Source organism: Microbacterium sp. MPKO10, from assembly GCF_026107415.2.
GTDB lineage: Bacteria > Actinomycetota > Actinomycetes > Actinomycetales > Microbacteriaceae > Paramicrobacterium.
In genome coordinates, this window is sequence record NZ_JAPCHX010000004.1 from 286,423 (window position 1) to 341,337 (window position 54,915).

Annotated in this window: 57 protein-coding genes and 3 tRNA genes (2 of these 60 cut by a window edge); 26 read left to right on the forward strand and 34 right to left on the reverse strand. The window is 64.5% G+C overall.

Annotated elements, in window-relative coordinates:
- Positions 1-150 carry the 5' portion of a MarR family winged helix-turn-helix transcriptional regulator gene (locus tag OK352_RS09495; protein ID WP_265141231.1) on the reverse strand. 318 nt of this gene lie to the left of the window's left edge, so 150 of the gene's 468 nt are visible here — the first part of the coding sequence; its start codon is at positions 148-150; its stop codon lies beyond the left edge, outside the window.
- A 105-nt stretch (positions 151-255) separates the two neighbouring features.
- On the opposite strand from OK352_RS09495, the gene OK352_RS09500 reads away from it, so the two are divergent.
- The gene (locus OK352_RS09500) at positions 256-1,689 is read left to right on the forward strand and encodes an MFS transporter (protein WP_265141232.1); all 1,434 of its coding nucleotides are present in this window, start codon (positions 256-258) and stop codon (positions 1,687-1,689) included.
- A 166-nt stretch (positions 1,690-1,855) separates the two neighbouring features.
- On the opposite strand, the gene OK352_RS09505 is transcribed toward OK352_RS09500, so the two are convergent.
- The 6 genes from OK352_RS09505 to galU form a co-directional block, all read right to left on the reverse strand.
- Positions 1,856-2,251, reverse strand: a complete 396-nt coding sequence (locus tag OK352_RS09505) for a VOC family protein (RefSeq protein ID WP_265141233.1) — start codon at positions 2,249-2,251, stop codon at positions 1,856-1,858.
- A gap of 74 nt (positions 2,252-2,325) precedes the next feature.
- Positions 2,326-2,760: a DUF4260 domain-containing protein gene (locus OK352_RS09510; RefSeq protein WP_265141234.1), complete on the reverse strand. Its 435-nt coding sequence runs from the start codon at positions 2,758-2,760 to the stop codon at positions 2,326-2,328.
- Positions 2,761-3,055: 295 nt separating this feature from the next.
- Positions 3,056-3,128, reverse strand: a tRNA-Ala gene (locus tag OK352_RS09515).
- Between the two features lie 60 nt (positions 3,129-3,188).
- The gene (locus tag OK352_RS09520; RefSeq protein ID WP_265141235.1) at positions 3,189-4,211 is read right to left on the reverse strand and encodes a hypothetical protein; all 1,023 of its coding nucleotides are present in this window, start codon (positions 4,209-4,211) and stop codon (positions 3,189-3,191) included.
- 69 nt (positions 4,212-4,280) lie between these two features.
- Complete coding sequence (locus OK352_RS09525) at positions 4,281-4,943, reverse strand: GNAT family N-acetyltransferase (RefSeq protein ID WP_265141236.1); 663 nt, start codon at positions 4,941-4,943, stop codon at positions 4,281-4,283.
- Between the two features lie 41 nt (positions 4,944-4,984).
- Positions 4,985-5,878: a UTP--glucose-1-phosphate uridylyltransferase GalU gene (gene galU / locus OK352_RS09530; RefSeq protein WP_265141237.1), complete on the reverse strand. Its 894-nt coding sequence runs from the start codon at positions 5,876-5,878 to the stop codon at positions 4,985-4,987.
- 80 nt (positions 5,879-5,958) lie between these two features.
- Between galU and OK352_RS09535 the strand changes: the two genes are divergently transcribed.
- The 3 genes from OK352_RS09535 to mscL are packed head-to-tail and all read left to right on the forward strand — an operon-like array spanning position 5,959 to position 7,223.
- Positions 5,959-6,537 (forward strand): 5-formyltetrahydrofolate cyclo-ligase, encoded by a 579-nt coding sequence (locus tag OK352_RS09535; RefSeq protein WP_265141238.1) that lies wholly within the window; start codon positions 5,959-5,961, stop codon positions 6,535-6,537.
- Positions 6,538-6,552: 15 nt separating this feature from the next.
- Positions 6,553-6,792: an FmdB family zinc ribbon protein gene (locus tag OK352_RS09540; protein WP_265141239.1), complete on the forward strand. Its 240-nt coding sequence runs from the start codon at positions 6,553-6,555 to the stop codon at positions 6,790-6,792.
- 14 nt (positions 6,793-6,806) lie between these two features.
- Positions 6,807-7,223: a large-conductance mechanosensitive channel protein MscL gene (gene mscL / locus OK352_RS09545; protein WP_372338090.1), complete on the forward strand. Its 417-nt coding sequence runs from the start codon at positions 6,807-6,809 to the stop codon at positions 7,221-7,223.
- Between the two features lie 112 nt (positions 7,224-7,335).
- Here mscL and OK352_RS09550 read toward each other — a convergent pair whose 3' ends face one another.
- The gene (locus OK352_RS09550) at positions 7,336-7,542 is read right to left on the reverse strand and encodes a hypothetical protein (protein WP_265141241.1); all 207 of its coding nucleotides are present in this window, start codon (positions 7,540-7,542) and stop codon (positions 7,336-7,338) included.
- A 2-nt stretch (positions 7,543-7,544) separates the two neighbouring features.
- Positions 7,545-11,309 carry an AAA family ATPase gene (locus OK352_RS09555; protein ID WP_372338091.1) on the reverse strand — a complete coding sequence of 1,255 codons (3,765 nt, stop codon included), beginning with the start codon at positions 11,307-11,309 and terminating at the stop codon, positions 7,545-7,547.
- Positions 11,310-11,481: 172 nt separating this feature from the next.
- On the opposite strand from OK352_RS09555, the gene OK352_RS09560 reads away from it, so the two are divergent.
- Positions 11,482-12,471 carry a Gfo/Idh/MocA family protein gene (locus OK352_RS09560; RefSeq protein WP_265141242.1) on the forward strand — a complete coding sequence of 330 codons (990 nt, stop codon included), beginning with the start codon at positions 11,482-11,484 and terminating at the stop codon, positions 12,469-12,471.
- Between the two features lie 6 nt (positions 12,472-12,477).
- Here the strand turns inward: OK352_RS09560 and OK352_RS09565 are convergent, their stop codons facing one another.
- From OK352_RS09565 to OK352_RS09585, 5 genes are all read right to left on the reverse strand, one after another.
- Positions 12,478-13,137: a histidine phosphatase family protein gene (locus OK352_RS09565; RefSeq protein WP_265141243.1), complete on the reverse strand. Its 660-nt coding sequence runs from the start codon at positions 13,135-13,137 to the stop codon at positions 12,478-12,480.
- 83 nt (positions 13,138-13,220) lie between these two features.
- Positions 13,221-13,292 (reverse strand) — tRNA-Arg (locus OK352_RS09570).
- Positions 13,293-13,323: 31 nt separating this feature from the next.
- Positions 13,324-13,827 (reverse strand): HNH endonuclease, encoded by a 504-nt coding sequence (locus OK352_RS09575; RefSeq protein ID WP_265141244.1) that lies wholly within the window; start codon positions 13,825-13,827, stop codon positions 13,324-13,326.
- A gap of 324 nt (positions 13,828-14,151) precedes the next feature.
- Positions 14,152-15,045, reverse strand: a complete 894-nt coding sequence (locus tag OK352_RS09580; RefSeq protein WP_265141245.1) for a C40 family peptidase — start codon at positions 15,043-15,045, stop codon at positions 14,152-14,154.
- A gap of 211 nt (positions 15,046-15,256) precedes the next feature.
- Complete coding sequence (locus OK352_RS09585) at positions 15,257-15,952, reverse strand: iron-dependent transcriptional repressor DtxR (RefSeq protein WP_265141246.1); 696 nt, start codon at positions 15,950-15,952, stop codon at positions 15,257-15,259.
- A 109-nt stretch (positions 15,953-16,061) separates the two neighbouring features.
- Here OK352_RS09585 and serC point away from each other — a divergent pair, with 109 nt between their 5' ends.
- Positions 16,062-17,174 carry a phosphoserine transaminase gene (gene serC, locus OK352_RS09590; RefSeq protein WP_265141247.1) on the forward strand — a complete coding sequence of 371 codons (1,113 nt, stop codon included), beginning with the start codon at positions 16,062-16,064 and terminating at the stop codon, positions 17,172-17,174.
- Positions 17,175-17,427: 253 nt separating this feature from the next.
- On the opposite strand, the gene OK352_RS09595 is transcribed toward serC, so the two are convergent.
- Together OK352_RS09595 and OK352_RS09600 are read right to left on the reverse strand one after the other, a co-directional pair.
- A complete protein-coding gene (locus OK352_RS09595) occupies positions 17,428-18,585 on the reverse strand; it encodes a DUF3027 domain-containing protein (RefSeq protein ID WP_265141248.1) in 1,158 nt (385 codons plus the stop codon).
- Positions 18,578-18,961, reverse strand: coding sequence for a cold-shock protein (locus tag OK352_RS09600; protein WP_265141249.1), 384 nt, complete (start codon positions 18,959-18,961; stop codon positions 18,578-18,580). Before OK352_RS09600 ends, OK352_RS09595 begins: the two co-directional genes overlap by 8 nt.
- Before the next feature lie 135 nt (positions 18,962-19,096).
- Between OK352_RS09600 and OK352_RS09605 the strand changes: the two genes are divergently transcribed.
- Genes OK352_RS09605 through OK352_RS09615 form a run of 3 tightly spaced genes read left to right on the forward strand, consistent with a single transcriptional unit; the run spans position 19,097 to position 22,908 of the window.
- Complete coding sequence (locus OK352_RS09605; protein WP_265141250.1) at positions 19,097-19,366, forward strand: multidrug ABC transporter ATPase; 270 nt, start codon at positions 19,097-19,099, stop codon at positions 19,364-19,366.
- Between the two features lie 13 nt (positions 19,367-19,379).
- On the forward strand, positions 19,380-21,230 hold the full coding sequence (locus tag OK352_RS09610) for a helicase-associated domain-containing protein (RefSeq protein ID WP_265141251.1): 1,851 nt from the start codon (positions 19,380-19,382) through the stop codon (positions 21,228-21,230).
- A gap of 37 nt (positions 21,231-21,267) precedes the next feature.
- Positions 21,268-22,908 (forward strand): DNA repair helicase XPB, encoded by a 1,641-nt coding sequence (locus OK352_RS09615; RefSeq protein WP_265141252.1) that lies wholly within the window; start codon positions 21,268-21,270, stop codon positions 22,906-22,908.
- A gap of 1 nt (position 22,909) precedes the next feature.
- On the opposite strand, the gene OK352_RS09620 is transcribed toward OK352_RS09615, so the two are convergent.
- The gene (locus tag OK352_RS09620; RefSeq protein WP_265141253.1) at positions 22,910-23,653 is read right to left on the reverse strand and encodes a pyrimidine reductase family protein; all 744 of its coding nucleotides are present in this window, start codon (positions 23,651-23,653) and stop codon (positions 22,910-22,912) included.
- Entirely contained in the window at positions 23,646-24,569 is a 924-nt protein-coding gene (gene folP, locus OK352_RS09625; RefSeq protein ID WP_265141254.1) for a dihydropteroate synthase, read from the reverse strand. Before folP ends, OK352_RS09620 begins: the two co-directional genes overlap by 8 nt.
- Positions 24,570-24,668: 99 nt before the next feature.
- Between folP and OK352_RS09630 the strand changes: the two genes are divergently transcribed.
- From OK352_RS09630 to OK352_RS09640, 3 genes are all read left to right on the forward strand, one after another.
- On the forward strand, positions 24,669-25,358 hold the full coding sequence (locus OK352_RS09630; RefSeq protein WP_265141255.1) for a response regulator transcription factor: 690 nt from the start codon (positions 24,669-24,671) through the stop codon (positions 25,356-25,358).
- Positions 25,359-25,367: 9 nt separating this feature from the next.
- Positions 25,368-27,068 carry a sensor histidine kinase gene (locus tag OK352_RS09635; RefSeq protein ID WP_265141257.1) on the forward strand — a complete coding sequence of 567 codons (1,701 nt, stop codon included), beginning with the start codon at positions 25,368-25,370 and terminating at the stop codon, positions 27,066-27,068.
- Between the two features lie 113 nt (positions 27,069-27,181).
- Positions 27,182-27,472 (forward strand): WXG100 family type VII secretion target, encoded by a 291-nt coding sequence (locus OK352_RS09640; protein ID WP_265141259.1) that lies wholly within the window; start codon positions 27,182-27,184, stop codon positions 27,470-27,472.
- 60 nt (positions 27,473-27,532) lie between these two features.
- Here OK352_RS09640 and groL read toward each other — a convergent pair whose 3' ends face one another.
- The 3 genes from groL to OK352_RS09655 form a co-directional block, all read right to left on the reverse strand.
- Positions 27,533-29,155, reverse strand: a complete 1,623-nt coding sequence (groL, locus tag OK352_RS09645; RefSeq protein WP_265141260.1) for a chaperonin GroEL — start codon at positions 29,153-29,155, stop codon at positions 27,533-27,535.
- Between the two features lie 144 nt (positions 29,156-29,299).
- Entirely contained in the window at positions 29,300-29,866 is a 567-nt protein-coding gene (locus tag OK352_RS09650; RefSeq protein WP_265141261.1) for a LytR C-terminal domain-containing protein, read from the reverse strand.
- A gap of 36 nt (positions 29,867-29,902) precedes the next feature.
- Positions 29,903-30,196 carry a DUF3263 domain-containing protein gene (locus OK352_RS09655; RefSeq protein ID WP_265141262.1) on the reverse strand — a complete coding sequence of 98 codons (294 nt, stop codon included), beginning with the start codon at positions 30,194-30,196 and terminating at the stop codon, positions 29,903-29,905.
- A 117-nt stretch (positions 30,197-30,313) separates the two neighbouring features.
- Between OK352_RS09655 and msrB the strand changes: the two genes are divergently transcribed.
- A complete protein-coding gene (gene msrB / locus OK352_RS09660) occupies positions 30,314-30,715 on the forward strand; it encodes a peptide-methionine (R)-S-oxide reductase MsrB (RefSeq protein WP_265141263.1) in 402 nt (133 codons plus the stop codon).
- A 107-nt stretch (positions 30,716-30,822) separates the two neighbouring features.
- Positions 30,823-31,149: a hypothetical protein gene (locus OK352_RS09665; RefSeq protein WP_265141521.1), complete on the forward strand. Its 327-nt coding sequence runs from the start codon at positions 30,823-30,825 to the stop codon at positions 31,147-31,149.
- A 52-nt stretch (positions 31,150-31,201) separates the two neighbouring features.
- Here OK352_RS09665 and OK352_RS09670 read toward each other — a convergent pair.
- Together OK352_RS09670 and OK352_RS09675 are read right to left on the reverse strand one after the other, a co-directional pair.
- Positions 31,202-31,277, reverse strand: a tRNA-Thr gene (locus OK352_RS09670).
- 43 nt (positions 31,278-31,320) lie between these two features.
- Entirely contained in the window at positions 31,321-32,220 is a 900-nt protein-coding gene (locus OK352_RS09675; RefSeq protein WP_265141264.1) for a DsbA family protein, read from the reverse strand.
- Between the two features lie 264 nt (positions 32,221-32,484).
- Between OK352_RS09675 and OK352_RS09680 the strand changes: the two genes are divergently transcribed.
- Positions 32,485-33,588: an ABC transporter ATP-binding protein gene (locus OK352_RS09680; RefSeq protein WP_265141265.1), complete on the forward strand. Its 1,104-nt coding sequence runs from the start codon at positions 32,485-32,487 to the stop codon at positions 33,586-33,588.
- A 61-nt stretch (positions 33,589-33,649) separates the two neighbouring features.
- Complete coding sequence (locus tag OK352_RS09685; RefSeq protein WP_265141266.1) at positions 33,650-34,936, forward strand: DUF4032 domain-containing protein; 1,287 nt, start codon at positions 33,650-33,652, stop codon at positions 34,934-34,936.
- Here the strand turns inward: OK352_RS09685 and rlmB are convergent.
- The 4 genes from rlmB to OK352_RS09705 form a co-directional block, all read right to left on the reverse strand.
- Positions 34,933-35,925: a 23S rRNA (guanosine(2251)-2'-O)-methyltransferase RlmB gene (gene rlmB / locus OK352_RS09690; RefSeq protein WP_265141267.1), complete on the reverse strand. Its 993-nt coding sequence runs from the start codon at positions 35,923-35,925 to the stop codon at positions 34,933-34,935. The two genes, OK352_RS09685 and rlmB, sit on opposite strands and share 4 nt — an antisense overlap.
- Entirely contained in the window at positions 35,918-37,333 is a 1,416-nt protein-coding gene (cysS, locus tag OK352_RS09695; protein ID WP_265141268.1) for a cysteine--tRNA ligase, read from the reverse strand. The genes rlmB and cysS overlap by 8 nt, the downstream gene beginning before the upstream one ends.
- Before the next feature lie 9 nt (positions 37,334-37,342).
- Entirely contained in the window at positions 37,343-38,530 is a 1,188-nt protein-coding gene (gene ispD / locus OK352_RS09700; protein ID WP_265141269.1) for a 2-C-methyl-D-erythritol 4-phosphate cytidylyltransferase, read from the reverse strand.
- 73 nt (positions 38,531-38,603) lie between these two features.
- Positions 38,604-39,086, reverse strand: a complete 483-nt coding sequence (locus tag OK352_RS09705; RefSeq protein ID WP_265141270.1) for a CarD family transcriptional regulator — start codon at positions 39,084-39,086, stop codon at positions 38,604-38,606.
- A 166-nt stretch (positions 39,087-39,252) separates the two neighbouring features.
- Here OK352_RS09705 and OK352_RS09710 point away from each other — a divergent pair, with 166 nt between their 5' ends.
- Positions 39,253-39,753 carry a hypothetical protein gene (locus OK352_RS09710; protein WP_265141271.1) on the forward strand — a complete coding sequence of 167 codons (501 nt, stop codon included), beginning with the start codon at positions 39,253-39,255 and terminating at the stop codon, positions 39,751-39,753.
- 17 nt (positions 39,754-39,770) lie between these two features.
- Here OK352_RS09710 and OK352_RS09715 read toward each other — a convergent pair whose 3' ends face one another.
- A complete protein-coding gene (locus tag OK352_RS09715; RefSeq protein ID WP_265141272.1) occupies positions 39,771-40,454 on the reverse strand; it encodes a response regulator transcription factor in 684 nt (227 codons plus the stop codon).
- A complete protein-coding gene (locus OK352_RS09720) occupies positions 40,451-41,629 on the reverse strand; it encodes a sensor histidine kinase (RefSeq protein WP_265141273.1) in 1,179 nt (392 codons plus the stop codon). The genes OK352_RS09715 and OK352_RS09720 overlap by 4 nt, the downstream gene beginning before the upstream one ends.
- Positions 41,630-41,790: 161 nt before the next feature.
- Between OK352_RS09720 and phoU the strand changes: the two genes are divergently transcribed.
- A complete protein-coding gene (gene phoU / locus OK352_RS09725; RefSeq protein ID WP_265141274.1) occupies positions 41,791-42,459 on the forward strand; it encodes a phosphate signaling complex protein PhoU in 669 nt (222 codons plus the stop codon).
- Positions 42,460-42,527: 68 nt separating this feature from the next.
- Here the strand turns inward: phoU and OK352_RS09730 are convergent, their stop codons facing one another.
- The 4 genes from OK352_RS09730 to OK352_RS09745 all read right to left on the reverse strand — a co-directional run bounded on the left by OK352_RS09730 (position 42,528) and on the right by OK352_RS09745 (position 45,562).
- Entirely contained in the window at positions 42,528-43,277 is a 750-nt protein-coding gene (locus tag OK352_RS09730) for a phosphoglyceromutase (protein ID WP_265141275.1), read from the reverse strand.
- 115 nt (positions 43,278-43,392) lie between these two features.
- Positions 43,393-44,529 (reverse strand): CAF17-like 4Fe-4S cluster assembly/insertion protein YgfZ, encoded by a 1,137-nt coding sequence (locus OK352_RS09735; RefSeq protein WP_265141276.1) that lies wholly within the window; start codon positions 44,527-44,529, stop codon positions 43,393-43,395.
- Between the two features lie 5 nt (positions 44,530-44,534).
- Positions 44,535-45,140, reverse strand: a complete 606-nt coding sequence (locus OK352_RS09740) for a heme-binding beta-barrel domain-containing protein (RefSeq protein WP_265141277.1) — start codon at positions 45,138-45,140, stop codon at positions 44,535-44,537.
- 128 nt (positions 45,141-45,268) lie between these two features.
- Positions 45,269-45,562, reverse strand: coding sequence for a hypothetical protein (locus OK352_RS09745; protein WP_265141278.1), 294 nt, complete (start codon positions 45,560-45,562; stop codon positions 45,269-45,271).
- 72 nt (positions 45,563-45,634) lie between these two features.
- Between OK352_RS09745 and OK352_RS09750 the strand changes: the two genes are divergently transcribed.
- The 8 genes from OK352_RS09750 to pstB all read left to right on the forward strand — a co-directional run bounded on the left by OK352_RS09750 (position 45,635) and on the right by pstB (position 54,438).
- Positions 45,635-46,315, forward strand: a complete 681-nt coding sequence (locus OK352_RS09750; protein WP_265141279.1) for a winged helix-turn-helix transcriptional regulator — start codon at positions 45,635-45,637, stop codon at positions 46,313-46,315.
- A complete protein-coding gene (mshD, locus tag OK352_RS09755) occupies positions 46,299-47,150 on the forward strand; it encodes a mycothiol synthase (RefSeq protein ID WP_265141280.1) in 852 nt (283 codons plus the stop codon). The genes OK352_RS09750 and mshD overlap by 17 nt, the downstream gene beginning before the upstream one ends.
- 51 nt (positions 47,151-47,201) lie before the next feature.
- Positions 47,202-49,376: an RNA degradosome polyphosphate kinase gene (locus tag OK352_RS09760; RefSeq protein WP_265141281.1), complete on the forward strand. Its 2,175-nt coding sequence runs from the start codon at positions 47,202-47,204 to the stop codon at positions 49,374-49,376.
- Complete coding sequence (locus OK352_RS09765) at positions 49,373-50,314, forward strand: NUDIX hydrolase (protein WP_265141282.1); 942 nt, start codon at positions 49,373-49,375, stop codon at positions 50,312-50,314. The genes OK352_RS09760 and OK352_RS09765 overlap by 4 nt, the downstream gene beginning before the upstream one ends.
- 127 nt (positions 50,315-50,441) lie before the next feature.
- The gene (gene pstS / locus OK352_RS09770; RefSeq protein ID WP_265141283.1) at positions 50,442-51,533 is read left to right on the forward strand and encodes a phosphate ABC transporter substrate-binding protein PstS; all 1,092 of its coding nucleotides are present in this window, start codon (positions 50,442-50,444) and stop codon (positions 51,531-51,533) included.
- Positions 51,534-51,620: 87 nt separating this feature from the next.
- Positions 51,621-52,574: a phosphate ABC transporter permease subunit PstC gene (gene pstC / locus OK352_RS09775; RefSeq protein ID WP_265141284.1), complete on the forward strand. Its 954-nt coding sequence runs from the start codon at positions 51,621-51,623 to the stop codon at positions 52,572-52,574.
- Positions 52,574-53,644 (forward strand): phosphate ABC transporter permease PstA, encoded by a 1,071-nt coding sequence (gene pstA / locus OK352_RS09780; RefSeq protein ID WP_265141285.1) that lies wholly within the window; start codon positions 52,574-52,576, stop codon positions 53,642-53,644. Before pstC ends, pstA begins: the two co-directional genes overlap by 1 nt.
- Positions 53,645-53,658: 14 nt before the next feature.
- The gene (gene pstB / locus OK352_RS09785) at positions 53,659-54,438 is read left to right on the forward strand and encodes a phosphate ABC transporter ATP-binding protein PstB (protein ID WP_265141286.1); all 780 of its coding nucleotides are present in this window, start codon (positions 53,659-53,661) and stop codon (positions 54,436-54,438) included.
- A gap of 7 nt (positions 54,439-54,445) precedes the next feature.
- Here the strand turns inward: pstB and OK352_RS09790 are convergent, their stop codons facing one another.
- Positions 54,446-54,915 carry the 3' portion of an anti-sigma factor gene (locus OK352_RS09790; protein WP_265141287.1) on the reverse strand. 127 nt of this gene lie beyond the right edge of the window, so 470 of the gene's 597 nt are visible here — the last part of the coding sequence; the start codon falls outside the window, past its right edge; its stop codon occupies positions 54,446-54,448.

Genomic DNA, 54,915 nt, shown 5'->3' on the forward strand with positions numbered 1-54,915 from the left:
CCGACTGAGCGTCACGAGGATGGTCATGGCCGGTCGCTCGAGCGTTACCCCCGATTGAGCTAAGCCCCATTCATAGAGCTGTGTCTTGCCGAGCAGCGAAGCGAGTCTCTGCAGCAAGGGCAAGACGTCTCGCTCAAACGATCGCGGCATGCGCACCTCTCACATTGCTTATTTACCTAAGTTAGGTATATAGTCTTCCGTGTTCACCAACCCACCATTTCCATCGTACGTCTCCGGAAGGGAGAACCACGCGCCATGACAAGACCTGTCGCGTCATCGCAGACCGGACGGCGCTCCGGACTGCTGGTGACCGTGCTTTCCCTCGCATCTGCCGTCGCTGCCCTGCAGCAAGCGGTTGTGATCCCCATTCTTCCGCGGCTCGTTATTGCATTCGACTCAACGCTGACATCCGTCTCATGGGCTCTGACCGTGAGTCTCCTCGTCGGCGCAATTGCCACCCCCATAGCCGGACGCCTCGGCGACATCGTCGGGCATAAACCCGTTCTCCTCGTTGTCATCGCTCTCTTGACCGCCGGATCCATCGTTGGCGCTCTGTCATCGTCGCTCCCGGTATTCATCGTCGCGAGAGTTCTCCAAGGCTTCGCTGCCGCTGTGATTCCCCTCGCAATTGGTCTTCTCCGAGATCATCTTCCTGCGCACCGCGCGCGCTCGGGAATCGGCATCGTCTCAGCGACACTCGGCGCAGGCAACGGCGTCGGAATGCTGCTTGCCGGCATCATCTCCGCCCTTATTCCCGGGTACGTGCCCTTGTTCTGGATCATCACCGGGCTCTCGGGAGTCGCTCTCGTTCTCAGTCTGGCTTGCATACCGTCGACTCGAGTCAGACGTTCTGGGCGACTCGACATTCCCGGTGCCCTTTTACTTAGCGGGACGCTCGTCACACTGTTGCTCGCCATTAGCCAGGGTCCGGATTGGGGCTGGGGTTCGGCAGCCACACTGAGCATGTTCGTCGCGTCCGCCGTGCTCGGCACCTTCTGGGTCCTGATCGAGCGTCGCGTTACCGATCCGATCGTCGACATATCTATGCTGATCGATCCTCGTACCATCAGTGCGACACTCGCTTCGCTCTTCCTGGGGTTCGGGCTCTTTGGCGCCTTTGTGCTTATTCCTGCCCTCGTGCAGACGCCGGTCAGCGCCGGATATGGGTTCGGCGCGACGGTTCTGGGCGCCGCAATATTCCTGATGCCCACAACGATTCTTATGCTCGCAATCTCCCTCGTGTCGGGCCGACTCACACAACGTTTCTCCGCCTCCGCGGCAGTCGGCATGGGCGGCTTCTTCACGGCCGGCGCCCTCGTCTTCGTCGCTGTGTTCCACGAGAACCCGGCGAGTATCTACGTCGGCACGACCATCCTTGGGATCGGGATTGGCTTGGCCTTTGCCGCTCTTGGCATCATGGCTGTCGAGCATGTGCGACCAGAGCAGACGGCGAGTGCCAGTGGCATCAACAGTCTCGCGAGGCTTGTCGGTGGATCCATTGCGTCTCCGACGATCTCGGCGGTGCTCGTTGCCACGATCCCACCCGGCTCATCAACGCCTACGAGCGATGGCTACGTTGCGGGCTTCCTCATTGCCGCGATCGGGGCCGCGGTCGCAGCAGTGATCGCGACCATTGCGGCACGCTCACGCCACCGAGCTGCACGCCAGCCCGAGAATGCCAATGCGTGAGTCTAAGCCGCGTCAGTCTGAGCCGCTCGGGCGTGAGGAGCCTTCGCTCTCGGGGTGACGCGACCAATGCCGAAGAACGCTCGATAACGCACGCAGCGAGGTCTCTCACCAAAGCACAGCTTCGGAGAAAGACCTCGCTGCAGCTTTCGTGCGGCGAAGCTCGCCGTCAGAGCCCGAGCTCGTCTAGCTGCGGCTGCCCGGTGAGGATGCAGAATTCGTTGCCTTCTCGGTCGGCGAGCACGATCCAGCCGGTTCCGTCGTTGCGGACAAAGTCAGCCAATCGGGTCGCTCCAAGCGAGATGACCCGCTCCACCTCGTCTTCGCGACTGACATCCGTCGGTCGCAGATCGAAGTGCAGCCGGTTTTTCACCGATTTGTCTTCGGGAACCTCGATGAACAGAATCCGGATGCTGCCATCAGGCGAGATGATGAGGCATTCTTCGTGTCCCGGACGATTCGGGTCGTCAGGGTCCTCGCTGTAGCCGAGAACCTCACCCCACCACCGCGACTGTGCGTAGGCATCGTGGGCATCAATTGAGGTGTGCGAGAGTCGAAGTGTCATGTCTCGACACATTGCCACACGTTTCCCACGAAGGCGAGTACCAGCTCACACCCGATGCTGCGTGGGTCTGCTCGTCATTTTCCCGGGTTCTGGCGCTCCGGTTGGCGTCGTTCCCCGGCACTGGCCGCGGAATTTCCTGCCTCTCCGAGATCGGTGTGCCCGAAAGCATCCGGTATCTTCACGCCAAAGCCGAGGGCACGGTCAACGCCCACGTGGAAGGCCCAGGCACAGGCAAGAACTCCCGTGATCGTTGAGACGGCGGGCGCCAACTGCTGCGTCACGAGCGCGGTCGCTGCCAAGACAAGTGCCCACGCGTAGTTGTGAATCAGGTTGTATGTCGTTGCACCTGCGGCAGCCGACCACGCGTATCCGAGCATCGAAAGATCGAAAACGACGAATGCGGCGAGGATGACCCACCACCAGGCCGGGTAGAGAGCGACCACTGCGACGACGGCGAGTAAGGCAATGGCTCCCGCCTCGATCCGATGAACCATGCGGACCTGTTTCATGACGCCTCCACCATTCCCGGCGAAATTGTGTCGCTCTGCCAAGGATGCCCATAGTGAAAGACACGCCTTCTGCCCGAGAGTACGCCTGTGTTCATGACCGAGCCAGCACCACTCTAATGAGGGGCGCGAGGTGCGACGTCAGCAGCGCCGATGCTGACGTCAACTCGGCTACCTCGCTGGAGGGCAAGCACCCAGGCAGGACCCTCCGGAAGTGCCCTGACGCCACACAAGAAACACAATTAAGTGAACGATGTCTCGCGACATATAGGAACTATGTCGCGAGACATCACAATTGTGGACCTAGGGGGATTCGAACCCCCGACCTCTTCATTGCGAACGAAGCGCGCTACCAACTGCGCCATAGGCCCGTAGACGCATACGAGATTATCACGTCACAGGACTCGCCACGGACACGACGCCGTCGAAACCTACCCCGCGGCCATCCGGCGGCGCAGCAGATCGGCTGCTAGGATCTCGCCCTCGTCGACGATCCCCATGGACGCGTACGGGGATGCTTCTGCGGGCTGTTGCACGGCACGCTGCTCGTCTCGTGCCGCACGGCGCTCATCGATCGAGGCCGCCTGCGGCTGGCGCTCGGTGGCCTTCTGCGCCATGGCCTCCGCCATCGCAGCTTCTCGCAAGCGAACTCGGGATGCTTCGGCGGCAATCGTCGCCGCTGCCACCGATCCCTGCGAGAGGTGAAGAGGTTTCGGAAGCGACGTCGGCGTCCACGTCCGTTCGATGATCTCCTGCTCCTCTGTCGACAGGTCGGCATCGAAGATCTCGCGCTCGATCGGTCGCACCATCTGCGGAACGTTAACCGTGCGGGTCACTCGAGAGCCGACGGCGGCCATGCGCGACAGCAGGGCAATCGCCAGTGCCACTCCGCCCGTGGCAAGGGCAGGCAGTAGCCACGCGCCACTCGACAACGCTGCGATTCCCGTACCGACCGCCGTGCCGGCGCTCGCGACAAGAAACAGCGTCGTCGCAAGACGAGAGCGTCGCCGTGAGCGCTTGAAACGCGTCTGGGCGCGAGCGCGCGCTTGCTCGGCCGCGGCGCGTTCCTGAGCTTCAGCGGCCTCGGCTCGGGCACGCGCGGCCGCAGCGCGAGCATCCGCCTTCGCTCTGAGCGCAGCGGCCTGCGACTCGACCCGCGCGGCTTCGATGGCTGCCCGGCTCTCCGCTTTGCGCGCGGCGGCCCGCTCAGCTTCGATGCGCTTGAGGCGCTTCTGCTGCGCGGCGACTTCGCGCGCGGTGGCCTCGAAGCGGACTTCATCAGGCATCTCGGTGGTCTCGGCCAGAATGCGCAGTGTCTGCTGCAGCCGGACCGAGTTGCGCTCAGCTGTCATGTATTCGTGGCGACGCACCCACGTGGGAATCAGGTACACGAGCCAGAGCGCAGCGGCGATCGCGAAGACGATACCTCCGCTGAGAACTCCACCCCCGACCATGCTCCCCAGAGTACGTGGCCGATCCGGCCGAGCCGCGACATTCGCTCGGTGTGTCCCCTGAGTATCAGCTCAGCGCTGGGGATACGTGCGCAACGGCTGAGACGCGGCGCGCCGATCAGCATCCGGAATCACGCACGCATCCGGGGGAACACGGTGCGACACCCATCGGTTGAGAATCGACTCGTTCAGCTCTTCGCGCACAAGAGCGAAGCAGAAGTGATCGGCCCAGTCGCCGTTGATGTGGATGTAACGCCGCCGCAGACCTTCGTAACGAAACCCGAGCTTCTCGACGACGCGCAGGCTCGGCCCGTTCGACGGTCGAATGCAGATCTCCATGCGGTGCAGACCGAGGCGTTCGAAGCAGTAGTCGGTGCTGAGGGCGACCCCGGTCGGGGTCAGGTCGCGCCCGGCGAAACGCTCCGCCACCCAATACCCGAGCGTCGCCGACGACACGGAACCATACGTGATGGCGGAGACGTTGAGCTGCCCCGCGAAGACGCCGTCGTATTCCATGACGAGCGGCAGACCCGTGCCCTGCCGTGATTGCGCCAAGAGCGACCGGATGCTGCCACGCACATCGAAGTTTCCCGCACCGTACGGGTTCGTCGCCTCCCAGGTGCGCAACCAGGTGCGGTTTCCGAGCAACTCACGCTCGAGAACCTTCGAATCACGCACCTTGATCGGCCGCAACGTGATCCGCCCGTGCTCAAGCGTCGGAAGCGGAGCCACCATCGGTCATTCCTCCTGCCGGCACCCAGGCGCCCAGGTGCTCGTCAGTCGATATTGTCCGTGAAGTCCTTGAGCCACGGTTTCAGTGCCGGGCCGAGGTCGTCGCGGTCCATCGCGAGCTGAACGATGGCTTTGATGTAGTCGAGCCGGTCGCCGGTGTCGTAGCGGCGCCCGCGGAAGATCACCCCGTAGACTCCCCCGGCGACGTCATCATCGGCGGCCATCTCCTGCAACGCATCGGTGAGCTGGATCTCTCCACCCTTGCCCGGCTCGGTGTGCTCGAGAATGTCGAACACCTCAGGCTTCAGCACGTATCGACCGATGATCGCGAGATTCGACGGGGCGTCCTCAGTCGCGGGCTTCTCGACAAGACCGGTGACCTTGACGACATCCTCAGAGTCGGTTGCCTCCACCTCGGCAGCACCGTAGAGGTGGATCTGGTCGGGCTCGACCTCCATCAGCGCAATGATCGTGGCGTCACGCTTCTCCTGTTCCGCGATCATCGTGCTCAGCAGCGGGTCGCGCGCATCGATGAGGTCATCACCGAGCAGCACAGCGAACGGTTCATTGTTCACGTGCGCCCGGGCACGCGCCACAGCATGGCCCAGGCCCTTCGGGTCACCCTGCCGCAGGTAATAGATATCCGCGAGCTCCTGCGACTTGACGACACGCTCAAGCTTCTGCGTGTCCCCCTTCTTCTGCAGGTTCAGCTCCAACTCGGTGACCCGGTCGAAGTGATTGCTGATCGCATTCTTGTTGCGGCCGATGATCATCAGCACATCCGTGAGGTCAGCACTGACCGACTCTTCGACGACGTACTGGATCGCCGGCTTGTCAACGACCGGGAGCATCTCTTTCGGAAGAGCCTTCGTCGCCGGCAGAAAACGGGTGCCCAAACCGGCGGCAGGAATCACGGCTTTACGAACTCTGGCTGTCATACCCATAGCGTAACCGTCCGCGCCCCTCCGGTGGACTCCATGACGCCTTCGACACGCGAGGCGACACCTAGAATGGGGCCATGCCACGCACCTCTGACGCCGAGAAGCGGGCGCTGCGTGCCGAACTCCGCGAACGCCGACGGAACCTCACGCCGACGGAGCAGGACAAGGCCGGTGCCGGTATTCTGCAGAATCTGCAGTCGCTCGTGACCGCTCTGGGAGCCCGCTCAGTGTCGTGCTATCTGTCGACAGCGACGGAGCCCAACACCCGCCCGTTCATCGACTGGGCGCTGGGCGCCAGCATCCGCGTTCTCTTTCCCATCAGCCGGGAAGATGGTCTTCTCGATTGGACAGCCGGCGAGCAGGACATCGAGAAGGCCGGGCTCTGGGGTATACCCGAAGCCGTGGGCGACCTGCTCGGACCGAGCGCGATCAACGACGTCGACCTGATGATCGTGCCCGCGTGCGCTGTCGACGTACAGGGAACCCGGCTAGGATGGGGCCGCGGCTATTTCGACAAGACCCTGGGTTCCCTGGAGAATCGTCCCCCTGTGTACGCAGTGGTCTTCGACAACGAGGTACTGCCTAAGGTACCGAAGGAAGCTCACGATCAACCCGTCAACGGTGTCGTGACTCCGGGCCGCATCCTGGATTTCTGATTCGACTGAAAGACCATGCCCACGTATTCCTATCGTTGCACCGCGTGCGACAACGCTTTCGATATTCACCAGCAGTTCTCTGACGCCTCGCTGACGGAATGCCCGTCGTGCGGTGGTGCCCTGCGCAAGGTCTTCGGTAACCTCGGCGTCACGTTCAACGGCACGGGTTTTTATCGAAATGACTCCCGAGCGGCGTCCAAACCGGTATCGTCTTCCTCAGCATCGGATTCCGGGGGAAGCTCCTCCGGCTCATAGCGAGGGGGAAAACCGTGCTCAAGGGGTTCAAAGAATTCATCATGCGCGGCAATGTCATGGACCTTGCCGTCGCGGTCGTTGTCGGCGCTGCGTTCACAGCCGTCGTCACGGCGCTCGTCGACAATCTGATCAATCCGCTCGTCGGATTGCTGTTCAACGCCGAGAGCCTGAACGAGGCACTGGTCGTCACCCTCGCCGGTGCTCAGTTCAAGTTCGGCGCCGTCATCGCTGCGGTCATCAGCTTCCTGATCGTCGCGGCCGTCGTGTACTTCGTCTTCGTGCTGCCGGTCAACACCATGCGCGACCGGGCAGAGGCGCGGCGCAATGCCGGCGTCGTCGACGAGGATGCTCCCGTCACCGAGCTCGATCTTCTCACGGAGATTCGCGACCTTCTGAAAGACACAGACAAAGAGTCGGGCAAGCACGTCTGACGCTACCCACGGATGCCGCGGTCTCTCACAGAGAGCCGCGGCATCCGTCGTTTAAGCGCATGGACGTGGAGGAACGCTCGGCCGCTCGGTGCTTGGTCGACGTCTGCGTACGCTATCCCCAGTGCGGCGGTTTGTCAGCTCGGAGCCGACGGTCGTTGCCTGCAGGGTCGTCGCCCCAGGCCTCATCCGTCTCGCTCTCGGGCCGTGCACGACCGCTCTCCGGCTCCGGATCCGTTCCCGGAACCGCCGGCAGCGTCGCACGCCGACCGCCGCGAGAACGCACGATACGGCGCGGCGCCGGCTCAGGTCGTTCTGCCATGCTCACTGATCGAGAGTCGGCTGCGGAGCTGTGTCGAGGAGTGCCGCTGCACGGTCGCTCGCCGGCTCGGCTCGCTCTGTCTCGGGAGCGCCGACGATGGACATCACCGTGCTCGCGACGGCGACTGGATCGCTGAAGAGATCGAAACCGTGAACACGCAGGTAGTGCCATCCGAGCCGGCGCAGCACCTCGGGACGCAGTCGCAGCGACTCACGCAACGACTCGGCAGCCACCTCGACGTCTGATTCGACGACGATGGCGCGGTCGCGATAGCTGGCCACAAGAGCCAGCTTTCCGCGATACCCGATCTCCACGGACAGCCCGTTGCGATACAGCCGCTCGGCGAGGTCGAGCATCATCGGTTCGGCACCATCGATGACGGGCGGGCGGGGCGACCAGCGCGGCGGTTCGCGCAGAAGCTGCGCGAGCGCGGCGATGCCGTGCTGCATGCGCTCCGGGTCGATATCTTCGGGGCGAATGCACGTCACGATCACCATGGAGCGTCGTGCGCGTGTCATCCCGACGGCAAGTAAACGGTCTCCCCCTGGTTCACCGAGCGTGCCAAAGGTCGAGAGGACGCGTCCGTGCGGGGTGACACCATAGCCGAGCGAGAAGATCACACGGTCACGGCTCTCGGCCACAGACTGCTCGAGGGTGAGCACCGTGAACGGCTCGGACCTCTCGCGCAGAATGAAGTCGGCCAGGTCGGATCGCCGGGCGAACGCGGCGAGCACGGACTGCTGAACACGCGTCGCGTGACGCTGGCTCGCCGTGATCACCATGAGAGACTCACGCGGCCGGTTCGTGGCGTGCTCAAGCACGAGATTCACCACGCGGACAACTTCTGGATCGACCGACTCGACGGTTCCCGTGTCGGGGTCCGGCATTCCGTGGCCGTTCGACACGTAATCGAGAGTCAGGCTGCCGTGCCCGAGGAACGAACCGGCCCACGGCAGTGAATCGATCTCACCGCCGTAGAAGCGCTGGTTCACGAGCTCGGCCAGGTCCTCCCCGCCAGCACGGTAACTGCGCGTGAGCGTCAGCCCGGGCAGCAGATCGGAGAGTCGGGCCAGAGCAGAGTCGGCGTGACGGGTTTCGACGTCTTCGGCGAGAGCGGCGTCGGATGCCGAATCCGATACCGCCGTGTGGAAGGGAGTCGGGCTTTGCGTCACAGTGTCGCCGAAGGCCACAACCTGCTTCGCCCGCCTGATCGCGCCCACGTTCTCGGCAATCGTTGACGCGCCCGCATCCACGAGGAAGACGGCGTCAAAGCGGATGCTGTCGGGAATCTGCGGCACCTCGTAGGGCGAGGTGAGCCAGACGGGCGACAGCGCACGCGAGAGATGCGGAGCCACGCTCTCGAGCTCACGCGGGGTCACACGCGGCACCGTCTTCAGCAGTGATCGCAAGTCGCGTGCTTCCTCCGGCCAGTCGACGAGTCCGATCCGCCAGGTCTCCGCGAGCATGGCGGCGAGCAGCGGACCTGACGCCGAGGCGTGTGCTTCGTCGACAAGTCGGAAGTCGGATTCGAGCCGGTCGATGACCTTGGTATTGGCTCCCAGCAGCGACTTGTCGTTCGCGAGCGAGTATTCAAGAGCGGACTGCCACCACGCGAGCTCCAGCTCGTCGGCAACGCGGTCGGCGGGAACGTGCCGGTTCGACAGGTCGGTGAGCAGCGGGGTGAGTCCGAGTTCGCGCAGCTCTGTGATCAGCGTGGTGCGCTCCTGCAGGTTCTCCATCACTGTCGACTCAGCAGCCAAACCGGACATGACCCGCACAAGGGAACGGATCGGCAGAGCAGAGAGGCTGTTGTCGTGGTCCGTGCGCCCCAGCGGAGCATCGAGCTCGGCCAGGTCGGCGACGACCTTCTGGTGAGCTACGTGAACGTCGGCGATTCCCAACGGCACCTCGGGCGCGATGCCGGAGTCGACGTAGCGCTGCAGGAGAATCCGTTGCTGTTGGATGCGGCGCAGCGACGCGTTCATGTCGGCGATGTGCACGCCGGGGCGCACATACTCACGTGCCAGCTTGCGCAGACGACGGCGGTTTCCGCTCGACATGCTTCCGGATTCGCGGCGGCCGCCCGTCGCGGCGATCAGCTCGGAGAGCGACCTGTCGAAGACGGCGGGGACGAACTTATCGAGAGTCTCGCGGATGTCGAGCATGAGGCGCAGGTAGACGCCGAGCTCGTCGATGCTCTCGAACGGGCGCATCCGCGTCTGACCCACCAGCTCGTATGCGCGTTCGAGGAGTCGCGGCAGATCCGTGTGGTTGATGCGCTTGGCGAGTTCGTGCGCCTTTTTGGCTTCGGGCGTTGTCGAAAAGTTTGCACCGTACCAGGGCGAATCATCGGGACCGTATTGGAACTCACCGAGGGAGGCGGCCTGCGCGAGCGACTCGGCGACGGCGGTGCGGTCGGTCGATAGTTTCGCGAGAGATTCGTAGCTGAGGCGCGCCGTTGTCGATGGCGGCGTTGGCCGGTTTGACAGCGCCGTCAGGGCGCTCAGCATGTCAGAGACGGTGACACCGAGCGCCGGGTCCCGCTTGGCGAGCCCGGACCGATAGTCGAGAAGCACCTTCCGCAACCGCACGAGAGCGTCGTCGATCTCGGTGACCTTTGGGTTCTCTGCTTTCTCATTGCGCGAGATCGCCTGAATGAGATCGCGCCTGAGTGTTCGCGGGTGCGCGGCGACTCCGTGCAGCCCGACTCCGCCGAGTCGATGCCGGATGCCGTCAAGCGTCGACGTGCGCGGGCCGACGACGAGCACGCGTTTGTGATTCGAGACGAGCGCACCGATCGCGTTGACGATCGTCTGCGTGCCTCCGGTACCAGGGAGCGTGGAGACGACGACCGACTGTCCCTCCGTGATCTGTGCGATCACGTTCTCCTGCTCGGAATCCGAGTCGAGCAGCAGGGTGTCCGTGGACGGGCTGCGCTCGTCAGATCCAATCGCGTCGACGAACGCTGTTCCCGACTCGAGAAGTCGGCGGGCGCTGGCGTTGCCGGCGAGAGCGTCGAGAACCGGGTGGTCGAGCTCTGCGGCATCCCGCTCCATGGCGGCGCCGACGGCGCAGAACGATGACACGACGAGGCGCGGCTGAACGTTGAACCAGTCGAGGTGGCCGGTGAGGTTGCGCAGGCTGTCGATGACCGGCTGCGGCTTGAAGACGCCTTCAGACATGGCCAGCGCTTCAAAGGCACGGGCATCCAGGTGAATGTCGAACTGGTCCTCGAGTGCGCGCGCCAACTCAGGATTGAGCTCGATCGATCCGGTGAGCTTGAGTTCGTAGTCGTTGCCATAGCGACGAATCGCGAGTGGGCGCAGCAGAACAGGTGCGCAGAAGTTCTCGCCGCCGTGGCGCCAGTGGGCCAGTCCGACCGCGAGATGCACAGCCTCGAGGCCGCGAACCGTGCGCAGCTCGATGCCCTTCGTGGTGATGAGGTCGGCGGCGGCGCGAGCCGATCGCAGAGCGACATCGTCACGGATCAGGTTGGACAACAACGTGGAGTTACCTGTGATGAACTGCGGAAGGCTGCCGGGGTGCGCGGCGCTCAGTTCAATGCGGTATTCGCGCTCGTCGTCGAAGTGCAGAAGCGGCGAAGTTCCGCCCGTCTCAGCGAGATCCTCACGCCAACGCTGCCACTCGTCGTCTGCCACGTTTCCCATTTCGACTGAGGGATCTCCCATGGAAATCTGCTGCGGCTGCGTCACGTTCGGAGCGAGCTCAAGCGACGGGTTGTCGCCCGACACTGCTCTCTCAGTCATCTTGTCACGCCTCCACACACCGCCACACTATGCGTAAGAACCGTGAAATTCCGGTAATGTCGGCGAGTTTCGCGCAGTTTTGTGCCTGATCGCAGGTTGCCGCAGCGAATTCTGCCCTCGCGCCCTGGTTGAGCATCTCCGGAACCTGACCCATTCTGCCAGACTGAGACGCATGGCTTCTCTTCGCATTGGCGTGCTCGGCGCCGCCGATATCGCTCCTCGCGCGCTCATCGCTCCCGCTCGGGACAACCCCGACACGGTCGTGGCGGCCGTCGCGGCGCGTGACCTGAGCCGCGCGCGATCCTATGCACACGAGCACGGAATCCCAACAGCCTTCGGCTCGTACGACGATCTGCTCGCATCAGACGATGTTGACGCCATCTACGTCCCGACACCGAACGGGCTTCATGGGCGGTGGACTCGGGCGGCCATCGCCGCGGGCAAGCACGTCCTGTGCGAGAAGCCATTCGCCGCCAATGCCGACGAGGCGCGCGAAGTCGCCGCTGTCGCTGCCGGTTCCGGTCTCGTGGTCATGGAGGCGTTCCACAATCTCTACCACCCGGTCACGCGCTTCATGCAGGACGTCATCTCCAGCGGAGAGCTCGGCAGCATCCGGTCTGTCGAATCGGACTTCGCGTTCTCGATCCCGGATCAGCCAGACAATGTGCGCTGGAGTCTTGCGCTTGCCGGCGGCGCGCTCATGGACGTCGGGTGCTATCCACTGCGTCTCATGCGCGCGCTGGGGCTGGGCGAGCCCCGCGTCCTGTCGGCAAGCGCTACGGAGTTCGCTCCCGGCGTCGACGGGTCGATGGTGGTCTCGGTTCAGTTCCCGGGCGGGGCGACCGGCACAGCATCCAGCTCGATGATGCGTGAGGCACATATGTCAGCGACGATCACTGGCGAGCGCGGCACTCTCGTGTCAACGCATCCGTTCCTCCCGCACGAGGGAAACGAGTTCACCGTGACGACGACGGAGGGCGCTCGCGTCGAGAAGGTCACGAACGAGACGACGTATGCGTACCAGCTGCGGGCATTTGTTGCCGCCATTCGTGACGGCTCCCCCGTCGTCTCCGATGCCCAGGATGCTGTCGCGACGATGAGCCTCATCGACGATGCGTATCGGACTGCAGGGATGCCGTTGCGGCAGCCCCGCCTCGATTGACGCTCGTCAGCGCACGCCTGCGGTGGTCCCGCCCGGGCCGCCGCTGATGCCGACGTCGAGGTTCTCGCCGCCGAGCGGTTCGCTGCGCCAGTCGACGAGCGACCATTGACCGGCGGTGCCGTTGAGCACGATCATGCCGGTATTGTGCAGCGGGTTCTCTGAGGCAAATCGCTGTGTCGCCTGCGCCTGGGCGGCTGCCCATACGCGCAGCACCTGTCCGTGAGCGATGATCGCAACGGTCTCATCCCCTGTGGCCGATGCTTCATCGACGACGGCGTCGAAACGCCCGAAGACATCGTGCCCGCTTTCGCCGCCGGGAACCCGCTCGTTCAGGTCGCCATCGATCCAGGAAAACGAGGCGCTGTGGTATTCGGCCACAGCATCCTGGTCATTGCGCATCTCGAGGTCGCCCGCGTAGATCTCGCGGATGCCGTCGCGCACCGTGAGCCGTCGGTCGAGGGTCTCGGCCAGAGGCGTGGCGGTCAGCTGTGCCCGCACCTGCGTCGAGGCGAAGATCGTGCCGATTCGCTCCCCCTCGAGAGCGCGCGGGATCGCCGCCGCCTGCGCGAGGCCCAGCTCCGTCAGTCCGGGCCCGGGAACCGCCGTGTCGAGACGTCCGGCGACATTCGACGGGGTCTGTCCGTGACGGATCAACAGCAGTCTCATGCGGGGCTCCTTGCAGGCTCTCAGTCTCTCTCGATCCTATGACGGACCGCCTGAAGAACCTGTGGGCGCCGACGGCGCAACGGTGCCCCTGGAGGGACTCGAACCCCCAACCGTTTGCTTAGGACGCAACTGCTCTTCCATTGAGCTACAGAGGCAAACGACAGACAGTCTACCGTCTCGAGCACCTCACGCGGCGACGGCAGGAGCGAGATACTGCTCCCACTGCGGCGCAGCCCCTTCGGCACCGCGCACAGCCCAACCCGGGCCGTAGGGCATCCGCGGCGTGACGCGCAACTGCCAGCCCATCTCTGCCGGTGTGCGGTTGCCCTTCGTGCTGTTGCAGCGCAGGCAGCAGGCGACGAGGTTCTGCCAGCTGTCCTCTCCCCCGCGCGACCGTGGCACGACGTGGTCGATGGTCGTGGCGTTGGTGCCGCAATAGGCGCAGCGATGCAGATCTCGTTTCAGCACGCCACGGCGCGTGACGGGAATCCGGCGGCCGTAGGGAACCTTGACGTATCGCGTGAGCACGATGACGCTGGGTCTGTCGTAGCGCACGGACACTCCCCACACCGGATTGTCCTCGACGATCTCGACGACAGCTGCCTTCCCGCAGAGCACGAGCGCGAGGGCTCGGCGGAATGACACCACTGCGAGTGGCTCGAAACCAGCGTTCAGTACCAACGTGCGCATTGCGCTTCCTCTCGAATGGCCGTGACGGCTTCCCGGTAATTCGACACATCAGCGACGCGCGGCAGGGGAGGGACGGAAACACAAAAGGCACTGCCCGCTGGGCAGTGCCTTCCTCGAGCCGCAGTGCGGCCTATCTCTCCGACAGGGCGGTGAGCAGAGAAGTCTCGTATGTCCATGGGATGGACACCGGGTATTCCGCTCATCGCTTCACTCACCTCCAGCGAGTCGTCTGAGCCTTAGATTAACCCACGAACGACACGCCCGAGTAATCGGGCGCGCCGTTCGTCAGGTCACCGCCGAGATTTCGCTCGGCGTTTACCGTCCTCAGATGCGGACGATGTAGTAGTTGCTGGTCCAGATCGGGCGGATGCTGACATGCCCGCCCGGCTTCGGGGCATCCAGGATCATCCCGTTGCCGGCGTAGAAGCCGTCGTGCCCGTTCATGATGACAAGGTCACCAGGCTGAGCCTGCGATGTCGGGATGCGCGTGCCCGCCGCAGCCTGGCCGGAGACTCCATGCGGAAGCGAGATGCCGTACTGGCCGAAGACGTACATGACGAAGCCGGAGCAGTCGAATCCGGCCGGGGTGGCGCCGCCGTACACGTACGGCGTTCCGATGTACTGCTTCGCTGTGTTGAATACGGCTGAGAGGCTGTACGAGGTCGAGGGCGGGGCGACAGGACCGGGAGCGCTGGTTCCGCCCGAGTCCTGCGATGACGAATTCTTCGCCGCCTCTTCGGCGCGCTTGGCCCGCTCAGCTGCGGCTTTCGCCTCAGCCGCGGCATCGAGCTCGTCTTGGGTCGTCGCCGAGTACGTGTCGCGCGCGATCGAGGTGATGCTTGCTGCCGTACTCACGTTCAGCTCTTGTGCTCCGACCGTGCGGTCGCTCTCTGTGGTCAGCGGTGCGGCCTGGCTGGCGGGCGCGAACGTTCCGGGGAGCGCGAATGCGGCGCACAGTCCGGGCACAACGATCATCATGACGAGTGTCGAGCGCCAGCGCTGCCAGGCTGTCGGGCGAGTGCTCGGTGCCGCTGAGGCGGGGGCTGTTCTCGCCGCGGGACGGTCGAGGGGCGTTCGTGCGGAACTGGAACCCGTGCGCGGGGCGCTCACCGGGGTGCGGACGATGGCCGACTTCGCCTCGGCGGCGCGGCGTTCACGGCGGGTGAGGGGTCGAGTGTTCGAGGGGGCTGCGAGATCAGAGTCGGTGGATAGGGCCACGGGTTCCTCCGGCGCCCTTTCAGCTTTCACTGACTCGTCCACGCATTGTTATCGCGGGTTTCGGCACCGGGGACGAGTTTCAGCAGGGCGCCCGGTGACGTTCCTCAGGACGTACGCCTCAGGACCTACCCGAGATTACGGCATCCGCCGCGAATTGTCACGTTTGTGCAACGTTTTCCCGAATTTTCCCGCCTTCAGTCGGCGAGCGTCGTTACGGAGCCGTCACGTAGATGTGCGTCGCCACCTCGGGCGGAAGCTCAATGCCCTCATCGACTCCGTCGATGGTGACGACGATATACGAGCCGTTCTTCGAGAATTCCCCGGCGTTTCCCGGGACGACACCCGCGTGCTTCAGCTGAGCGAGCAGCTCGGGTTCCAGCTGAGCCGGCTCTGCGAGGCGGCGGATGCTGGCACGGCGCGGTTCATCGGCATCGCGCACAAGGGTGACGAGGTTCACCACGCCCTGAGAAAACGCGATTCCAGGGCTCTCTCCGAATTCGTCGAGTCCAGGGATGGGCGTTCCATAGGGAGACTCCGTGGGGTGGTTCAGCATGTCGAGCAGTTTGCGCTCGACCTGCTCGCTCATCACGTGCTCCCAGCGGCATGCTTCTTCGTGTACGTACTCCCATTCGAGTCCGATCACATCGTTGAGAAGACGTTCGGCGAGACGGTGCTTGCGCATCACGTGGACGGCCTTTCGCCGACCGTCATCGGTCAGCTCAAGGTGACGATCGTCGGAGACGACGATGAGTCCATCGCGCTCCATGCGCCCGACAGTCTGGGACACCGTCGGCCCAGAATGTCCGAGGCGCTCGGAGATGCGCGCACGCAGCGGGACGATACCTTCTTCCTCCAGTTCGAGGACAGTACGCAGGTACATCTCGGTCGTGTCAATAAGGTCGGTCATCAATGCCTCCCCCGGCAATGCTCTTGTATTCGTCAAGCCTACCGGGAAACACAGTGAGTCTTGAATCCGTCAAATAAACTCCGCGAGCTCGCGTGCGTAGAATCGATCTATGCCTGAGATCGTGATTCCCGCTGACATGCTGCCCGCTGACGGACGATTCGGCTGCGGCCCGGCGAAGATCCGAGCCGAACAAGTCGACGCACTCTCAGATGCGGCAACCGGACTTCTGGGGACGTCACACCGTAAGTCACCGGTCAAGAACCTCGTCGGCAGCGTGCGCGAGCAGATCGCCCAGCTTTTCTCGATCCCGGACGGTTACGAGGTCGTTCTCGGCAACGGCGGATCGACAGCGTTCTGGGATGCCGCGGCATTCGGGCTCATCGAGAAGCAGTCGCAGAACATGACGTTTGGTGAGTTCGGCGGCAAGTTCGCCAAGGCGGCCGCTGCTCCCTGGCTGACGGCTCCCGATGTGCGCAGCGCTGAGCCAGGATCGCTGGCCGTGCCATCACCCGTCGAGGGTGTGGACGTGTATGCGTGGCCGCACAACGAGACGTCCACGGGCGTCATGGCTCCGGTCACCCGTGTCCGTGGCGATGATGGTGCTCTCACGGTGATTGACGCAACGAGCGGAGCGGGCGGTCTTGCCGTCGACGCTGCCGACACAGACGTGTATTACTTCGCGCCGCAGAAGAACCTCGGTTCGGACGGCGGATTGTGGCTCGCCCTCTTCTCACCTGCGGCTCTCGAACGCGTCGAGCGGATTGCAGCATCCGACCGGTACATCCCGGAGTTTCTGAGCCTGAAGAACGCCGTCGACAATTCACGGCTCAATCAGACTCTCAACACCCCCGCTGTCGCAACGCTCCACCTCTTGGACAGCCAGTTGCGCTGGATCAACGGCAATGGTGGCCTCGACTGGGCGGCCGAACGCACGGCGGAGTCTTCGTCAGTGCTCTACACCTGGGCGGAATCCGTCTCGTATGCTCGCCCCTTCGTCTCTGACCCGGATCATCGTTCGGCCGTCGTCGTGACGATCGACTTTGATGACTCGGTCGATGCGGCCGCCGTCGCTGCTGCGCTGCGCGCCAACGGGATCGTCGACACCGAGCCTTATCGCAAGCTCGGTCGTAATCAGTTGCGCATCGCGACGTTCGTCTCGATCGATCCCGACGACGTTCGCAAACTTATTCAGTCCATCGAGTTCGTCGTCGACGCTCTCTGACTGCCGGGGCCAAGCGCCCGGGCAGTGAGTGGCCACCTCAGCAGCTCGAAACCGAGGACAACCGTGCGCACCGGGGGCCACCGAGCACGAGGTGACGCCTTGAGGCCCTGAGGCGACGCTCTCACCTGCTAGCGCTACGTCGTCAGGGTCGTCCAGCTTGCGCTGCGTCGTGCGTCGTCAGGGTCGTCGGGCGCGATGCGGCTCGACCGCATCATCGCGAATGCCGCGGTGTTGCGTGTGCTCTCGGTAGCCCTCAGGAGCGGCGTCGGCCACGTGACCGTCGCCGACCACGACCACCGCCGCCACGACGTGAGCCTCGTCGTCCGCCACGGCTCGATCCGCTGTCGCTGTCAGAGCTGTCGCTGTCAGAGTTGTCGTTGTCAGAACCGTCACCGTTGTCTGAACCATCGTCGTCCGGCCCGTCGTCATCTGAGCTGTCGCCCGAGTCGTCGCCGTGGGAGTCGCTGTCCTCGGCGTCATCATCCGTGTCGCTCTGGTCATGGTCGGAGTCTCGGGCGGGCTCGTCGAACTCGTCAACGTCCACGCCGTCGAGGTCTCCCGCGTGGAGACGTGAGCGGTGTTCGGCCACGTCGTCATCATCGTCGTCATCGTCGTCGTCGGAATCCTGGTCGTCAGCCTCCGCCTCTGCTGCCTCACGCGCGGCTTCTTCCTGCTGCGCTCGATACTCGGCGAGCCGCTCAGACCAGGGCACCCAATCGGGTGCGAGCAGTGACGAGTCGCCCGGCATCAATTCAGACTCGACAACAGTCGGCTCACCGTCGTCGACGCGTGTCAGCGTCACGGTCCAGAACCATCCCGGGTAACCGTCAAGGCGATTCTCGAAGAGCAGCGAGAGCGTGTGCTCGTCTTCCACGGTGTGTCCGGCAAAATCACCGACATCCTCGGCGTCGACGACATCGAGGAGCGCACGGCGCGCCGTGTCCACCGCGTCAAGCAACACGGGATCTGGCTCGATCACGGCAGACTCAGCAGCATCCGCGTTCTCGCCCTGTTCAGCGCTGTCACCCGACTCGATGCCGTCTGCCGGTGCAACCCTCTTAGTCCCGTCCGCGCTCTCGAGTGGCGTGGCATCGTCGTCCGCCGACGCGGCGCTTACCGTCGGCTCGGCCGCCTGTGCAGATGTGACATCCGCTGCCCCTGCAGTGCTGCCTTCCAGCCCTGCACTGTCTGACGGTTCCGCGGTCGCAACCGAGTCCGTGGTCTCACCCGCACCCGTGCGTTCACCCGGTTCCGTGGTCTCCGCCGGCCCCGTGCCCTCTGAGGACTCCGAGTGCGCTGGTGGCTGGGCGCTGGCCGACGGATTCGTTGCCTCCGCAGCCTGGAGATTCTCCGTCCCCTGCGCGCTCGAGCGCTGCTCGTCGTTCGTCGTCTCGTCGTTCGTGTCAGGCATCAAGTTCGTCCGCTACGCGGCGCAGTACGGCCGCGACCTTTCGTGAGTGTGCGTTGTCAGGGTAGTGCCCCTTGCGAAGTGTTCCGCTGACTCCATCGAGAATCTTCATGAGGTCCTCGACGATCACCACCATGTCATCGGCGGGTTTGCGGTTCATGCGAACCACGCTGTGCGGCTGGTCGAGAAGGCGCACCGAGAGCGCCTGTGCGCCGCGCTTGCCTTGCGCGACACCGAACTCGAGACGGGTTCCGGCCCGCAGACTCGTGACGCCCTCGGGAAGCGCGGAGGCATGGAGGAAGACCTGTTCACCGTCTTCACTCGTGATGAAGCCGAAGCCCTTGTCTTCGTCGTAGAACTTGACCTTGCCGGTGGGCATGGAGAACCTCACTGTGGAAAAGAGGCGCTGAGTGCGCCTGGTGTGCGCCGGCGGAGTGTCACCGTCGGCGAGCAGGGGCACCCTGCTCTTCTCCATCGTATTCGCTACGGGCGCGTGGGGCCTATCCTGGAGAGCGTGGCTTCCTCTGATTCTGAACCGTCGACCGGCACAGCACAGCGCGTTCTCGCGTACGTCCTCGTGAGTGTCGTGATTCTCTCGGTTGCCAGCTTCTTCGCAATCATGATCGGAACGTGGAGCGGCATGGCGCAATCCGACTTCGGAACGGGGTTCTGGCCCGTCGTCGCGATGACGCCGTACATTGGCCTGCCGCTGGCAATGCTCGTGTTGATTGCGTTGTTGATCTCCGGCGCCGTCAGCCGCAGTCGGCAGGCGCGCCGCCGATGACGGGAGTCCAGGCATGACAGACGCTCTGACCGTCGCCACGCACCTGCGGGCGGCGAGCGATGACGATCTTATTCGTCTCTGCCTGGCTCGCGGCATCACCGATGGAACACGAATCAACGACTTTTTCGACCTCGCGGAACGCCTGCTCGAGCGTCAGCGAGTGGAGCGCACGATGCGCACATGCGACAGGCGGATGCTGCTGGCGCTTTCAGCTGCCGCCGAGATCGGTGCCCCACACTCCGTGAGCGAGCTGACCACCCGCATAGAATCGCTGGGCGAGGGCACCGATGCCGCGGCCGAGGCTGCGGACGGTCTCGCCCGTGCGGCGCTGCTGTGTCTCGTTGTGATCGATGACCGAGTGCACCCACTCGATATCGTCGGCACCGTCCTCGGTGATCTGCGGGGGCGCGGGCTCCCGGCGACGCATGACCTCGCCGATCACCCGCCGACCGTGCTGAATCCTGTCGGAGAGTCCGATCGCGTCGATGCTCTTGCAGGCGAGCGTGCGTTCACGACGACGACAGCTGCGGGAGAGATCATCGCCGAGGTGCGTCGAGCACCGGCGAAGGAACTCGGCCGCGGCGGTCTCGCCCTTCCAGACACACGACGGCTCGCGTCAGCGACGGGCATCGACTTCGACGACGTCGGCCCTGTGCTGGCCATTGCGGAAGCGGCGGGTCTCGTCGCCCTGGAGGACAGGTATTGGGCGCCCACACCCGCGGGCATCGACTGGCTTGAGCTCACGACAACGGAACGCTGGGTGCGCCTCGCCGACGCTTGGCGCGACGGCATTCCCGACGATGCGAAGCCACTCCTGACGACGCGCCACGACACCCGATGGGCTAGCACGGCTCGTGCGCAGGCGCTGTGGCTCTATCCCATTGGCGGAGACGTGGTCAGGGCCCGCGTGGAACGCCTCATCGCCCACGCCGAAGCGCTCGGCATCATTGCTGATGACACGCTGTCGCGTGCCGGACGGGAACTTTTGGCGGGCCACTCCGGTGACGCCGTTGAATACGTGCGCGCGGTGCTGCCGCACGAGGTCAGCCAGGTTTACATTCAAGACGATCTGAGCGTCATCTCCCCCGGCCCGCTCCTGCCGTCACGCGACACGCGACTCCGTGCCATGGCCGACATCGAATCCCGTTCCCAAGCCACGACGTACCGGTTCAGTCGCGCGAGCATCGATCGCGCACTCGGAATGGGCGAAGACGAGGCGAGCATTTTCGCATTCCTCACCGAGCTGTCACTCACGGGCATCCCTCAGCCTCTGCACTACCTCGTCACCGATGTCTCCGCGCGCCACGGGCTCTTGCGGGTTCGTGAGAATCCGCACGGCAGTCCGGCGCGCAGCAGCATCCGGTCCACAGACGACGATCTGCTCGAGACCCTCACGGTCGATCAAAACCTCGCGCCGCTGGGTTTGCGCCGTGCGGCACCGGGCACACTGGAGAGCCGGTTTTCGCGCGACGTCGTCTTCTGGGCACTGCAGGATGCCCGCTACGCAGTGTCGGCCGAAGACACCGCCGGTCGACTGGTGCGCGTCACCCGGCACCATATCGCCGCTGCCCCCGTCGACGACGAACCCGACCTCACCGAGCTGGTGGAGCGTCTGCGTGCCTCGGTCAAAGGCACGAGCGCCCATCCAGACGATGCGTGGATCGTCCGGCAGCTCGAACTGGCCGTGCGCAGCCGCACGACTGTCGTCGTGTCAGTCGCAATGCCGGACGGATCGACTGTTGATCTGCCCCTGGAGCCGACCGGGATCGGCGGCGGACGGCTGCGCGGCCGGGACAACGCGGCGGATGTCGAGCGGACACTTCCGCTCTCCAGCATCCGCTCGGTGTCGCGAGCCGACGGCTGAATGCTCTTCTCAGCGTGCGGCGCTAAGCTAGAACGCTATGTCTGACGGCCCCCTTATCGTTCAAAGCGACCGCACGGTGCTCCTCGAAGTCGCGCATCCCGACGCAGAGGACGCGCGGCACGCTCTCGCCGTTTTTGCCGAGCTCGAGCGCGCCCCTGAGCATGTGCACACCTACCGCATCACACGGCTCGGTCTGTGGAACGCACGAGCTGCGGGCCACCGGGCACACGAGATGCTCGCCACGCTGAACGAATACTCGAAGTTTCCGGTGCCCCAGACGGTGTCGACAGACATCGAAGACACCGTGTCGCGGTACGGCCGCCTTGTGATCGAACGCGACGGCGACGGTGAGCTCGTGCTCTCGAGTCAGGATGCCGCCGTGCTCACCGAGGTGTCACGGTCGAAGCGCATCAGCCCGCTGCTCATCGGGCAGCCGACCGAGACAAGCTATCTCATCGAACCATGGGCGCGCGGCCAGGTGAAGCAGGAGCTCGTGAAGCTCGGCTGGCCCGCTGAGGATCTCGCCGGCTATACCCCGGGAACGCCCTTTGAGATCGACCTGCACGAGGACGGCTGGGCGCTTCGCGACTATCAGCACAAGGCGATCGACAACTTCTTCGACGGTGGCTCCGGCGTCGTGGTGCTGCCGTGCGGCGCGGGGAAGACGCTTGTGGGCGCCGGCGCAATGGCAACGGCAGGCACGACCACATTGATTCTCGTGACGAATACGGTGGCCGCACGGCAATGGCGAGACGAGCTGCTGCGCCGCACGAGCCTCACCGAAGACGACATCGGCGAGTACTCGGGCGATGTCAAAGAGGTCAAGCCCGTCACGATCGCGACGTATCAGATCCTCACCTCGCGGCGGAAGGGCCAGTACACTCACCTCTCGCTGCTCGATGCCCTCGACTGGGGGCTCGTCGTCTACGACGAGGTGCATCTGCTCCCTGCCCCTGTCTTCAAGCTCACTGCCGATCTGCAGGCCCGGCGGCGCCTCGGTCTCACGGCGACGCTGGTCCGCGAAGACGGCCGAGCAGGCGACGTCTTCAGCCTGATCGGCCCCAAACGGTTCGACGCGCCATGGAAAGAAATCGAGTCGCAGGGCTACATCTCGCCCGCCGAATGCTTCGAGGTGCGCGTCGATATGCCGAAGGCCGATCGTCTCGAATACGCGGCCTCCGCCGACAACGAGCGGTATCGTCTCGCCGCGACGACCCCGGCGAAGATCAGTATTGTGAAGCGACTGATCGACAAGCATCCGGATGAGCGCATCCTCGTGATCGGCCAGTATCTCGACCAGCTTGAGGAGCTCTCGGATGTTCTGGGCGCGCCGAAGCTCACCGGCGAGACGCCGAACGATGAACGCGAACGCCTCTATCAGCAGTTCCGCGACGGTATCGAACCGGTGCTCGTGGTCTCGAAGGTGGCAAACTTCTCGATCGACCTGCCCGAGGCGACTGTCGCTATCCAGGTCTCCGGTTCGTACGGGTCACGGCAAGAGGAAGCACAGCGCCTTGGCCGTCTGCTGCGCCCCAAGACGTCAGGTCTCACCGCGAACTTCTACACGCTCGTCTCGCGTGACACGCTTGACCAGGACTTCGCGCAGAACCGTCAGCGTTTCCTCTCGGAACAGGGCTACAGCTACTCGATTCTCGACGCCAGCAGCATCGCCGCGTAGCTTACGCCCGCACGTAGCGCAGCAGCAGCGTGCCGTCGCCGGCAGCGACGACATGGGCAAGCGACAGCGAGCGCAGCGTCTGGTCGTCGCCCGCGAGAATCCGGGTCGCTGCTCCCCCGACGAGTGTGGGGCTCACGGTGAGACACAGTTCGTCGACCGCGTCATCGCGCACGAGGTCGCCAAAGAGATGCGGCCCTCCTTCGCTGTGCATCTGCGGCAGGCCTCTGGCCGCGAGCGCCGCTCGCATCGCTGCCCCTTCCACGCGCTCGGCGCCGCACTCCAGCACATCAGCGACGTCTGAGAGTCGGGCACGACGCCCCGCATCAGCCGCGTCGCACGTCAACACGATTGGGCGTACCGGGGCCTCCGTAAAGATCGCGCTCTCCGGGTCCAGATCGAGACGGTGCGAGACAATGGCGAACACCGGCTGCTCGGGCAGCCCGCGCGCGATCCTCTCCTCGACAGCATCCACCCGCATGGGGCCATACCCTTCCGCGCGAATCGTTCCCGCGCCCACGATGATCACGTCGGCGAGAGTCCGGAGTGCGTCGAACACTGTGTGGTCGGCGTCCGTGCCGAGCCCTCCCGAGAGCCCATCGACGGTCACCCCACCGTCGGCGCTCGTGACGAAGTTCATGCGCAGCCACGGCTGGGATCGATCCTCGACCGCATACCAGTCGGCAATCGCCATCGAGTCGGAAGACGATTCTCCGGGCATCGGCCAGACACGCGTCAGTTCACTCATTGCGCTCCCCCATGTTGTGCCGCAGGTACGCGGGTTCGCGCATCCCGAGGATCGCCTCGGCCATGCGCACGGCGGCGACGGATTCCCGCACATTGTGCATCCGAACGATCCGCGCGCCCTGCGCGATGCAGAGGGCGGCAGCCACCAGCGATCCCTCCACCCGGTTGTCCCGCTCCGCGTCGAGACTCTCGCCGATGAAGTCCTTGTTCGACACGGCGACGAGCGTCGGATACCCGAGATCGACGATCGGGCCGAGCCGTCGCGTGATCTCTAAGCTGTGCAGCGTGTTCTTGTTGAGGTCGTGCCCCGGATCGACGATGATTCGCTCGGGCGGAATTCCCGCGTCGAGCGCGCGCTGAACGCGGCTCTCCAGGGCGTGGGCGACCTCGGCCGAGACGTCTGCGTACTGAGGCGTCGCGTACGGAGTGCGCGGTGCGGCGCGACTGTGCGTGATCACGATGCTCGCGGCACTGTCCGCGACGACGTGTGCCAGCTCGGGATCCGACAGCCCGGTCGTGTCGTTGATGACGTCGGCACCGGCCCGGATGCTGCGGCGTGCCACCTCCGCGCGAAATGTGTCGACGGAGATCACGATGCCGGATGCTGCGCGCACAGCCTCCACGACCGGCACCACACGTTCTGCCTCCTCTACCGCCGGAATCTCCGGACCCGGCGCGAACGGTGCACCGCCGATATCGACCCAGTCGGCGCCGGCGCGCTCCGCGTCACGGCAGGCGGCCACGGCGCTGTCGAGCTCGAACGTGCGCCCTTGGTCATAGAACGAATCGGGTGTTCGGTTCACGACGGCCATGACGGCGACCTCGCGCGAGAAATCAAAGAGGCGCCCTCCGATCTGCCGCCGGGCATTCATGATCGCGGGAAGTGCGGGCAGATCATGCGGGGAAGGCTCGGTCATGCTTCCATCGTGCCGCATCCAGGGATTCCCGGGGACATCGTCGTCAACGAATGGAAAACTACCCAGCCCGCTCACAGAAACCTTGCAGATACTGGGGACATGACAGGACCACGCATCCTCATCGTCGATGACGAGCCCAACATCCGCGACCTCCTGACGACCAGCCTGCGCTTTGCCGGGTTCGCCGTCAGAGCCGTCGGCAACGGCGCGCAGGCCATCTCAGCCGTCCTTGAAGAAGAACCGGACCTGATTATTCTCGACGTCATGCTTCCGGACATGAACGGCTTCGGCGTCACTAAGCGTCTCCGTGCTTCCGGCTACACGGCACCGATTCTCTTCCTGACGGCGAAGGACGACACCGAAGACAAGATCACCGGTCTCACCGTGGGCGGCGACGACTACGTCACCAAGCCGTTCAGCCTCGATGAGATCGTCGCGCGCATCAAGGCAATTCTGCGCCGCACCATGCAGGCGGACGAAGACGCCATCATCCGCGCCGGCGAGCTCACCATGGATCAGGACACCCACGAGGTCTTCGTCGGCGACACCGCCGTCGAACTCAGCCCCACCGAGTTCAAGCTGCTGCGCTACCTGATGCTGAACCCCAACCGCGTTCTCAGCAAGGCGCAGATCCTCGACCACGTGTGGGAATACGACTTCAACGGCGACGCTGGCATTGTCGAGAGCTACATCTCGTATCTGCGCCGCAAGCTTGACCAGTACTCATCCGAGCCTCTGATCCACACGAAGCGCGGATTCGGGTACATGCTGAAGACGAGCAAGCAATAGCCTCAGGGTATGAAGGCATTAGCCGACTGGTGGAACTCGATAACACTGCGCAGCAAGATCACCGGTGTCACGGTGATCGTGCTCACATTCGGGTTGCTTGTCACCGGCGCCGGCACGGTCATCATCCTGAAGCAGGCGCTCATCGAGCAGGCCAAGGCTGAACTCGTCGCGTTCGCCGCAGGCGACATCTCGCGCTACATCGATGTCGACGATGAAGGCGAACGGCACGTCAGAGAGACGAACGAGTACTACATCGCGCTCTACGACCCAGACGGCAACCTCATCGACCACAACTGGGATGACCGAGAGTCACGCCTGCTCCCCCGGCCCACGACGGGGATGATCAACATCGCCGACGCTATCTCGACGCATCCCCGTGTCGTGACAAGCAGCATTGGCTCCGATTACCAGGCCGTCACCGTCGTCACCGACTCCATCGACGATCGCGGCACAAACGGTGTCGTCTTCATCGCGCGCTCGATGCGCGGGCCGGACAGCGTCGTCGCCACCTACCTGACGATCTACTTCGGTCTCGGCCTCGGCGTCATCGTGCTCGGCGCTCTCATCACACGCGTCCTCGTCACGAACACGCTCCACCCGCTGCGCGAGGCCGAGACGACGGCCGCGCACATCGCTGGCGGCGACTTCAGCCAGCGCCTCACCCATATGACCCCGAACACCGAGGTGGGCCGGCTGAATCGCTCACTCAACACGATGCTCAACCGCATCGACGGTGCGTTCAAGGATCGTGCGCAGACAATCGAGCAGATGCGCCGCTTCGTCGGCGATGCGAGCCACGAGCTGCGTACGCCTCTCGTGACGGTGCGCGGCTATGCCGAGCTGTATCGCATGGGAGCCCTCGAGAAGCCCGAGGACGTCGCTCAGGCGATGGAGCGCATCGAGAAAGAGGCCGTCCGCATGAGCGGCATGGTGCAGGACCTCCTGGATCTCGCTCGCCTTGACGAAGCCCGCCCACGGGAGCTCTCGCGCATCGATCTCACGCCACTGGCAAAGGATGCTGTCATGGACGCACGGGCGTCCTACCCTGGGCGCCCCGTCTCGTTCGTCATCGACACCCCACCGGATGCCGCGAAGCCTCCCGAGCCCGTTCCCGCCCCTGAATCACCCGAGCCTGCCACCCGCACCGTGACGAAGCCCACGGGATCAAGCGGCAACACAGGCCCGATCGCCCTCGCCGGTGCCACATTCGCCCGCTTGAGGGGCCGCCGCCCGCGCAAGGGGCAGACCGAGGAATCGCCGGCTCCGCTCACCGTGGACCCCGTCACGCACATGACGGCATCCATCCCGACGGTTCCGGCTGTCGTGATGGGCGAAGAGAACAAGATCCGCCAGGTCATCGCGAACCTCATGGGCAATGCGATGCGCTTCACCCCCGAGGGAAGTCCGATCGAAGTGGGTGTGTCGGCAAACCCGCTCACGGGCATGGCGACCGTGGCCGTGATCGATCACGGCGAGGGTGTCCCCGAGCCGATCCGTGAGAAGATCTTCCAGCGCTTCTGGCGCGCTGACTCCTCGCGAACGCGCGAGACGGGGGGAAGCGGGCTCGGCCTCGCGATCGTCTCGTCGATTGTGGCCGCGCATGACGGCACCGTTGACGTCGACGAGACCCCAGGCGGGGGCGCAACCTTCCGCATCCGCCTCCCTCTTGCCTCGACGCCCCCCGAATCCTCTCCGACTCCCAGCGACTGAATCTCGTCCACAGGGACGCTGTCAGTCGCGGTCATCCACAGATCAGCAGATCTGCGGCCTTGTGCTGCCGCCCGCTGGATACCGTCGAAGCAGCCCAAACGAGAGGAGTGACGATGAGCAAATACGCGGTCGACAGTGAGGCCGTCCAGGCGGCAAGCGCCAGCATCCGAGGAGTCACAGAGCAGCTTCGTGCCGATGTGAACACCCTGATGGGACAGATCCAGAACCTGCAGTCCCAGTGGACAGGCCAGGCGGCAAGCGCCTTCACGGCAGCCGCTCACGACTGGCGTACGACGCAGGCGCGTGTCGAGGAGTCCATCAATGAACTGAACATGGCACTTGCTCAGGCCGGCTCGCAATACGCCGACGTCGAGCTGCAGAACACCGGCATGTTCGGTCGGTGAGACACATAACAATGGGCGCCTCCCGAAGGAGGCGCCCATTGCTGTGGTGTGAATCAGACTCTAGAAGTCCATGCCACCGGTCGGATCAGCCGGAGCCTGCTGTCCCGCCTTCTCAGGCTTGTCGGCGACAACAGCCTCGGTGGTGAGGAACAGGCCAGCGATCGAGCCGGCGTTCAGCAGAGCCGAACGCGTGACCTTCACCGGGTCAGCAATGCCCGAAAGCAGCATGTCCTCGTACTCGCCCGTTGCGGCGTTGAGGCCGAAGCCGACCTCAAGACCGCGAACCTTCTCGGCGACAACGCCCGGCTCGAGACCAGCGTTCATGGCGATCTGCTTCAGCGGAGCATCCACGGCGACCTTGACGATGTTCGCACCGGTCACCTCGTCGCCCTCAAGCGACAGCTTGCCGAATGCCGTCTTTCCGGCCTGGATGAGCGCAACGCCACCACCGGCGACGATGCCCTCTTCGACAGCTGCCTTCGCGTTGCGGACAGCGTCCTCGATACGATGCTTGCGCTCCTTGAGCTCAACCTCCGTCGCGGCACCTGCCTTGATCACGGCTACACCACCCGCGAGCTTCGCGAGACGCTCCTGGAGCTTCTCACGGTCGTAGTCGCTGTCGGTGTTCTCGATCTCCTTGCGGATCTGCGAAACGCGTCCGGCGATGGCCTCGGCCTCGCCGCCGCCCTCGACGATCGTGGTCTCGTCCTTTGTGACGACGACCTTGCGAGCACGGCCGAGCAGGTCGAGCGTGACGTTCTCGAGCTTGAGGCCGACCTCTTCGGAAACGACCTGACCGCCTGTGAGGATGGCGATGTCCTGAAGCTGTGCCTTGCGACGGTCGCCGAAGCCTGGAGCCTTGACGGCAACGGACTTGAAGATTCCGCGAATCTTGTTGAGCACGAGCGTGGCAAGAGCCTCACCCTCGACGTCTTCCGCGATGATGAGCAGCTGCTTGCCAGCCTGGATCACCTGGTCGACGACGGGGAGCAGGTCCTTGATGTTCGAGATCTTCGAGTTGACGATGAGGACGTACGGGTCCTCGAAGACTGCCTCCTGGCGGTCCTGGTCAGTCACGAAGTAACCGGAGAGGTAGCCCTTGTCAAAGCGCATACCCTCGGTCAGCTCAAGCTCGGTGCCGAAGGTGTTCGACTCCTCAACGGTGACGACACCTTCCTTGCCGACCTTGTCGATTGCCTCGGCGATGATCTCGCCGATCTGCGGGTCAGCGGCCGAAATCGATGCCGTGGCGGCGATCTCGTCCTTGGTCTCGATTTCCTTGGCCGCGTTGAGCAGCTCGTCCGAGACGGCACCAACGGCCTTCTCGATGCCGCGCTTCAGAGCGATCGGGTCGGCTCCAGCTGCGACGTTGCGCAGTCCTTCGCGCACGAGAGCCTGAGCGAGAACGACCGAAGTGGTGGTTCCGTCGCCAGCGACGTCGTCAGTCTTCTTGGCGACCTCCTTGACCAGCTCTGCGCCGATCTTTTCGTACGGCTCGTCGAGCTCGATCTCCTTGGCGATCGACACACCATCGTTCGTAATGGTGGGGGCGCCCCACTTCTTCTCGAGGACGACGTTGCGACCGCGCGGCCCAAGGGTCACCTTGACTGCGTCGGCGAGCGTGTTCAAGCCACGCTCGAGGCCGCGGCGGGCCTCTTCGTCAAAAGCAATGATCTTTGCCATCGTGAGTTTCGTCCCTCCCGGACGTGAATGAACGTTCTTAGCACTCCACGACTGGGAGTGCTAATGGCAATTCTGGCACTCTGCACCGTCGAGTGCAAGCTACGACGCTGCTGCGCGTTTCGCCCTGGGCATAACCCGATGAGATCATCCGTCTGCAGAGTAGTCCGCGCCAAGCACGACGACGATCTGCGAGACATCACCAACGCTGAATTCGGATGAGTACGTCACCGTCTCGATGCCGAGCGTCTCAGCGACCCCGCGCGCTGCACCCTCGAGCTCCTCATCGTCGTAGTAAACGACGGACTTCTCAAGGCTGTCGTCACTCGCATTGCTTGCCGTGACATTCGACGGCGTCCATCCTCCCTCACCAAGCAGTTCCTTGACGTCGCTCGCCAATCCCGCGGTCGTCGTACCATTGAGCACCTGGACGAGCGACTCGGGATCAATCGTCGGCTCAGCGGTCGGCTCCGGTGTCGTCTTCTCCGGTGTCGGCGTCTGGGATGGCTCGCTTGCTCCGGGAATCACCTGGTCGAGATTGAGTCTGTCCGTTGCGAGGCTGAGACCGAAGATTCCGAGGGCGATCAAGATCACCGTGGCCAGTGCAGCCCACAGAAAGCCCACAAAGCGGCGTCCGCCTGGCGCTCGATGCGCACCGACGCGCGGCGAACGCGGAACATCATCGAAGCGGTCTCTGGGGTGGGAGCTGCCCATGCGGTGGAGTCTTCCTTCGTTCGGAGTCGGCCGTGGCTAGTGGTCCGAGGACGTTCGCCTGCGCCGCGCCTGCACGCGCTGGTCGCGCAGTCGCAGCAAACGCTTCACAAGCATCGGATCGTACACGAGTGCTTCGGGGCGTCGGATCAGAGCCGCCAAAAGTTGATAGTAGCGGGCCGACGACACATCGAAGCGTTCCCGGATCGCTTGTTCCTTCGTCCCGGCATGCTTCCACCACTGTCGTTCAAAGTCGAGGATGGCCCTGTCGCGCGCACTCAACCCGGCATCGGCCTGCTCTCCGGCCTGGGTATTGCGCTCGTTCGACACCATCTCTGCCCTTCCGCCGCCATCCTAGTTGGGGCGCCCTGAGTGAAACACAGGAACATTCCGGACTCGCCGCGGCTTAACGTGTTAACAGCACACAGTGATCGATGTTCAGGAGCGTCCATGAGCGAGAAGCAGATGAAGACCGAAGACCAGTGGCGCGACGAGCTCACGCCAGAGCAGTACGCGGTGCTGCGCGAGGCAGCGACCGAACGCCCGTGGACGGGCGAACTTCTTGACGAGTCCCGTTCCGGCGTCTACAACTGCGCCGGGTGTGGTGCCGAATTATTCAAGAGCGGCACGAAGTTCGACTCCGCCTGCGGATGGCCGAGCTTCTACGAATCTGTGCGCCCCGAAGCAGTGACACTGATCGAGGATCGCAGTCTGGGAATGGTGCGCACCGAGGTACGTTGCGCCACATGCGACTCACACCTGGGCCACGTCTTCGACGATGGTTTCGGAACACCGACCGGTGACAGATACTGCATGAATTCCCTGTCGCTGTCGTTCACACCGGAGTCGTGACGCCACAGACCGTTCACTGTTCCCCAGATCATCCAAGAGGGAAGGCGATAACAGTTTCAGCAGAGTGGATCGAGCATCGCAGGCCCGACGGGGAACGTGTGGGGTGGATGCTGCAGCAGGGCGACGACTTCGTCGCCGTCGACCTGCTGGGGCGACACGTCACTGGTCCCGTGGACTGGCTGACGGCCGAAGAGAGCCTTGACGAACTCGGCATCGGCTACCTTGCCGACCCGTATCGACTGACGCTGGAGAATGGTGACAGCATCCGGGTCCGGCTCGCCGAGGTCAGCCCTACGCGCATCACGGCGAAGCTCGACGACTTTGGCGCTGTCGGCGCCCCGCAGTTGTACTACGAGCTGGAGTTTCCCGCGCCCGACACGCTGCGCCCGTGGGGCTCAGAGCCCCTGATCTGGCCGTCTGGCACCACAGAATAAGAAGCTGATGCAGCGCGGGCCCGGTCCTCCTCGTGGAGGCCGGGCCCGTTTTTGGAGCCGCCTGCGAGAATCGAACTCGCGACCACATGATTACAAGTCAAGTGCTCTACCAACTGAGCTAAGGCGGCGGGACTTATCCATCATAGGGGTAGTTGGGCATCGACGTGAACGTCAGCCTTCGTCTGTTTCCGTCGACGTGGGCGTCGGAGTCGGAGTCGCCGTCTCTCTGGTCTCACTGTTCGTCGCGACGACGAATGCCTGGAACTCCTCTTCGTCGGTCAGAGACCCCGTGTAGTGCTTGCCGTTCACGAGAATGGTCGGTGTCGCCTCGACCCGGTCGACGTCGGTTCCCGGCAGCGGGCCATTGACGGCACGATCGGTAGCTGCCTTGACCCAGGTAGAGAAGTCCCGATCCTCGACACAGTCAGCGATCGATGAACTGCCGGCCTTCTGAGCGAGCGAGACCAGCTGGTCGTCTGTCAGGCCCGGCGTCCCTTCCTCTGGCTGCTCTTCGAACAACGCCCGGTTGAACGCGAAGTAGGCGTCCGGAGAGGCATCGGCGACGCATGCTGCCGCATTGGCCGCTCGCAGCGAGTATTCAGTGCCCTGCGACTTGCTGGTGAGAACGGCGATGGGGTGGATCTCGAGCACGGCCGCACCGGAGTCCAACCATTTCTCAATCTGATCGATATTCGATGTCTCGAATGCCTCGCACAGCGGGCACAGGTAATCCACGTAGATCCGGATGTGTGCAACCTCGGGGTCCACCGTCGTCGCAATCGGCGACTCATCTGCCTCGAGGGCCGATGTGGTCACGGCTTCCTGGTTCGCTCCGATCACGATTCCATCGCTCGCCATGTTCTTCGGCCCGCCGACATCCGGTTTGATCGATGACACGACGATGACAACGACAGCGACGATGGCGGCGATGACGAGGATGCCGATCCCGCCCTGGAGCAGCAGCCGGTTGCGCAGATCGCGCTTACGCTGCTTCTCGCGGAGCTGACGCGCCTTCTCACGCACGTGCGTGCGCTTGCTCGCCGTCTCGCCCATCTCACCGTCGCCGGCCATAGATCCTCGCTGCTTGTCTCGGGTTGCGCTCGCGGCGGTCGTGACCGTCGGGAACCGCGCGCGCAAATACCTTCCGATGGTAGTGCGACCCGCTGGGAAAACCCCAAACCGCTCGACCGGTCGTCATCGATTCAGACACTGGCCCGGTTCGTGCAATACTGATGTGTTAACGCGGTGAGGATGCCGCGTTGCGGGGCAGCAATGGCCCGCTCCGTCACTCGGATCGTCCGGCACGTACCTGCCGGTGAAGGAGAAGCAACTCATATGTCGTCGGTAACTTTCGACAAAGCCACCCGTGTCTACCCCGGTGGTACCCGCCCCGCAGTCGACCAGCTCGACCTTGACATCGCCGACGGCGAGTTCCTCGTGCTCGTCGGTCCCTCCGGTTGCGGTAAGTCCACATCGCTCCGCATGCTCGCTGGCCTCGAAGAGGTCAACGATGGCCGCATCATGATCGGTGACCGCGACGTCACCGACATTCCCCCGAAAGACCGCGACATTGCGATGGTCTTCCAGAACTATGCGCTCTACCCGCACATGACGGTCGCCGAGAACATGGGGTTCGCCCTGAAGATCGCCGGCGTCAACAAGGCAGAGCGCGCGGAGCGCGTTCAGGAGGCCGCGAAGCTTCTCGACCTTGAGGACTACCTCAGCCGCAAGCCGAAGGCCCTCTCCGGTGGTCAGCGTCAGCGCGTCGCCATGGGCCGCGCCATCGTCCGCCAGCCTCAGGTGTTCCTCATGGACGAGCCGCTGTCGAACCTCGACGCGAAGCTCCGCGTGCAGACGCGTACGCAGATCGCATCGCTGCAGCGTCGTCTCGGCGTCACCACGGTGTACGTCACGCACGACCAGACAGAAGCCCTCACCATGGGCGACCGCATCGCGGTGCTCAAGGATGGCCTCCTGCAGCAGGTCGGCACGCCGCGTGATCTATACGAGAAGCCCTCGAACGTCTTCGTTGCCGGCTTCATCGGTTCGCCCGCAATGAACCTGCTCACCTCCAGCGTGCGCGACGGCGGCGTGCAGTTCGGCGCGACAGTCGTTCCCGTCGAGCGCGAGGTGCTCAACGAGGCGACGAGCAAGGACGTCACGATCGGCGTTCGCCCCGAGGACATCGTCGTGTCGAACAACCCGGGTGACGGGCTCGAAATCGACGTCGACCTCGTCGAGGAGCTCGGCGCTGACGGATACCTCTACGGCCACGCAGAGATTGACGGCTCACGCCACGACATCGTCGCTCGTGTCGATGGCCGTATCCACCCGAACGCGGGCGACAAGGTCTACATCGCCCCGACGGCACACCACGTGCACGTCTTCAACATCGAGTCGGGCGAACGTCTCGGCAACAAAGCAGTCATCAGCGACTGACGACCTTGTGCGCCGGTCGGCGGGTGCTTTCGCACCCGCCGACCGGCGCACACATTAACGCATGAGTGCATCTCTGAACATCACGTCGGCTACCGTCGACCCCGCCCTTCTCGACCTGCCCTGGGCACTTCCTCTCGAAGACTGGCCGTCCGAGAACATCGCGTCCCTCCCCAAAGGGATCTCGCGCCATCTCGTGCGCTTCGCCAACCTCTCCGGCTACGTGATCGCCGTCAAAGAGACGACGGCCGACATGGCCACGGGCGAGTACGAGATGCTGCGCACCCTGCAGAAACTCGACATCCCCTGCGTCGACCCGGTTGCCGTGATCACGGGACGGCGCACAGCCGAAGGCGACGAGCTTCGCCCGGTTCTCGTCACGCGCCACCTCAAATTCTCTCTGCCGTATCGCGCGCTGTTCAGTCAGCAGCTGCGCCCCGACACGGCGACGCGCCTCGTCGATGCCCTCGCAGTGCTTCTCGTGCGCCTGCACATCGCCGGATTCTTCTGGGGCGACGTCTCTTTGTCGAACACGCTCTTCCGCCGCGACGCTGGCGCTTTCGCCGCCTACCTCGTCGATGCCGAGACCGGCAAACTGTACGAGGGCGGACTGTCCAACGGTCAGCGCGAGAATGACCTCGAGATCGCCCGTGTGAACATCGCCGGTGAGCTTATGGATCTCTCGGCCGGCGGCCGCACTGATGAAGAACTCGACCCGGTGGCCGTCTCAAACGGGATCGTCGACGCGTATCGCTCGCTCTGGCGGGAACTCACCGGAACCGAGCAGTTCTCGTCGAACGAACGGTACCGCATCAACGAGCGTGTGCAGCGCCTCAACGCACTCGGTTTCGATATCGAAGAACTCGCCATCAGGACCGATGAGAGCGGCAGCCAGGTGCGGATCCAGCCGAAGGTCGTCGACGCGGGGCATCACCAGCGTCGCCTCATCCGCCTGACGGGCCTGGACACCGGTGAGAACCAGGCCAGACGCCTGCTCAACGACCTCGACTCCTACCGGGCGACGACGGGCAAACAGGACGACGACGAAGAGGCTGTCGCTCACGAGTGGCTTATCCGCGTCTTCGAGCCGGTCGTGCGCTCGATTCCCCGCGAGTTGCGCGGCAAGCTCGAACCGGCGGAGGTCTTCCACCATCTGCTCGAGCACCGATGGATGCTGTCGCAGACAGAGCAGCGCGATGTTCCCCTGGCCGAGGCCCTCACGTCGTACATCAACACGGTCCTGCGGCATCGTCGCGATGAGGCGACGATGATCAATCCGCCGACGGGCGCGCTCACGGCGGCCATCGACATTCCGGATGACGACGACGGGGACTGGCGCGAGAAGGTTTAGGCGCCCGCCTCGGCGCGCAGCTTCGCCACCTCGTAGAGAGTGACGGATGCTGCAATGCCGGCGTTGAGCGACTCGGTCGCCGCCGAGATGGGAATCGACACGATCGCATCGCAAGTCTCCGAGACGAGCCGGGACAGCCCCTTGCCTTCGCTGCCGACGACGACCACGAGCGGCCGGTCGGCGAGCGAGAATGCGTGCAGGTTCATGTCTCCCCCGCCGTCGAGGCCGACGACGAAGGCTCCCTGCTTCTTCATGTCTTTGAGGGCCTGCGTGAGGTTCGCAGCGCGGGCGACGGGGAGTCGTGCTGCTGCCCCGGCCGAGGTCTTCCATGCCGCTGCCGTCACACCGGCAGAGCGTCGCTGCGGAACGATCACGCCGTGTCCGCCGAACGCGGCGGTTGACCGGATGATGGCACCGAGATTGCGTGGATCCGTGATTCCGTCAAGCGCCACGAGAAGCGGCTGCGTCGTTGATGAGACGGCGCGCTCGAACAGTTCTGCGGGGTGCGCGTACTCGTACGCGGGGACGGTGATGGCGACGCCCTGGTGCACGGAGTCGAACCCGCCCATCCGATCCAACTCGGGCCTCGTGACCTCAAGGATGGGGATGCCCTTCCCCGTCGCGAGCGACAGGATCTCCTTCACCCGGTCGTCCATCTCAATGCGCGAGGCAAGATACAGCGTCGTCGCGGGTATGCGTGTGCGGAGCGCCTCGAGGACCGAGTTGCGCCCGGTGACCGTCTCAACCTCATCAGAACCGGACTTCTTAGTCTGCGCACGCTGCGGCCGCGCGGCGGGCTTGCTGCGCCCCCCGCGCGAAGAGTCCAGGCGCTCACGCGCCGCCTTGCGCTTGCCCGCAGGGTGATACGTGCGGTCCTCCGCTTTGGGCGTCGGGCCGCGCCCTTCGAGCGCCTTGCGGCCGAGACCGCCCGTGCCCTTCGACGGCCCCTTCTTGCCTTTGCCCCCGCCGGGGCGTCCCTTGCTAGCCATCTGTGCTCCAATGCGCACCCGAAGGTGTGTCTTCGATCGTGATTCCGCTGCCCGCGAGAAGGTCTCTGATGCGGTCAGCCGTGGCGAAGTCGCGCTCGGTTCGCGCGGTCTGCCGTTGGTCGATGAGTGCCTCGACGAGACGCGTCAATGTCGTCTCGTGCGCGGCGTCGCTCGTGCGCGTCCACGGCTCGGCGTTCGGGTTGATGCCGAGGACGTCCGTCATTGCCGTGACCGCCCCAAGGGCGGAGGCAGCAGCCGAGAGCTCGTCAGCGTCGATCGCCGCGTTCCCGGCCGTGACGGTCTCGTGCAGCACAGCGAGTGCCTGGGGAACGCCGATGTCGTCGTCCATGGCCTCGGCGAAGTCGTCGGGGATCGCGGGCTCGCCCGTCGCCCAGAAGCGGGTTCCCGTCAGTCGGCGTGTGGCGCGCTCGATGAAGCCCGTGATGCGGTCGAGAGCGGCACCTGCCTCAGCGAGCGAGCCGCTGGTGTAATCGATCGTCGACCGGTAGTGCGCCTGCCCGAGGTAGTACCGCACGACGATTGGCGAGGCGCTGGCGAGAAGCTCAGAGGCGTACACAGAGTTGCCGAGCGATTTCGACATCTTCTGCCCGTCGATCGACACAAGCCCGTTGTGCACCCAGTACCGCGCGAAGCCGTCCCCGGCAGCCGTCGACTGAGCGAGTTCGTTCTCATGGTGGGGAAAGCGCAGGTCGAGACCGCCGCCGTGAATGTCGAACGAGTCGCCGAGGTAACGGCGAGCCATAGCGGAGCACTCGATGTGCCAGCCGGGGCGCCCGGCTCCCCACGGGCTCGACCACATCGCTGATTCTGGCTCTTCCGGTTTGTGGCCCTTCCAGAGCGCGAAGTCGCGCGGATCGCGCTTGCCCCGAGGATCCGCGTCGCCCGCATCCTCCATCATGTCGACATCCTGGCGCGTCAGCGCACCGTAGTTCGTCCACGACCGCACGTCGAAATACACGTCGCCCGAACCGTCCTCGGAGACGTAGGCGTGGCCCGCGTCGATCAGGCGCGCGATGAGCTCGTGCATCTGCTGGATGTTCGCTGTCGCCCGCGGCTCGTAGGTGGGGGGAAGGATCCCGAGCGCCCGGTATCCGGCGGTGAATTCGAGCTCCATCCGGTAGGCCAGCGCCCACCAGTGCTCGTCCTCCGTGGCGTTGACGAGCACCTTGTCGTCGATGTCTGTGACATTGCGCACCATGGTCACGCGCAGCCCCCGGTAGGTGAGCCACCGGCGCAGAATGTCGTAGACGAGCGCCGACCTCAAGTGGCCGATGTGCGGCGACGACTGCACCGTTGGCCCACAGACGTACATGCCCGTCTCCCCCGGGGTCAACGGCGTGAAGTCACGCAGGGTCTGCGTCTTGGTGTCGTACAGTCTCAATGCCACGCATCAAGCCTACTGGTGCGAACCTGTGTTGTGCGCCGTCAGAAGCGCCGTGGCGACCACGCTGATGCCCTCTCCTCGTCCGACGAATCCAAGCCCGTCCGTCGTTGTCGCTGCGAGGCTCACGGGGGCACCGATGAGCCGGGTCAGTTCTGCCTCGGCCTCGGCGCGGCGCGCGGCAAAGCGCGGGCGACGGCCCATGATCTGAGCCGTGACGTTGACGACACGGCATCCGGATGCTGTGATGCGCCGCATCGCCTCGGTGACGAACACGCTGCCGTGGGCGTTCTCGTATTTCGGGTCGTCGGTGCCTGCCATCCCGCCGATGTCCCCGAGTCCCGCGGCAGACAGCAGCGCGTCGGTGATCGCGTGGCAGACCGCGTCGCCATCGCTGTGCCCGGCGAGACCCGGTTCGTCCGGCCAGTGCAGGCCGGCCAGCCAGAGCGTCCGGTCATCGTCGAAGGCATGCACGTCGATGCCGAGCCCGGTGCGGAACGTTGGTGTCTCCTCGGCGAGGAGCTCGGCACGGCGCAGGTCCCAGGGCGTCGTGATCTTGAATGCGCTCTCGTGGCCGGGGATGATCATAATGGTGCCGCCCACAGCGCTGACCAGGCCTGCGTCGTCGGTCAGAGGTTCATCCGCCGCAGCATAAGCACGTTCGAGGAGCGCCCGGGGAAACCCCTGAGGCGTCTGGACGGCACGCAGGGGTTCACGATCGACCGTGTCTCGCACAGACTCCGTCGTGTCGACGCGCTTGATGGTGTCTGCGACCGGCAGCCCGGGCACAATGCCGATCCCCAGCTCGGAAACTGCGCCCTCGACGGCCGCGAACTGGCTCTCCGGTGTCAGCGCGCGTGCCGCATCGTGAACCAGGACGATCTCGACGCTGTCATGAACGGCCGCGAGGCCGGCCGCGACGGATGCCTGCCGCGTTTCTCCGCCATCAACGACGGTGACGTACTCGTCCGCGACGCCGGCCGCCGCACGGCTGATGCGTGCGGCATCCTCGAGCCGTCCCGGGGGTGCGACGACGATGACGTGTACCGGTTCGCGCAGACGGAACACGGGGTCGAGCGCCCGGGCGAGAATCGGTCGTCCGGCCAGCTCGACAAAAGCCTTCGGCTCACCCGCGGCCAGCCTGGTGCCCGAGCCTGCCGCGACGACGATGACGGCGGTGCGCGGTGAAACTGTCATAGGCATGAGCGTACTGCCTGTGTTAACGACCAAGCGGCCCGGAGTGATCCGGGCCGCTTTGTCGTGTCTTTCCGACGGGTTAGGAGGCGAGGACCTCGTCGAGCATCCCCTCAGCCTTCACCTCGTCTGTCTTCTCGGCGAGCGCAAGCTCTGAAACCAGAATCTGACGTGCCTTCGCAAGCATCCGCTTCTCTCCGGCGGAGAGTCCGCGGTCTTGGTCACGGCGCCACAGGTCACGTACGACCTCACTGACCTTGATGACATCGCCGGACGCGAGCTTCTCAAGGTTCGCCTTGTAACGGCGCGACCAGTTGGTCGGCTCCTCGGTGAACGGCGCCCGGAGCACCTCGAACACCTTGTCGAGCCCCTCTTGTCCGATGACGTCACGAACGCCGACGAGGTCGACATTCTCTGCCGGCACCTCGATTGTCAGGTCCCCCTGTGTCACGTGCAGCTTCAGGTAGAGTTTTTCTTCGCCCTTGATCACCCGAGTCTTCACTTCCGCGATTGTCGCGGCTCCATGGTGCGGGTATACGACGGTTTCGCCAACCTCAAAAAGCATCGATAAGCATCCCTTCAGCACTTTCTAGGATACCACAGGGGGCATACTGTAAGGTTCGCCTTACCCTGTGCGGGGCCGGTGACAAGCTAGGCTAAAATTGACGAAAGACCGCGCAGTGCACGGAACGCGTGCCAGACGAACCTGCGCCCACACCAGGAGGATTTCTGTGAGATCGCGTTTCGCCGCAATCATCGTTCTTGCCGCAGCCGTCGCGCTCGGCACGAGTGGGTGCGGGCTCCTCGCCCCGCAGGCAACGACGATTCACTACGACCCGAGCGACGGCGTCGGCGGAACTGTCGGTGATGTCCACGTTCGCAACGCCCTGATCATCGCCAACGAGGACGGCTCGGTCGGCAACCTCGTGGTGACGTTGATCAACAACGGCGACAACGCCCACAGCGTTGAGATCGAATTCGACGGCGGAACCACGACCGAGGTCATGATCGACGCCGATGACACATTCACGTTCAGCGCCCCGACGTCCGGAGACACTGAACAGCAGAACATCACTATCGATCCGCTGAAGGCGAAGATCGGGTCAACGACGACGGTGTTCTTCCAGTACGGCACCGAGACGGGCGTCAGCCTCGATGTCCCCGTCTACAACGGCGACCTGGCCGAGTACAGCACGCTCATGCCGACGCCGGATGCTGCTGACGCGGAGTAACGCGCCGGGCGTACGCGTCAGTCCTCGAACCGGTAGCCAAGACCGCGCACGGTGACGACCATCAGGGGCGCTGACGGATCTTTCTCGATCCGGGAGCGGATGCGCTTGATGTGCACATCAAGCGTCTTGGTGTCACCGAAGTAGTCACTGCCCCATACGCGGTCGATCAGCTGGCCGCGGGTGAGCACGCGTCCGGCGTTGCGCATCAAAAATTCCAGCACATCGAACTCGCGCAGCGGCATGGACACCTCTTCTCCGCGCACGGTGACCGTGTGGCGGTCGAGGTCCATGCGCACGTCACCCGCATCGAGCACGGACTCGTCTGCCGTTGCGGCATCGGAGTCGCGCCGGCGCAGCGCCGCCTTGACGCGTGCAAGCAGCTCACGTGTCTTGTAGGGCTTCGTGACGTAATCGTCAGCGCCCAGCTCCAGCCCGACGACGATGTCGACCTCGGCGTCCTTTGCGGTGAGCATGATGATCGGCACCGTCGACGTCGCGCGAATGCGTCGGCAGACGTCGGTGCCGGGAAGCTTCGGAAGCATGAGGTCAAGAAGCACCAGATCGGCACCCTCCCGTTCCCACGTCTCAACGGCGGCCTGCCCGTCTTCGGCGATCGCCACCTCGTATCCCTCGCGCTCGAGCAGATACGCGAGCGGGTCGCTCAGGGCGGCCTCGTCTTCGACGAGAAGGATGCGAGTCATATCTGTGTCCTCTCAGGCCCTGCGGCCGGCGTGGGTGCGGAGACAGCCTCGTCGCCCGTGGCGACGGGGAGTCGGAGTGTGAACGTCGAGCCTTGTCCCGGCTGCGACCAGACAGAGACGTCTCCGCCATGGTTCTGAGCCGTGTGCTTGACAATGGCGAGACCGAGCCCGGTTCCCCCGGTGTTACGGGAACGCGCTCCGTCCAGCCGGTAGAACCGTTCGAAGACGCGAACGTGGTCTTCTTTGGGAATGCCCACGCCCTGATCGGTGACGCTGATCTCCACGTTTTCACCGACCAGGCGACTTCCCACGCCGACGCGAGAGCCGTCGGGCGAATACTGAACGGCGTTCGCAACGAGGTTCTGCAGCGCCATCACCAGCAGCGGCTCCTCCCCATAAACGGCGAGGTGAGTCGGCTCGCCCGTTGCGATCGTGACGCGACGGGACTCGGCGACGATCGTGTTGCTCTGGACGGCGCTCTCAATGATCGCGTCGATGCTCACTCGCTCGGGCATATGCAGCGCCTGCTCCGCCTGCAGTTTTGACAGGTTGATGATGTCCGCCGTCAGTGCGGCGAGCCGGTCTGCTTCCGTCGTCATCTTCTCGGCGAAGCGACGCACCTGAGCCGGATCGTCGACCGAGCTCGAGATCGCCTCGGTGAGCACGCTGATGGCTCCGATGGGTGTTTTGAGTTCGTGGCTGATGTTGGCGATGAAGTCGCGGCGCACGTCGTCGAGCCTGATGGACTCGGTGAGATCGTTCGCGAGAACGACCACGTAGCGTGTGCCCAGAGGTGCCGAGCGCACCGAGAGGATTCGCGTGGCCTCGCCCGAACGCGCGCGTTCCAGCGTGATGCGGCGCGTCTGCGGCTCACCGCTGCGTCTGACCTCGTCGGCGATCTCCTGAACCTCACGCACGGCGATACGATCCGACCGCACGATGCCGAGTGCCAGTGCCCCCTGCGATGCCTTCAGCACGTTATCTGACGCGTCGAGCACGATGCCGATGCTCTCGAGTGCCCCCAGGATCTGATCCACCCCGTCGGGCACGCTCGGTGTGATCACCTGGTGGGCGCGTTCCCCTCGGCTGACGGCAGCAAAGACGAAGACGGCGAACCCGGCGCCCATCGAAATGCCGAGCACCAGTGCCAGCAGCACAACCCAGGTCGCGTCCATATGACTAGGTTAGAGGGAAGGAACGATCGGTTCCCGATCGGCAACCGCCACGACCAGGTGTTTTGGCACACTGTTCAGCAGAACGGCACCAATCGTTAACCTTGGCACGGCACTGTGAGTGTCGATCCCCGTGATGTCAGACCGAAAGGACCGCTGCGACCATGCGCGATGTTTTTCAACAGGAGCTCCGCGAGCTTCAAGAGCGCCTCGTCGCGATTGCCGAGCTCGTCGAGGTATCCATCACGAATGCGGCGACCGCGTTCGCTCAGACCGATGTGGCCGTCGCCGAAGACGTCATCGAAAATGACAACCGCATCGACGAGAGCGCGCTCGAACTCGACGAACTCGCCATCAACATACTGGCGTTGCAGCAGCCCGTTGCCCGCGACCTGCGCATCGTCGTGAGCGCTCTGCGGATCAGCTCGTCACTCGAGCGCATGGGCGACATGGCCGAACACATCGCGCAGCTGGCGCGGTATCGGTTCCCCGAGCGTGCCATTCCCAAGGGTCTCAAGTCGACGTTCATCGAGATGGGCCGACTCGACGTCGAGATCGCCGGCAAGCTCGTCACACTGCTGAAGACGCAGGATCCACTGATCGCCAACGAGATTCGCGATGAGGACGACCGCGTCGATGAGCTGCATGCGAGTGTTTTCGACAAGCTTCTGAGCGAGCGGTGGACGGGTGAGACCGGAGCGACGGTCGACGCCACCCTCGCGTCGCGCTATCACGAGCGGTTCGCCGACCACGCCGTCTCAATCGCGAAGAAGGTTCAGTACCTCGCTACCGGTGACTGGAGCGGCGCAGAAGACACCGAGACCAGCGACTGACGCGCATCTCCGCATGCGTGAGGGCGGTGCCTCCAGGCACCGCCCTCACGCATTCCGTCGCGTTGTTCCTACTTCTTACCTTGCGACGCGACAGCGGCAGCTCCGGCTGCGGCGGCCTCAGGGTCGAGGTAGTACGCCGGCTCGACCGGTGAGAAGCTCTCGTCGAGACGGTACACGAGCGGGATGCCCGTCGGGATATTGAGACCGGCAATTTCGTCGTCGCTGATACCGTCGAGATGCTTCACGAGGGCACGAAGTGAATTGCCGTGCGCCGTCACGAGCACCGTCTTAGCCGCCGCGAGGTCGACGGTGATGTCAGATTCCCAGTACGGCAGGAAGCGCTCGATGACGTCTTTCAGGCATTCGGTCGCGGGGATGTCGCCGTCAATTCCGACGTAGCGCTCATCGTTCGCCTGCGAATAGTCGTCGTCTGCGGCGATCGGGGGCGGCGGAACGTCGAACGAGCGCCGCCAGGTCATGAACTGCTCTTCGCCGAATTCCTCGAGCGTCTGCGCCTTGTCCTTGCCCTGCAGCGCGCCATAATGACGTTCGTTGAGGCGCCATGAGCGCTTCACCGGCAGCCAGGCGCGGTCGGCGGTGTCCAGGGCGATGTTGGCGGTCTGGATGGCGCGCGTGAGGACCGAGGTGTACAGAACGTCGGGCGCGAGGCCGGATTCAGCGATCAGCTCTCCAGCGCGCGTCGCCTCGGCGACGCCCTGTTCACTGAGTCGAACATCGACCCAGCCTGTGAAGAGGTTCTTCTGGTTCCAGTCGCTGTTTCCGTGTCGAAGAAGGATGAGGGTGTAGGGATCAGACATGCTTCCAGCATAGAGGCACCGGATGCTGCGTGCGCAGTCGCGCGTCGGCGCAGACATCTGTCAGCGAATGCTCAAGTCCGCTCACGCTCGTGTCAGCACAGGCACGCGTCAGCCGTCAGCGCCCTGGGCGCGTCCTGGCCCCCAGCCGTGGCAGCCGCGGCACATCGGCCGTCGCCCCGGCACCGGGTGGAACGATGATCTCCTGTGCCGCGGCGATGCGCGTCTCGTCGTCAAGGACGATGAGCTCGAGATCTTCGGGAACCGCGCGTTTGATGACGGCGAGGGCCACGGGTCCGAGCTCGTGGTGCATGACAGCCGTCGTGATCTGCCCCACCTCACGCTCATCATCGCCCTTCGGCGCGAGAACGGCCGCGCCGTGCGCGGGAAGAACCGATTCACTGCCGTCGAGGTGCAGCATCACGAGGCGCCGCGGCGGACGCCCGAGGTTGTGGACCTTGGCGACGGTCTCCTGCCCGCGGTAACAGCCCTTGTGCAGGTGTACGGCGGTGCGCAGCCAGTCGAGCTCGTGCGGAATGGTCTTCTCGTCGGCGTCCATCGCCTGACGGGGCCGCCACGCGGCCACACGCAGCGCCTCGGCTGCGAGCGATCCGGCGGCACGCAGCTCACCCGAGCGCACCCGTGCGGCCAGCGCGGGGAGCGCTGAGCGCTCCACGAGCACCTCGCTCCACCGCCAGTCGGCACTCGGATGCTCCTCGTCGCTTGCGTACTGCCAGCCGCCGGGGAGGACGCTCCCCCACGGGTCGTCCCATCGCAGCGGAACGTCCGCCGGCGCCGCGGCGGGAAGCTCGGTGGTGTCTCCCACCACTCCGATACGCGCAAAGTCGGCCGTGCGATCCGTCACTTCGACGCGCAGCGTGAACACCATGCGCGAGAGCCAGTCGATGAGCGCTGAGGCGGACGTCGGCTCGGCCAGCAGCCACAGCGTCTCACCGTCGTCGATCACACCCACCGCGTGCTCGAGCCGCCCTTGCGGCCCGAGGAACAGTGCCTCGGTGCTGACCCCCGGGGCAAGGTCGGCGACGGCCTGGCTCGCGAGGGAGTTCACCCAGCTGCGTCGGTCTGGCCCCGTGATGGCGACCACGGCGCGACTCGACAGGTCCACGATCGCATCGCCGCGCTCGAGGGCGCGCTGCTCGATGTTCGGGGATCCGTAGTGCGACGGAACGCCGTGATCGGCAGCATCCGGTAGCTCGATGGCGCCAGGAAGATTCAGGAACGGTGATGTGCTCATCAGGATCAGTCCACTTTCGCGAGGCGCGCCGAAGCGTGCGAACGCAGTTCTTGTCCGAGCGCGGCGATGTCCCAGGCCCACAGGAGGTGCCCGTCGACGAGCCCGTACATGCGGGTTGCGGCGCTATAGCTCTTGGCTCCTGCGCTGCGCATGACAGCATCCGTACCGATGTCGATGCGGGGGCCGTTCACCTCACCGAGATACAGCTCCGAGACGCCGTCGGGATGCACGAGAGAGACCTCGATCGGAAAGCCACCCGAGGGACGGCGCAGTTTCTCGACGGCCTCCACGTCCGTAGCGGGCACTGGTCCGCGCCCCGGCAGCATCCCCGGGCCGACATCCCCGTCTTCACGCGGACGTTCCAGGCGCCAATAGCCGGTCTCGGCCGTCAGCGGTTCGTCTGCGTGATCGTCATCGCCGACGAGCCACGAGAACGCCGAGTAGCTGAGATAATTCAGCCCGTCATGGCTGAACGACACTCGCTGCCCAAATTCACGTGAGACCTTTTCGTCGCCGATCGGGTAGTCGATGACCCCGGTGCCTTCCCAGACACCGATCAACCACGACAGCGGAACGATCTCAGACGGGAGATCGACCGGAATCTCACGCATCGGCACTACCGCTGGCCGCGAAAGAGATTCCAGCACACGACGCCGGCCGTCCACACGATGGCGAGGCTCGCCAATCCGAGCAGACCGACGAAGAACAGTTCAAGAGCTACGAGGTCCATGACTCAAGTCTAGTAGGTCAGCAGCTCGCTGAGGCCTGCGACGCCCGCGACGACCGACACGATGATGGCGTTTCCCGCACAGAGAATGGCGACGCGGACAATGAATCCGTCTTTTTCATGAACAGACAGCTCACGGACGAAGGCAGCAAGCACGCCGATCGCGCACGCAAGGGAGATCCAGGCGAAGCGCAAACCCTCGGGCGCCAGGAGCGCAGCGAGCACAGAGAGCACGAGCGTGAGCGACCACACGGCGACCTGGCCGACGAGTGCCGGGCTGCGCGCGAAAGCTGTCTGTTCGGTCACGTGTCCATTGTGCCGTACGTCACTGAGCGTGAGGCCCTCTACACTGGAAACACACACGGGAGGGTTTCCCTTTTGGCACACGTGATCGTTCTCACGCCCGACACCACGGGCGCTCTGCCCGCGCTCGATCTTCTCGCGCACTCGATCCGCCGCATCCCGGCGTCGCCTGCCGAGCTGGTGAACGCGCCTCCCGCCGACATCGTGATCGTGGACGGCCAGCACGATCTTGCGCAGGCGAAAGCCCTCTGTGCGATCCTGCGCAGCACAGGGCAGCCCTCCCCCGTTTTCGTGGCGCTGACCGAGGGAGGGCTCGCCGCGGTGTCGCATGAGTGGGGCATCTCCGATGTCGTGCTCACGACGGCAGGCCCCGCCGAGCTCGACGCGCGCATCCGCCTGGCCCTCGGCCGAACCGCGCCAGAGGAACAGACGACGATCATCTCGACGTCGGGACTGGTGATCGACGAGGCGAACTATTCGGCGCGCGTTCAGGGTCGCCCCCTCGACCTGACGTTCAAAGAGTTTGAGCTGCTGCGCTTCCTCGCGGCGAACCCGACGCGCGTCTTCACACGCGAACAGCTGCTCAGCGAGGTGTGGGGCTACGACTACTACGGGGGAAGCCGCACCGTCGACGTGCACGTGCGTCGGCTTCGTGCGAAGCTCGGCGACATGGAACAGCTCATCGGGACCGTGCGCAACGTCGGCTATCGATTCGCTGCGGCCGAGAAGGAGGAATCGGATGCTGCGGGAGACTGACCTCACGGAACACGACGAGCGGCTCGGTGACATCATCGCCGCGGCGCGGGAGACTGATGGACAGCCCCCGTTCAGCGACCAGTCGATCGTCGAAGCCAGGGCAGGAGGCCGTCACGTCTTCGACGTCGTCGCTGCCGATGGCGCGGTGACGGGGGCCGCGATCGCACGCGATGCCGACCCTGCCGAGTTCGAGCTCGTCATCGCGCCGCAGCATCGCGGCCGCGGTCACGGCCGTGTCGCTCTCTCCGAGCTGCTGTCACGCTACGACGGCGAGGTGCTGACGTGGGCGCACGGCGATCATCCGGCGGCGGCGCGGCTTGCAGCATCCGCTCGCCTGTCGCGCATTCGCACGCTGTACCAGCTGCGGATGCCGCTCGACGGAGTCTCTCGCGACGTCGCAACGTTCGACAGATTCGACGCCGACCGCGATGCCGACGGCTGGGTGGCGCTGAATGCGCGCGTATTCGCTGATCATCCCGAACAGGGTCGGATCAGCCGCGCCGACTTGGATGCGCGCATGTCCGAACCGTGGTTCCGGGCTGAGGACATGCTCGTCGCGCGGTCGGATGCGGGAGAGCTCATCGGGTACAACTGGCTGAAGGTCACCGGCGACATCGGCGAGATCTACGTGCTCGGCGTCGACGGCTCAGCCGCGGGGCGCGGGCTTGGTCGTGCGCTGACGGAGGCGGGGCTGGCGCATCTGGCCGAGCGCGGATGCCGTCAGGCGGCGCTCTACGTCGACGACGACAACCCGCGCGCCGTGCACCTCTACCGTTCACTCGGGTTCGCCGATCACACCGTCGACGTGCAGTATCGCCGGGACGCGTCAGTGTAAATTCATCGCGGGTTCCTCGCACCAGCGCGACGACAATGCCAAGATAAGACAATGGCACCGATGGATTTCGTCAATGACGCAGCGCTCGATCGGGACGACGACGATTTCGATCCGATGGTGGGCGATCAGGACGCCGGGCTGCCCGACGACCGGTATCTTGACCGGGAGATCAGTTGGCTCGCGTTCAATCAGCGTGTGCTCGAGCTCGCCGAGGACGAGACTCTGCCGCCGCTGGAGCGCGTCAACTTCCTCGCGATCTTTGCCAGCAACCTCGATGAGTTCTTCATGGTGCGCGTCGCCGGGCTCAGGCGGCGCATCGTCACGGGCCTTGCCGTGCCGACGAACGTGGGCAGATCGCCCAAGGACGTCCTCGATGAGATCTCGGTGCGCGCTCACGAGCTGCAGAAGCGGCACGCCGCCGTGTGGCACGACACGATCGAGCCCGCGCTCGAGTCGGCGGGAATCAGCATCGTCGACTGGGAGAGCCTCGATGACAGCGACCATGAGTACCTGAGCGACTACTTCGCCGGGCAGATCTTTCCCGTGCTCATGCCGCTCGCGGTCGACCCGGCGCATCCGTTCCCGTATATCTCCGGACTCTCGTTGAATCTTTCTGTGCGCGTACGCAACACCCGCACCGGGCGTCAGGAGTTCGCGCGCATCAAGGTGCCGCAGATGCTGCCGCGCTTCGTCCGCGTCGACCACCGCGAATCGGCGGAGCACATTCGCTACGTCGCCCTCGAAGACCTCATCTCGCAGCATCTCGACACCCTGTTCTCTGGCATGGAAGTCATCGACCATCACGTCTTCCGCGTGACGCGCAATGAAGATATCGAGATCGAGGAGGATGAGTCTGAGAACCTCATCCAGGCGTTGGAACGCGAACTGCTGCGCCGCCGCTTCGGACCGCCCATCCGGCTAGAGGTCACGGATGACATGGACGATCAGACACTCGAGCTGCTCGTGCGCGAACTCGACATCACCGAGCAGGAGGTGTACCGGCTCCCCGGTCCGCTCGACCTCGGCGGACTCTTCGAGGTCGCGAAGATCGACAGACCCGACCTCAAGTACTCCCCGCGCGTGCCCAACACGGCTGCAGACTTCAGACCGCCGGAGCCAAACGGCAAGGCCGACCTGTTCTCGGCGATCTCACGCCGCGATGTTCTGGTACATCACCCGTACGAGTCGTTCGCAACGAGCGTGCAGGAGTTTCTCGAGCAGGCAGCCGCCGACCCGAACGTGCTCGCCATCAAGCAGACGCTGTACCGCACGTCGGGTGATTCGCCGATCGTCGAGGCGCTCATCGACGCTGCCGAGGCGGGCAAGCAGGTTCTTGCGCTCGTCGAGATCAAGGCCCGTTTTGACGAGCAGAACAACATCGAATGGGCGCGCAAACTCGAGAAAGCCGGCGTGCACGTCGTCTATGGGCTCGTCGGGCTGAAAACGCACTGCAAGCTCGCGCTCGTCATCAGGCACGAGAACGGCAAGCTGCGGCACTACTCACACATCGGGACGGGTAACTACAATCCGAAGACCAGCCGCGTCTACGAGGACATCGGGCTGTTCACCGCCGATGACGAAGTCGGAATGGATCTCACCCGCCTGTTCAACGAGCTGTCCGGATACGCCATCGAGAAGAAGTTCAACCGGCTGCTCGTCGCTCCCCTTCACCTGCGCAAGGGCCTGCTGAAGCTGATCGACAAGGAGCGCCGCAACGCCGAGGCCGGCAAGCCGAGCGGAATCCGGATCAAAGTGAACTCCATCGTCGACGAGGCCATCATTGACGCGCTCTACCGGGCAAGCCAGGCCGGTGTTCCCGTGGATGTCTGGGTGCGCGGCATCTGCGGGCTCCGTCCCGGTCTGCCCGGAGCGAGCGAGACCATCCGCGTCCGTTCGATCGTCGGCCGCTACCTGGAGCACTCACGGGTCTTCTCGTTCGCCAACGCCGGGGATCCGATCACCTATATCGGCAGCGCCGACATGATGCACCGCAACCTCGATCGCCGTGTCGAAGTCCTCGTGCGTCTCACCGAGCCGATGCACGTCGAGGAGATCGGGCGGATGCTGGATCGCGCCATGGATGACGGCACGTCGTCGTGGTGGCTGGAATCCGACGGGACGTGGACACGTCACGCGTTCGACAAGGATGGCAATCCCCTGCGCAGCCTTCAAGACGACCTGATGGCCGCCGTGACGCGCAAGAAGCGATCGCGGAGCCGCCGATGAGTCATGAGAAGGCCGTCTACGCCGCCGGGGCAGTCTGCTGGCGTGAGATTGACGGTGAGATCCGGGTGCTCGTGATTCACCGCACGAAACAAGGCGATGTGACTCTGCCGAAGGGCAAGGTCGACCCTGGCGAGTCGCTGCCGCAGACAGCAGTGCGCGAAGTGAAGGAGGAGACGGGGTTCACCGTCACCCTCGGCGTCCCCGTCGGCATCGCCCACTACACGCTGGGCTCCGGTCGCGCCAAGTACGTGCACTACTGGGCAGCATCGGTGACGGAGAAGGCCGTGCGCGAGTCGACGTTCGTGCCCAACGGCGAGGTCGCGGCACAGGAATGGGTGACGTTTGACCGGGCCCGACGATACCTCAGCTACGAGCAGGACGTCGATGTCGTCTCTCGTTTCGAAACGCTCGTCGACGAGGGCGTCACCGACACGTTCGCCCTGATCGTCCTGCGACATGCCAAGGCGACGTCTCCGAGCAATTGGTCGGGACCTGATGCCTCACGCCCGCTCACCGAGAAGGGCGTGCGCCAGGCAGCATCCGATGTTCCGTCGCTGACGGCGTGGCACCCGCAGAAGATCATCACGAGTTCTGCCGTGCGCTGCGTGACGACGGTCGCCCCGCTCGCGGCGGCGACGGGAATCGAGCCCAAGCAGACTGGTGCTCTCAGCCAGGAATCGTGGGAGGACGGCTCCGGTGATGTGCGACGTATCGTCGGCAAGCGCATCCGTAAACGGAAAACGGCAGTGCTCTGCAGCCACGGCCCGGTCATTCCCGACATCATCCGCGAGATCGCCTTGGCGACGGGAACCGTCGATGGTTCGTACCTGCGCGACGCAGCGGCGCTGGGAACCGGCGAGTTCTCAGTCGTTCATCTGTCGGCAACCAATCCGGGCTCCGGCATCGTCACCATTGAGACCCACTCGACGCGAGACTGACCCGACTCCTGCCGTTCACCTGTCGTTTACCCCGCTGAGGGACGCTCGTCACACGACCTGCTTAGCGTGACCCTCGGAAGGGCTGAAACGCCCAACCGGTCCTGTCATCAGCGAAAGGCTCAAATCTGTGAACATCAAGCGTTACGGCTTCCCGCTCGCCGTGGCCGCAGCCGCGTCACTCCTGCTCACGTCCTGTGCGGCGAACGAGAGCGCCGCGAGCGGCTCCGACTCGGACTCGTCGCTCTCGGGAACACTCATCGGCGGGGGCGCGTCGTCCCAGCAGGCGGCCCAGGAGGCATGGGTCGCCGCCTTCCAGGAGGCGAACCCCGATGTGACCGTCGAATACGCACCCGAGGGGTCGGGCGCAGGCCGTGAGAACTTTATGGCCGGAGCGAGCTCGTTCGCCGGCTCTGACGCAGCATTCACCTCAGACGAGATCTCGAGCGGCGAGTTCGCGTCATGCGCCGCCGATTCCAGCATCATCGAGATCCCGGCCTATATCTCCCCCATCGCCATCGTGTTCAACGTCGACGGCATCGACAGCCTGAACCTAGATGCGGCAACGCTCGCGGGAATCTTCTCGGGAGAGATCACCACGTGGAACGACGAGGCGATCACGAGCCAGAACCCGGATGCCGATCTGCCCGATCAGGCGATCACTGCCGTTCACCGCTCGGACGAGTCGGGTACCACCGAGAACTTCACCGACTATCTCCACGCCGCCGCTGGGGACATCTGGGACTCCGAGGCCAGTGAGACGTGGCCCTATGATGGCGGCGAGGGCGCTCAAGGCACCTCGGGTGTCATCGACGCGGTCACCAACGGCACCGGCACCATCGGGTACGCAGACGCCTCTCGTGCGGGCGATCTCGGCACCGTAGCCGTCGGAGTCGGCGACGAATATGTGCCGTACTCGGCTGAGGCTGCTGCCGCGATCGTTGACGCGTCGCCGTTCGCCGAAGGCCGTGAAGACGGTGACCTCGCCATCGAGCTCGACCGCTCATCCACAGAGGCCGGTGTGTACCCGATCGTCCTGGTGAGTTACCTGATCGCCTGCAGCGAGTACGAGGATGCCGAGGCGGCAGAACTGACCAAGGCATACCTCAGCTATGTGATCAGTGACGAGGGTCAGGCCGTTTCGGAGGAGGCCGCCGGAACCGCTCCGATCTCCAGCACCCTCTTCGACAAGGCATCAACCGCAGTCGAAGCCATTAAGTAACTCTGAGCGAGTGGCCCGGCGCCGACACAGCGCGCCGGGCCACTCTCCAGCCCCGCCCTCACCCGACCACACAGGACACGACATCGAATGACTTCGACCACAGCGTCGCCGCCCGTACGAAAACCCGCGGTCAAGCGGCTCGGTGACCGGATCTTCTCGGGTTCGGCGCTCACCGCCGGAACGCTGATCCTCGCTACACTCGCCGCCGTGGCGGCCTTCCTCGTCGTTCAGGGGTTCCCCGCCCTCACCGCCGACCCCGACGAGATCTCCCTCTTCGCCGGGGGCAACTTCTGGACGTACGTCGCTCCACTCGCATTCGGAACCGTGTGGGCGGCGTTTCTCGCTCTTCTCATGGCGATCCCGGTGTCCGTCGGCATCGCACTCTTCATCTCCCACTACGCGCCCCGGCGGCTCGCCCAGGCCCTCGGGTACATCATCGATCTGCTGGCGGCCGTCCCCTCCGTCGTCTTCGGGCTGTGGGGTGCCAACGTTCTCGCCCCGGCGATCCAGCCCGTCTATGCCTGGCTGACAGCCCATCTGGGCTGGTTCCCTCTCTTCGCTCCCCCGGTCTCCGGCACGGGCCGCACACTTCTCACAGCAGCCATCGTGCTGGCCGTGATGGTCCTCCCCGTCATCACCGCGCTCTGCCGCGAGCTCTTCCTGCAGACCCCCGTTCTGCACGAAGAGGCCGCACTGGCACTCGGCGCCACCCGTTGGGAAATGATCCGCATGGCCGTCCTGCCGTTCGGCCGATCGGGAATCGTCTCGGCGTCGATGCTCGGGCTGGGTCGCGCTCTCGGCGAGACGATGGCCGTCGCCATGGTCCTCTCCGCGTCCGGCGGCATCTCGTTCAAGGTCCTCACCTCGGCGAACCCGGGCACGATCGCGGCGAATATCGCCCTGAGCTTTCCCGAGGCATTCGGCCTCAACGTCGATGCTCTCATCGCAACGGGTCTTCTGCTGTTCGCGATCACGCTCATCATCAACATGATCGCCCGGTGGATCGTCGCCCGGCGCAAGGAATTCTCGGGAGCGAACTGATGACCCAGACCGCCATCCCCAATGTGTATGCCACGGGCCAGCTGTCCAAGCCTGTGCCCTGGCTGATCTTCGCCGGGTCACTCGTCATCGCGTTCGTCTCCTTCGGCTTGCTCGCGGCCGCCGGTGCGACAGACGGCCTCAACGTGACCGGGGCCGTGATCGTCGGCGCTCTCTTGTTCGCGGTGCTTCTGTTCCTCTCATCACTCTTCATCGAGGGCTCGCGCCGCGCCAAGGATCGCGCGATCACGACGCTGGTGAGCGCAGCGTTCCTCATCGCACTCGCCCCGCTGATCTCGCTCGTCATCACAGTGATCGTCAATGGATCGGCGCGCTTCGACGCCACGTTCTTCACCTGGTCGATGCGCAACATCGTCGGCGAAGGCGGCGGCTTTCTGCACGCGATCGTGGGCACGATCCTCATGACGCTCACGGCTGCCGTGATCTCGGTTCCCATCGGGCTGCTCACCTCGATCTACCTCGTCGAATATGGGCGCGGTGCCCTGGCCCGCGCCATCACCTTCCTCGTCGACGTCATGACCGGCATCCCCTCCATCGTCGCCGGTCTGTTCGCCTACGCCCTCTTCGCGATCCTGTTCGGCCCAGGCACCAAGATCGGACTCGCCGGTGCTGTCTCGCTCGCGGTCATCATGATCCCGGTGGTCGTTCGCTCGAGCGAAGACATGCTCAAGGTCGTGCCGAATGAGCTGCGCGAGGCAGCGTTGGCCCTGGGCGTGCCGCGCTGGCTGATGATCCTCAAGGTGGTCCTGCCGACCGCGATTGCGGGAATCACCACGGGCATCATGCTGGCCGTTGCCCGAGTGATTGGCGAAACAGCGCCACTGCTCATCGCCGCGGGCTTTACGAACAACATGAACTACAGCCTGGTCGAGGGCCGCATGCAGAGCCTCCCCGTCGCCGTCTACAACTCCTACGTGAGTCAGGGTCTCGAGGCACAGGCATACCTCGATCGTGCGTGGGCTGGCGCGCTCACGCTCATCCTCGTCGTGATGCTTCTCAACATCATCGCCAGAATCATTGCCCGCTACTTCGCCCCGCAACCGGGCCGCTGACGCTAAGGAAAATCGTGTCGAAAAGAATCGAAGTCACCGACCTCAACGTGTACTACGGATCGTTCCGGGCCGTCGAGGATGTCACCCTCACCATCGAGCCGCGCAGCGTGACGGCCTTCATCGGGCCGTCCGGATGCGGCAAGTCGACGTTCTTGCGCACTCTCAACCGCATGCACGAGGTGATCCCCGGCGCCTACGTCGAGGGAAACGTGCTCATCGACGGCAACAACCTCTATGCCCCCGGTGTCGACCCCGTCGCGGTGCGCCGCCAGGTGGGCATGGTGTTCCAGCGTCCGAATCCGTTCCCCACGATGTCGATCAAAGAAAACGTGCTCGCGGGCGTCAAGCTCAACAATCAGCGCATGTCGAAGTCCGATCAGGATGCTCTCACCGAGAAGGCCCTGCGCGGAGCGAACCTGTGGAACGAGGTGAAAGATCGTCTCGACAAACCGGGATCCGGCCTCTCGGGCGGTCAGCAGCAGCGGCTCTGCATCGCGCGCGCGATCGCCGTTGAGCCAGACGTTCTTCTGATGGATGAGCCGTGCTCGGCGCTCGATCCGATCTCGACGCTTGCGATCGAGGACCTCATCGAGGAGATGAAAGAGCAGTACACGATCGTGATCGTGACCCACAACATGCAGCAGGCCTCACGCGTCTCCGATCGCACGGCGTTCTTCAACATCGCGGGGACCGGGAAACCGGGAAAGCTCATCGAATTCGATGACACGCACACGATGTTCACGCAGCCGAGCGTCCAGGCCACAGAGGACTACGTCTCGGGGCGCTTCGGGTAGTCCCCGCTCAGAGGTCGATCTCGGCGACGATGTCGTCGCCCGGCTCTGTGGCATCGACAGCATCCTTCGTGATGATCAAGGTGTCCGCTGCCCCCACGTCGCCGGTCAGCGTCGCCCAGACCTCAGAGCCATCGTGGGTGACGTGAAGCTCGCCAGCATCCGTGAACTCACCACCGGTGCTGTACCAGACGCGGTATGTGTCCTCATCGAGGCGCGGCAGGCCCTCGACGATCAAAACTGCTGTGTCAACGTTCTGCGACCACACAAGCGTGGCGGTCTCGTTGTCGGCAGCGTCCAGGACCACCTGGGATCGCGTGACGTCAGCCTGCGCGTTGATCTGCGCGAGTTGCAGAGCCTGAGGCAGCTGGTTGCCGTTCTCGACGATCCCCACAACCCCACTGGCGATGGCGATGGAGACACACACGGCGATCACCGAGACGACCAGCGCGATGGGGCGGGAGAACCAGGTCTTCTCAG

Excerpts from the sequence above, each read along its gene's own strand:
- OK352_RS09500 (WP_265141232.1), top strand. The coding sequence starts at position 256 with ATGACAAGACCTGTCGCGTCATCGCAGACCGGACGGCGCTCCGGACTG.
- OK352_RS09505 (WP_265141233.1), bottom strand. The coding sequence starts at position 2,251 with ATGACACTTCGACTCTCGCACACCTCAATTGATGCCCACGATGCCTAC.
- OK352_RS09510 (WP_265141234.1), bottom strand. The coding sequence starts at position 2,760 with ATGAAACAGGTCCGCATGGTTCATCGGATCGAGGCGGGAGCCATTGCC.
- OK352_RS09520 (WP_265141235.1), bottom strand. The coding sequence starts at position 4,211 with ATGGTCGGGGGTGGAGTTCTCAGCGGAGGTATCGTCTTCGCGATCGCC.
- OK352_RS09525 (WP_265141236.1), bottom strand. The coding sequence starts at position 4,943 with ATGGTGGCTCCGCTTCCGACGCTTGAGCACGGGCGGATCACGTTGCGG.
- galU (WP_265141237.1), bottom strand. The coding sequence starts at position 5,878 with ATGACAGCCAGAGTTCGTAAAGCCGTGATTCCTGCCGCCGGTTTGGGC.
- OK352_RS09535 (WP_265141238.1), top strand. The coding sequence starts at position 5,959 with ATGCCACGCACCTCTGACGCCGAGAAGCGGGCGCTGCGTGCCGAACTC.
- OK352_RS09540 (WP_265141239.1), top strand. The coding sequence starts at position 6,553 with ATGCCCACGTATTCCTATCGTTGCACCGCGTGCGACAACGCTTTCGAT.
- OK352_RS09550 (WP_265141241.1), bottom strand. The coding sequence starts at position 7,542 with ATGGCAGAACGACCTGAGCCGGCGCCGCGCCGTATCGTGCGTTCTCGC.
- OK352_RS09555 (WP_372338091.1), bottom strand. The coding sequence starts at position 11,309 with ATGACTGAGAGAGCAGTGTCGGGCGACAACCCGTCGCTTGAGCTCGCT.
- OK352_RS09560 (WP_265141242.1), top strand. The coding sequence starts at position 11,482 with ATGGCTTCTCTTCGCATTGGCGTGCTCGGCGCCGCCGATATCGCTCCT.
- OK352_RS09565 (WP_265141243.1), bottom strand. The coding sequence starts at position 13,137 with ATGAGACTGCTGTTGATCCGTCACGGACAGACCCCGTCGAATGTCGCC.
- OK352_RS09575 (WP_265141244.1), bottom strand. The coding sequence starts at position 13,827 with ATGCGCACGTTGGTACTGAACGCTGGTTTCGAGCCACTCGCAGTGGTG.
- OK352_RS09585 (WP_265141246.1), bottom strand. The coding sequence starts at position 15,952 with ATGACCGACCTTATTGACACGACCGAGATGTACCTGCGTACTGTCCTC.
- serC (WP_265141247.1), top strand. The coding sequence starts at position 16,062 with ATGCCTGAGATCGTGATTCCCGCTGACATGCTGCCCGCTGACGGACGA.
- OK352_RS09595 (WP_265141248.1), bottom strand. The coding sequence starts at position 18,585 with ATGCCTGACACGAACGACGAGACGACGAACGACGAGCAGCGCTCGAGC.
- OK352_RS09600 (WP_265141249.1), bottom strand. The coding sequence starts at position 18,961 with ATGCCCACCGGCAAGGTCAAGTTCTACGACGAAGACAAGGGCTTCGGC.
- OK352_RS09610 (WP_265141251.1), top strand. The coding sequence starts at position 19,380 with ATGACAGACGCTCTGACCGTCGCCACGCACCTGCGGGCGGCGAGCGAT.
- OK352_RS09615 (WP_265141252.1), top strand. The coding sequence starts at position 21,268 with ATGTCTGACGGCCCCCTTATCGTTCAAAGCGACCGCACGGTGCTCCTC.
- OK352_RS09620 (WP_265141253.1), bottom strand. The coding sequence starts at position 23,653 with ATGAGTGAACTGACGCGTGTCTGGCCGATGCCCGGAGAATCGTCTTCC.
- folP (WP_265141254.1), bottom strand. The coding sequence starts at position 24,569 with ATGACCGAGCCTTCCCCGCATGATCTGCCCGCACTTCCCGCGATCATG.
- OK352_RS09630 (WP_265141255.1), top strand. The coding sequence starts at position 24,669 with ATGACAGGACCACGCATCCTCATCGTCGATGACGAGCCCAACATCCGC.
- OK352_RS09635 (WP_265141257.1), top strand. The coding sequence starts at position 25,368 with ATGAAGGCATTAGCCGACTGGTGGAACTCGATAACACTGCGCAGCAAG.
- OK352_RS09640 (WP_265141259.1), top strand. The coding sequence starts at position 27,182 with ATGAGCAAATACGCGGTCGACAGTGAGGCCGTCCAGGCGGCAAGCGCC.
- groL (WP_265141260.1), bottom strand. The coding sequence starts at position 29,155 with ATGGCAAAGATCATTGCTTTTGACGAAGAGGCCCGCCGCGGCCTCGAG.
- OK352_RS09650 (WP_265141261.1), bottom strand. The coding sequence starts at position 29,866 with ATGGGCAGCTCCCACCCCAGAGACCGCTTCGATGATGTTCCGCGTTCG.
- OK352_RS09655 (WP_265141262.1), bottom strand. The coding sequence starts at position 30,196 with ATGGTGTCGAACGAGCGCAATACCCAGGCCGGAGAGCAGGCCGATGCC.
- msrB (WP_265141263.1), top strand. The coding sequence starts at position 30,314 with ATGAGCGAGAAGCAGATGAAGACCGAAGACCAGTGGCGCGACGAGCTC.
- OK352_RS09665 (WP_265141521.1), top strand. The coding sequence starts at position 30,823 with ATGCTGCAGCAGGGCGACGACTTCGTCGCCGTCGACCTGCTGGGGCGA.
- OK352_RS09675 (WP_265141264.1), bottom strand. The coding sequence starts at position 32,220 with ATGGCCGGCGACGGTGAGATGGGCGAGACGGCGAGCAAGCGCACGCAC.
- OK352_RS09680 (WP_265141265.1), top strand. The coding sequence starts at position 32,485 with ATGTCGTCGGTAACTTTCGACAAAGCCACCCGTGTCTACCCCGGTGGT.
- OK352_RS09685 (WP_265141266.1), top strand. The coding sequence starts at position 33,650 with ATGAGTGCATCTCTGAACATCACGTCGGCTACCGTCGACCCCGCCCTT.
- rlmB (WP_265141267.1), bottom strand. The coding sequence starts at position 35,925 with ATGGCTAGCAAGGGACGCCCCGGCGGGGGCAAAGGCAAGAAGGGGCCG.
- ispD (WP_265141269.1), bottom strand. The coding sequence starts at position 38,530 with ATGCCTATGACAGTTTCACCGCGCACCGCCGTCATCGTCGTCGCGGCA.
- OK352_RS09705 (WP_265141270.1), bottom strand. The coding sequence starts at position 39,086 with ATGCTTTTTGAGGTTGGCGAAACCGTCGTATACCCGCACCATGGAGCC.
- OK352_RS09715 (WP_265141272.1), bottom strand. The coding sequence starts at position 40,454 with ATGACTCGCATCCTTCTCGTCGAAGACGAGGCCGCCCTGAGCGACCCG.
- OK352_RS09720 (WP_265141273.1), bottom strand. The coding sequence starts at position 41,629 with ATGGACGCGACCTGGGTTGTGCTGCTGGCACTGGTGCTCGGCATTTCG.
- phoU (WP_265141274.1), top strand. The coding sequence starts at position 41,791 with ATGCGCGATGTTTTTCAACAGGAGCTCCGCGAGCTTCAAGAGCGCCTC.
- OK352_RS09730 (WP_265141275.1), bottom strand. The coding sequence starts at position 43,277 with ATGTCTGATCCCTACACCCTCATCCTTCTTCGACACGGAAACAGCGAC.
- OK352_RS09735 (WP_265141276.1), bottom strand. The coding sequence starts at position 44,529 with ATGAGCACATCACCGTTCCTGAATCTTCCTGGCGCCATCGAGCTACCG.
- OK352_RS09740 (WP_265141277.1), bottom strand. The coding sequence starts at position 45,140 with ATGCGTGAGATTCCGGTCGATCTCCCGTCTGAGATCGTTCCGCTGTCG.
- mshD (WP_265141280.1), top strand. The coding sequence starts at position 46,299 with ATGCTGCGGGAGACTGACCTCACGGAACACGACGAGCGGCTCGGTGAC.
- OK352_RS09760 (WP_265141281.1), top strand. The coding sequence starts at position 47,202 with ATGGCACCGATGGATTTCGTCAATGACGCAGCGCTCGATCGGGACGAC.
- OK352_RS09765 (WP_265141282.1), top strand. The coding sequence starts at position 49,373 with ATGAGTCATGAGAAGGCCGTCTACGCCGCCGGGGCAGTCTGCTGGCGT.
- pstC (WP_265141284.1), top strand. The coding sequence starts at position 51,621 with ATGACTTCGACCACAGCGTCGCCGCCCGTACGAAAACCCGCGGTCAAG.
- pstA (WP_265141285.1), top strand. The coding sequence starts at position 52,574 with ATGACCCAGACCGCCATCCCCAATGTGTATGCCACGGGCCAGCTGTCC.